Source organism: Streptomyces sp. NPDC032940, from assembly GCF_040636935.1.
Lineage (GTDB): Bacteria > Actinomycetota > Actinomycetes > Streptomycetales > Streptomycetaceae > Streptomyces.
Genome location: NZ_JBEZVJ010000005.1, coordinates 316,988 through 358,638, shown reverse-complemented (window position 1 = coordinate 358,638; position 41,651 = coordinate 316,988). Strand labels below are relative to the sequence as shown.

At 69.1% G+C, this 41,651-nt stretch carries 32 protein-coding genes and 3 pseudogenes (1 of these 35 cut by a window edge); 25 read left to right on the top strand and 10 right to left on the bottom strand.

The genetic code is table 11. The features are described 5' to 3' along the window. The 3 genes and pseudogenes from pulA to AB0E77_RS10145 all read left to right on the top strand — a co-directional run. The coding region (gene pulA, locus AB0E77_RS10155) for a pullulanase-type alpha-1,6-glucosidase (RefSeq protein WP_361568218.1) at positions 1-3,588 on the top strand (3,588 nt) is incomplete at its 5' end. Between the two features lie 829 nt (positions 3,589-4,417). Continuing rightward, positions 4,418-5,167, top strand: a pseudogene (locus AB0E77_RS10150) (transposase family protein). Positions 5,168-5,287: 120 nt separating this feature from the next. Further along, entirely contained in the window at positions 5,288-6,052 is a 765-nt protein-coding gene (locus AB0E77_RS10145; RefSeq protein ID WP_361568216.1) for an IS5 family transposase, read from the top strand. A 2-nt stretch (positions 6,053-6,054) separates the two neighbouring features. Here the strand turns inward: AB0E77_RS10145 and AB0E77_RS10140 are convergent, their stop codons facing one another. Further along, on the bottom strand, positions 6,055-6,192 hold the full coding sequence (locus tag AB0E77_RS10140; RefSeq protein ID WP_361568214.1) for a hypothetical protein: 138 nt from the start codon (positions 6,190-6,192) through the stop codon (positions 6,055-6,057). Positions 6,193-6,460: 268 nt separating this feature from the next. Between AB0E77_RS10140 and AB0E77_RS10135 the strand changes: the two genes are divergently transcribed. Next, on the top strand, positions 6,461-7,180 hold the full coding sequence (locus AB0E77_RS10135; protein ID WP_361568211.1) for a site-specific integrase: 720 nt from the start codon (positions 6,461-6,463) through the stop codon (positions 7,178-7,180). A gap of 769 nt (positions 7,181-7,949) precedes the next feature. Further along, a pseudogene (locus tag AB0E77_RS10130) lies at positions 7,950-8,078 on the top strand (transposase); the annotation flags it as partial. Here the strand turns inward: AB0E77_RS10130 and AB0E77_RS10125 are convergent. After that, positions 8,045-8,209 (bottom strand): hypothetical protein, encoded by a 165-nt coding sequence (locus tag AB0E77_RS10125; RefSeq protein ID WP_159042893.1) that lies wholly within the window; start codon positions 8,207-8,209, stop codon positions 8,045-8,047. The pseudogene AB0E77_RS10130 and the gene AB0E77_RS10125 sit on opposite strands and share 34 nt — an antisense overlap. Positions 8,210-8,740: 531 nt before the next feature. On the opposite strand from AB0E77_RS10125, the gene AB0E77_RS10120 reads away from it, so the two are divergent. Next, positions 8,741-9,709 (top strand): hypothetical protein, encoded by a 969-nt coding sequence (locus AB0E77_RS10120; protein ID WP_328660051.1) that lies wholly within the window; start codon positions 8,741-8,743, stop codon positions 9,707-9,709. 358 nt (positions 9,710-10,067) lie between these two features. Here AB0E77_RS10120 and AB0E77_RS10115 read toward each other — a convergent pair whose 3' ends face one another. Then, positions 10,068-10,511: an Rrf2 family transcriptional regulator gene (locus AB0E77_RS10115; protein ID WP_361568208.1), complete on the bottom strand. Its 444-nt coding sequence runs from the start codon at positions 10,509-10,511 to the stop codon at positions 10,068-10,070. Between the two features lie 161 nt (positions 10,512-10,672). Here AB0E77_RS10115 and AB0E77_RS10110 point away from each other — a divergent pair, with 161 nt between their 5' ends. The 7 genes from AB0E77_RS10110 (at position 10,673) to AB0E77_RS10080 (ending at position 17,427) form a co-directional block, all read left to right on the top strand. Beyond that, positions 10,673-11,143: a nuclear transport factor 2 family protein gene (locus AB0E77_RS10110; protein ID WP_164420001.1), complete on the top strand. Its 471-nt coding sequence runs from the start codon at positions 10,673-10,675 to the stop codon at positions 11,141-11,143. 332 nt (positions 11,144-11,475) lie between these two features. Continuing rightward, positions 11,476-12,447 carry a recombinase family protein gene (locus tag AB0E77_RS10105; RefSeq protein WP_361568205.1) on the top strand — a complete coding sequence of 324 codons (972 nt, stop codon included), beginning with the start codon at positions 11,476-11,478 and terminating at the stop codon, positions 12,445-12,447. A gap of 92 nt (positions 12,448-12,539) precedes the next feature. Then, on the top strand, positions 12,540-13,394 hold the full coding sequence (locus AB0E77_RS10100) for an IS5 family transposase (RefSeq protein ID WP_361568203.1): 855 nt from the start codon (positions 12,540-12,542) through the stop codon (positions 13,392-13,394). 224 nt (positions 13,395-13,618) lie between these two features. Next, positions 13,619-13,843: a hypothetical protein gene (locus AB0E77_RS10095; protein ID WP_361568201.1), complete on the top strand. Its 225-nt coding sequence runs from the start codon at positions 13,619-13,621 to the stop codon at positions 13,841-13,843. Positions 13,844-13,965: 122 nt separating this feature from the next. Beyond that, on the top strand, positions 13,966-15,423 hold the full coding sequence (locus AB0E77_RS10090) for an aldehyde dehydrogenase family protein (protein ID WP_361568198.1): 1,458 nt from the start codon (positions 13,966-13,968) through the stop codon (positions 15,421-15,423). 406 nt (positions 15,424-15,829) lie between these two features. Next, positions 15,830-16,189: a hypothetical protein gene (locus AB0E77_RS10085; protein ID WP_361568196.1), complete on the top strand. Its 360-nt coding sequence runs from the start codon at positions 15,830-15,832 to the stop codon at positions 16,187-16,189. Next, positions 16,186-17,427: a low temperature requirement protein A gene (locus AB0E77_RS10080; RefSeq protein ID WP_361568193.1), complete on the top strand. Its 1,242-nt coding sequence runs from the start codon at positions 16,186-16,188 to the stop codon at positions 17,425-17,427. The genes AB0E77_RS10085 and AB0E77_RS10080 overlap by 4 nt, the downstream gene beginning before the upstream one ends. A gap of 156 nt (positions 17,428-17,583) precedes the next feature. On the opposite strand, the pseudogene AB0E77_RS10075 reads toward AB0E77_RS10080, so the two are convergent. Next, positions 17,584-17,911: pseudogene (locus tag AB0E77_RS10075) on the bottom strand (helicase); the annotation flags it as partial. A 116-nt stretch (positions 17,912-18,027) separates the two neighbouring features. Here AB0E77_RS10075 and AB0E77_RS10070 point away from each other — a divergent pair. The 6 genes from AB0E77_RS10070 (at position 18,028) to AB0E77_RS10045 (ending at position 25,655) form a co-directional block, all read left to right on the top strand. Then, positions 18,028-20,787: an AAA family ATPase gene (locus AB0E77_RS10070; protein WP_361568190.1), complete on the top strand. Its 2,760-nt coding sequence runs from the start codon at positions 18,028-18,030 to the stop codon at positions 20,785-20,787. Positions 20,788-20,947: 160 nt separating this feature from the next. Beyond that, positions 20,948-21,772 (top strand): alpha/beta hydrolase, encoded by an 825-nt coding sequence (locus tag AB0E77_RS10065; RefSeq protein ID WP_361568188.1) that lies wholly within the window; start codon positions 20,948-20,950, stop codon positions 21,770-21,772. Positions 21,773-21,827: 55 nt separating this feature from the next. Next, entirely contained in the window at positions 21,828-22,151 is a 324-nt protein-coding gene (locus AB0E77_RS10060; protein ID WP_043382939.1) for a putative quinol monooxygenase, read from the top strand. Between the two features lie 123 nt (positions 22,152-22,274). Continuing rightward, entirely contained in the window at positions 22,275-22,967 is a 693-nt protein-coding gene (locus AB0E77_RS10055; RefSeq protein WP_055469169.1) for an SDR family NAD(P)-dependent oxidoreductase, read from the top strand. A gap of 710 nt (positions 22,968-23,677) precedes the next feature. After that, complete coding sequence (locus tag AB0E77_RS10050; RefSeq protein ID WP_361568185.1) at positions 23,678-24,775, top strand: IS110 family transposase; 1,098 nt, start codon at positions 23,678-23,680, stop codon at positions 24,773-24,775. 571 nt (positions 24,776-25,346) lie between these two features. Next, entirely contained in the window at positions 25,347-25,655 is a 309-nt protein-coding gene (locus AB0E77_RS10045) for a hypothetical protein (protein ID WP_361568183.1), read from the top strand. Between the two features lie 177 nt (positions 25,656-25,832). Here AB0E77_RS10045 and AB0E77_RS10040 read toward each other — a convergent pair whose 3' ends face one another. After that, a complete protein-coding gene (locus tag AB0E77_RS10040; RefSeq protein ID WP_361568180.1) occupies positions 25,833-26,258 on the bottom strand; it encodes an OsmC family protein in 426 nt (141 codons plus the stop codon). Between the two features lie 527 nt (positions 26,259-26,785). Between AB0E77_RS10040 and AB0E77_RS10035 the strand changes: the two genes are divergently transcribed. Then, complete coding sequence (locus AB0E77_RS10035; protein WP_361568177.1) at positions 26,786-27,469, top strand: response regulator transcription factor; 684 nt, start codon at positions 26,786-26,788, stop codon at positions 27,467-27,469. Positions 27,470-27,530: 61 nt separating this feature from the next. Here the strand turns inward: AB0E77_RS10035 and AB0E77_RS10030 are convergent, their stop codons facing one another. Then, the gene (locus tag AB0E77_RS10030) at positions 27,531-28,247 is read right to left on the bottom strand and encodes a hypothetical protein (protein ID WP_328660074.1); all 717 of its coding nucleotides are present in this window, start codon (positions 28,245-28,247) and stop codon (positions 27,531-27,533) included. 413 nt (positions 28,248-28,660) lie between these two features. Here AB0E77_RS10030 and AB0E77_RS10025 point away from each other — a divergent pair, with 413 nt between their 5' ends. After that, complete coding sequence (locus AB0E77_RS10025; RefSeq protein WP_361568174.1) at positions 28,661-30,634, top strand: ATP-binding protein; 1,974 nt, start codon at positions 28,661-28,663, stop codon at positions 30,632-30,634. A gap of 1 nt (position 30,635) precedes the next feature. Here AB0E77_RS10025 and AB0E77_RS10020 read toward each other — a convergent pair whose 3' ends face one another. Further along, a complete protein-coding gene (locus tag AB0E77_RS10020; protein WP_361568171.1) occupies positions 30,636-31,997 on the bottom strand; it encodes a sensor histidine kinase in 1,362 nt (453 codons plus the stop codon). Between the two features lie 304 nt (positions 31,998-32,301). On the opposite strand from AB0E77_RS10020, the gene AB0E77_RS10015 reads away from it, so the two are divergent. The 3 genes from AB0E77_RS10015 to AB0E77_RS10005 all read left to right on the top strand — a co-directional run bounded on the left by AB0E77_RS10015 (position 32,302) and on the right by AB0E77_RS10005 (position 35,819). Then, positions 32,302-34,452, top strand: coding sequence for an AAA family ATPase (locus AB0E77_RS10015; RefSeq protein WP_361568168.1), 2,151 nt, complete (start codon positions 32,302-32,304; stop codon positions 34,450-34,452). Between the two features lie 76 nt (positions 34,453-34,528). Further along, complete coding sequence (locus tag AB0E77_RS10010) at positions 34,529-34,882, top strand: hypothetical protein (RefSeq protein ID WP_143660383.1); 354 nt, start codon at positions 34,529-34,531, stop codon at positions 34,880-34,882. 406 nt (positions 34,883-35,288) lie between these two features. After that, complete coding sequence (locus AB0E77_RS10005) at positions 35,289-35,819, top strand: GNAT family N-acetyltransferase (protein WP_361568165.1); 531 nt, start codon at positions 35,289-35,291, stop codon at positions 35,817-35,819. A 359-nt stretch (positions 35,820-36,178) separates the two neighbouring features. On the opposite strand, the gene AB0E77_RS10000 is transcribed toward AB0E77_RS10005, so the two are convergent. The 3 genes from AB0E77_RS10000 to AB0E77_RS09990 all read right to left on the bottom strand — a co-directional run bounded on the left by AB0E77_RS10000 (position 36,179) and on the right by AB0E77_RS09990 (position 40,747). Continuing rightward, entirely contained in the window at positions 36,179-36,571 is a 393-nt protein-coding gene (locus AB0E77_RS10000) for a cupin domain-containing protein (protein WP_361568162.1), read from the bottom strand. A gap of 1,299 nt (positions 36,572-37,870) precedes the next feature. Then, on the bottom strand, positions 37,871-38,542 hold the full coding sequence (locus AB0E77_RS09995; protein WP_328661539.1) for a response regulator transcription factor: 672 nt from the start codon (positions 38,540-38,542) through the stop codon (positions 37,871-37,873). A 141-nt stretch (positions 38,543-38,683) separates the two neighbouring features. After that, a complete protein-coding gene (locus AB0E77_RS09990) occupies positions 38,684-40,747 on the bottom strand; it encodes a histidine kinase (protein WP_361568160.1) in 2,064 nt (687 codons plus the stop codon). A gap of 312 nt (positions 40,748-41,059) precedes the next feature. Between AB0E77_RS09990 and AB0E77_RS09985 the strand changes: the two genes are divergently transcribed. Continuing rightward, positions 41,060-41,651 carry the start of an alpha/beta hydrolase gene (locus AB0E77_RS09985; RefSeq protein ID WP_361568157.1) on the top strand. It continues 998 nt past the right edge of the window, so only the first 592 of its 1,590 coding nucleotides appear in the window; its start codon is at positions 41,060-41,062; the stop codon falls past the right edge of the window.

Below are 41,651 nucleotides of genomic sequence, written 5' to 3'. Positions count from 1 at the left end.
GCGAAGGACGGGCGCATCGAGGTGACGGTGCCGGCTTTGTCGTCGGTGGTGCTGCGTGCGCAGAACAAGCTGAAGCGGCCGTCGGTGCGGCCGTCCGTGTCGCTGGAGGCGCCGGAGGCGGGTGCCACGGGCACGGTGACGATCTCGGCGGATCCGGGGCGGACGGCGGGTGCGCGGGTCGTCCTGGCCGCCCAGGTGGGCAACGGCAGATGGCAGACTCTCGGTTCCGCCGACCACGCTCCGTACAAGTTCACGCAGAAGATCCCCGACTCGGTGGCAGCCGGGACGCCTCTGCGCTACAAGGCCGTGGTGGTCGACCGTGCCGGCCGCACCGCGAGCACACTCGCCGACACCGTGACGGGGCAGGCACCGACGCCGAAGAAGCCGAGCGCCGTGGACCGCGCACACGCAGTCGTGCACTACAAGCGGGCGAACGGCGACTACGACAACGTCCTGCTCAAGTCCGGGGACACGGAAGCACGCTTCGTCGGCCGGGACGCCTACGGCGCCTTCGCCTGGGTGAGGGTTCCGGAGGGATCGGACTCGGTGACGTACACGATCGAGGACTCCGGCACGGCGGAGGGCGGCGAGCGCACCATCGACCTGGCGCAGACCGGTGAGGTCTGGGTCGAGCAGGGCAAGGAGGGCCAGGCGACCACCAAGCCGGACGGGGTGTACCCCTCCCCGGACAAGACGAAGGCGGTCATCCACGTCCACCGCTCCGACGGTGACTACGACGGATGGGGCCTGCACACCTGGACCGGCTCCGCCAAGGAGACGGACTGGACGAAGCCACTGCAGCCCGTCGGCAAGGATGCATACGGGGTCACCTTCGAGGTGCCGCTGTCCGAAGGCGCGACCTCACTGAGCTACATCCTGCACAAGGGAGACGAGAAGGACATCCCCAGCGACCGGTCCCTGGATCTGGCCGTGTACGGCAACGAAGTCTGGCTGAACGCGGGGGAGAGCGGCTACTTGCTGCCCTCGGTCGGCTCGGCCCCGGACCTCGACATCACCAAGGCCCAGGCACAGTGGATCGACACCGACACCGTTACCCTGCCCCCGTCCCTGAACGTCAAGGCTGCCGCGTCGACCCAGTTGGTGTACTCCCGCGACGGTGGCATCACCGTCGACGACGGCGCGCTCAGCAGCGAGGGGCGCTGGCTGCGGCTGCTGCCCGCGCAGCTCACCGAGTCCCAGAAAGCCGCGTATCCCCACCTGAAGGCGTACACGGCGTACACGGTCGACCCACGTGACCGGGACCGAGTGCGTGACGCCCTCTTCGGGCAGCTCATCCTGACCCAACGCCTCGCGAACGGTGCTCTGGCCACCGCGACCGGCGTCCAGATCCAGGGTGTCCTCGACGACGTGTACGCGGGGAAGGCGAAACGGACGGTGTTCGGGCCGATGTTCAAGGGCCGCACCGCGTCCTTGACTGTCTGGGCACCGACGGCTCACAAGGTGTCCCTCGAACTCGACGGCAGAACCATCCCCATGCGCCGTGACGACGCGAGCGGTGCTTGGTCGGTGACCGGCCCCGCAGCCGCCTGGCGAGGCAAGGAGTACCGGTACGCGGTGACTGTGTGGGCACCCAGTGTCCAGAAGGTCGTCACCAACAAGGTGACCGACCCGTACTCCCTCGCCCTGACCACCGACTCAGAGCGCAGCCTCGTCGTCGACCTGGACGACCGCTCCCTCGCCCCGCGCGGCTGGGAGCACTACCGCAAGCCCGAGGCGGTGCCGCTGCGGGACGCGCAGATCCAGGAGCTGCACATCCGCGACTTCTCCGTCGCCGACCCGACGGCGGACGCGGACCACCGGGGCACCTACCTCGCCTTCACCGACAAGAAGAGCGACGGCTCCAAGCACCTGCGCGAGCTGGCCGGGGCCGGTACCTCCTACGTGCACCTGCTGCCCGCCTTCGACATCGCCACCATCCCCGAGAAGAAGTCCGAGCGGACGACGCCCGACTGCGACCTCGCCTCCTACCCGGCCGACTCCGACAAGCAGCAGGAGTGCGTGACGAAGGCCGCCGCCAAGGACGCCTTCAACTGGGGCTACGACCCGTACCACTACACGGTCCCCGAGGGCTCCTACGCCACCGACCCGGACGGCACCGAGCGCACCGTCGAGTTCCGCAAGATGGTCAAGGCCCTCAACGACGACGGCCTGCGCGTCGTCATGGACGTCGTCTACAACCACACGGCCGCGAGCGGCCAGGCCAAGACCAGCGTCCTCGACCGGATCGTGCCCGGCTACTACCAGCGGCTGCTCGCCGACGGCTCGGTCGCCAACAGCACCTGCTGCTCCAACACCGCCACCGAGAACGCCATGATGGGCAAGCTCGTCGTCGACTCGGTCGTCACCTGGGCCAAGGAGTACAAGGTCGACGGCTTCCGCTTCGACCTCATGGGCCACCACCCGAAGTCCAACATCCTCGCGGTCCGCAAGGCGCTGGACGGGCTGACGCTCAAGAAGGACGGCGTCGACGGCAAGAAGATCATCCTGTACGGCGAGGGCTGGAACTTCGGCGAGGTCGCCGACGACGCCCGCTTCGTCCAGGCCACCCAGAAGAACATGGCCGGCACCGGCATCGCCACCTTCTCCGACCGGGCCCGCGACGCCGTGCGCGGCGGCGGCCCCTTCGACGAGGACCCCGGCGTCCAGGGCTTCGCCTCCGGCCTCTACACCGACCCCAACTCCTCGAAGGCCAACGGCACCGAGGCCGAGCAGAAGGCCCGCCTCCTGCACTACCAGGACCTGATCAAGGTCGGCCTGACCGGCAACCTCGCCGACTACGCCTTCACCGACACCGACGGCAAGGAGGTCAAGGGCTCCGAGGTCGACTACAACGGCGCCCCCGCCGGATACGCGGCGGCACCCGGCGACGCCCTCGCCTACGCCGACGCGCACGACAACGAGTCCCTGTTCGACGCGCTCGCCTTCAAGCTGCCCAAGGACACGTCCGCCGACGACCGGGCCCGCATGCAGGTCCTCGCCATGGCGACCGCCACCCTCTCGCAGGGCCCGGCGCTCTCCCAGGCGGGCACCGACCTGCTGCGCTCCAAGTCGCTGGACCGCAACTCCTACGACAGCGGAGACTGGTTCAACGCCCTGCACTGGAACTGCGCCGACGGCAACGGCTTCGGCCGCGGCCTGCCACCGGCCGCCGACAACCAGGACAAGTGGCCCTACGCCAAGCCCCTGCTGGACACCGTGCGGGTCGGCTGCCCGCAGATCAACGGCGCCTCGGCGGCGTACCGGGACCTGCTGAGGATCCGCAGCGGCGAGAAGGACTTCTCCCTCGCCACGACCGCGCAGGTGCAGTCCCGGCTCTCCTTCCCGCTCTCCGGCGAGGACGAGACACCCGGGGTGATCACCATGAGCCTCGGCGACCTCGTCGTCGTCTTCAACGCCACGCCCGAGAAGCAGGAACAGCGCGTCGACGCGGCGGCCGGGACCGGCTACCGGCTGCACCCGGTGCAGGCGGCGGGCGCGGACCCGGCGGTGAAGGAGTCGGCGTACGCGGCGAAGACCGGCACCTTCACCGTGCCGGCCCGCACCGTCGCGGTCTTCACCGACAAGTGATGACAGAGGCGTCGCCGGAGACAGAGGGCGACACGTGACACAGGACTCTGCCCTGTTTGTTGCCGGAACCCGGCAACAAACAGGGCATTGTTCCGTGTGCGCTGGAAGCCCTTCCGGCCCACGACAGGCAACATGTTGCTGGTTTGATGCCTCGGTAGCGGCGGCAGATGTCCTCACTTGGGTCAGACCTGACGACCGTCGGCACCTGCATCGCGCCGCGAATCAGGAGGGACACCGCCCTCCTCCCGCGGTGCGAGCACGATGTCGAGACGCCATACCGCCCACCCGGCCCGGATCGGTCGGACCCGCATTCCGTCGTAACGGAGAATCAGCACGGCCATGTCGTCGTGTGTCTCTGGTGCCTGCTGGCGACGAGGTGATCGGCCAGTTCCCGCACGGCTCGGATGCCGTCCTCCAGGAAGAGGTGGCCGACTCCACAGGTCCGTCCGTCGGGGGTGTGATGACCGCGGCTGGACTGTGCCGCTCAAAGGACCTTGCCAAGAGTGGGAACGAGGCGAGGCCGCTGCTTCGTCACGAACGAGGGCCGCGGGCTGAAGAGCCCGTCACTGAAACGGTGTGCACTCTGGCGCTGGCCCTCGCGGTTCCGGTGGCGAAGGTTGCCTACATGGTGGGAGGTAACGGCGCAGCCCGGGACGTTTTCGTTGTCATGGAACCCGAGAACTGGCCGAACGTACTGATCGGCCAGGTCCTCACTGAGCTTCTTCGATGTGGCCACCGATCGGGTGATGGCCGTGAGCCGCAACGGGCGAGGCCCCCGGGCTGTTGATCGAGATGTCTGACGTCTCAATCACGCTGCTCGGGGGCCTCGTTGGTCATCTATCCTGCCGCACTCGACCTGCCTCATGCGCTCGTGGAGTGGGTGACCATGCTGATCGTCACCCGCGAGGGTGATCGGCGATGAAAGCTCCGCCCGTCGCATCGCGCGATGGTGGCGCTGGTCTATCTGCGAGAGCACACCACCCTGGCGAAGATCGCTGGCGGGTTCGGGATCAGCGAGTCCACCGCCCACGCCTACACCAGCAGGGTCATCGGTCTGCTCGCAGAACGGACGCCGGGTCTGCTAAAGGTCTTGCGCGAGGCAGATCCCGAGTTCGTCCTGCTGGACGGCACTCTCGTCGAATGCGACCGCGTCGGCGACAGCCGGGCCGACTACTCGGCCAAGCACCGCCGCCACGGCGTGAACGTCCAGGTCGTCACCGACCCGGAAGGCCGACTGCTGTGGCTCTCACCCGCGCTGCCGGGCCGAGCCCACGACCTGACCGCCGCCCGCACCCACCGAATCATCCGCATCTGCGAACGCCAAGGCGTCCCCATCCTGGCCGACCTCGCCTACCAGGGCGCCGGCCCCTGGCTGACCACCGGCATCAAACGCAGGCCCTTGCAGGAACTCACCCCCACGGAGATGATCCGCAACCGTGCCCTGGCTGCAGCGCGGGCACCCGTCGAGCGCGGCGTCGCCCGCCTGAAGTCCTGGCGGATCTTCCGTCGATCCCGGTGCAGCCCCAACCGCATGACGTCAATCGCCAAGGCCGTCCTCACTCTGGAGCGGCAACGCTGAAGAAGCTCAGTGAGCCCTTTCCAACCTCCCATGACACCCGGGCAGTTGGGCTGACAGACAGCTGTAGCCCCTGGTAGATGGGTTTTCGACCAAGAGAACCGTCTCCACCAGAGGCTTCGCATGCTTGTCTACCCGTCCGGCGTCGACGTGTCCAGCTCTGCCCTGCGCTTCCTCGTCGCCCGTCTGAGGGAACACCGCCGCGCTCTCGGAACCCGTTGGCGCCGCCTGAACGCAGGCCGACAGGCCCTGCTCACCCTCGCCCACCTGCGCAACGGCCAGCCTTACGCCCAGATCGCGGCCGGATTCGGGATCGGCACCACTACCGCCTACCGGTACATCACCGAGGCCGTCAACCTCTTGGCCGCCCTCGCCCCCACCCTCACCGAAGCCGTACGAGCGGCGTCGACAAAGGCGTACGTGATCCTGGACGGGACGCTCCTGCCCATCGACCACATCGCCGCCGACCGCCCGTTCTACTCGGGCAAACACAAGAAGCACGGCATGAACGTGCAGGTCATAGCTGATCCACAGGGGCGTCTGCTGTGGGCTTCACCAGCCTTGGCCGGCGCCGTCCACGACGTCCGTGCCGCGCGCGAGCACGGCGTCATCGAGGCACTCGCCGAGGCCGGCATCACCTGCTGGGCAGACAAGGGCTACCAGGGTGCAGGCGGCACGGTCCGTCTCCCTTACCGCGGCCGATGGGACAGCCTCTCCATCGGCCAGCAGGCCGTCAACCGAGCCCACGCAAAGGTCCGCGCACCGGTCGAGCGGGCCATTGCCACCCTCAAGTCCTGGCGACTCCTCCGCAAGCTCCGCTGCTCGACGACCCGGACCTCAAGCCTCGTCCAAGCAATCCTGGTCCTCCAGCTCGCCGCCAGGGGCTGAGATCAACCCGCAGCATTCACCAGGTTCGTCAATTCGGCCTCGGTCGTGCCCGCCCGCAGACGAACGTCGAAGGTGTAACCCTCATCGCAGAACACCAGGTCCAGGTCCATGGGCGTCAGCTCGCGGAAGACGATCGCCAACCAGATCGCGTCTTCCTCCCAGACGTCCCTTCCTGTGCGTCCGTGACCCGCACCCCTGGCTCCCAGCCGCCGTCTCGGCAGGCGACAACGACGAGAGCGGTCGCGGCCTGACGCTGATCAAGACGCTCAGCGACAGATACGGCTGCTCGTCCACTGCCCACGGCAAAGACGTTTGGGACGCGCACGCGGCGGAAAAGCTGGCACTCCGCTCGGGGTGACCAGTGTGGAAATGAGCCTTGCGCGATTGAAGGATGCCTTGAATCGCGCAGTGACGCGGCGGCTGCTGACCGTGAACGTGGCCCAGCACGTCACAATTCCACGTAGGGCGCGTAAGGAGGATCGGAAGAAGAAGCAGGAAGTGAAGCCGTGGAACGTTCAGGAAGTCCAGATGTTCATTCACGGCGTCAGGACGGAACGGCTCTATGCCCCCCTTCTGCTGTCCCTCATGGGTCTGCGTCCTGCTGAAGTCTGCGGACTTCGATGGGAGGACGTCGACTTGGGTAATGCCACGATCACCATAGCCAACACCCGGACGATGATGGGGAATCGATACGTCGTGGAAAAGGACACCAAGTCCATGGCCGGAGAACGTGATCTTCCTTTGCCTGGCCCAGTACTGATGGCCCTTAGGATGTTCAAGACCCTCCAGGCCAAGGAGAGGCTCGTCCTCGGTGAGGCTTACTCGGACTCCGGGTACGTCGTGGTGCACGAGACCGGGGAGGCTTTCACGATCAAGCAACTCCGCAGGCGCGCGTACCGGCTCATGGAGGTTCTTGGCCTGCGCAGAGTACGTCTCTACGACGCTCGTGCCTCCTGCCTCACCTTCCTTGCCAACAACGGCGTGCCGGATCACATCCTCGCCCGGTGGGCTGGGCACACGAACGTGAAGACCACGAAGAAGTGGTACGTGAAGCCAGACGTGGAAGACCTCCGCGAAGCCGCCACCACATGGGATGGCCTGCACGGTGAGGCGGAGGGGCGTGCGTGAGTTCGACGGCGTTTCCCGAGGGTGGTTCTCAGGTGGCGATCGGAGCGGCCCGAAAGGTCTCCCGCTACGTCGTCCCGTCCTTCAGGACGGCACCACATGCTCTGCTGCAAACTCGGAACAGTTGGCAGCTGTACTGATGGAGGAGGCAGCGCGTCGACGCGAGGACCAGGAGAGAGTGCGGTCCGCAGGTCACGCTGCGTCAGGGGCGCGTGTACACGCTGAAAGGCTCAGACTCGATCGACGAGGCCGTCGGCGGAGCCCGACGAGTCGAGCCGCGGGTGCATCGAGCCGCCGGCTTCCCCGGGCTGTGTGAGATTTCGTGAGACGTGAGAGGGTCTGGGGCGTGAGCGAGACACCACCCAACACCCTGCAATACCGCTTTGACGGGCCAGAAGACGCTCCGGTCCTGATCCTGGGTCCCTCACTGGGTACCACATGGCACAGGTTGTAGAGACCGTCTATCGGCGTCCAGGCCAGTCCATGGTGTGTGCGTTGTAGCAGGTCAGGGCTTTGCGGTCCGGTGGCGTCGGCGTAGCTGGTGACAGACGCGTGACAGCGCCGGTGTAGATCGAGGCCCCGCCGGGGAGCATCCTTGGCGGGCCTCCACCTGGAGCCATGAGACGAAGCCCCACCGGAGCGCTCCGGTGGGGCATCACTGTGAAGTTGACTGTGCGTGCCCGCGTGACGCGTTCGGCTCGTCATGCAGTTTGTCTGCCAGCGCTGTTCTCAGGGACGCTGAATTCGCGATCGCAGCCATGACGGGCGACGTCCCGAGCGGCTGAACACCGAGGCATCCTTTGCTGCCCTTTGCGGAGTCAGCCCCATCGAGTACTCCTCCGGCCGGCGGCGCACGCGCCGGCTCAACTACGGCGGCGACCGACAGGCGAACGCCGCCTTGTTCTCAGAGGAGCTGGTGGGGCCGCCCGCCGACAGCCGCGACTTTCCATGCAGCCAGTTCCACACGGTCTTGGAGTCGGTGCCCAGCCGTGCGGCTAGCGACACGGTGGACGGCCGCTGCTTCGTGGGCATGCTCCAGGACGCCCCTATAACGCGGGGGTGCTGGACACTGGTCTGACCAGGTTGAAGACCTCGCGGGCCGCATACCGCTTGAGGCATCGGATGATCTTACGTCGGGTCTTGCCCTCCTGGGTGCGGCTTTCGTAGTACGCCAGGGTGCGTGGGTCGTGACGTAGCCGGGTGAAGACGATGCGGTGCAGCGGGCAGCAATCCGGGAAAGAGCCCTTACCTGATCGGCAGTCGTGACGAGCTGTACCGGTGTCAACGGGATCCCTCAGGTTCGATCACCGCCGTTCGGCTCGGAACAGTCAATGGGTTGGTAGTAAATCGTCGGCCAATCACTCACCAGCCGGTCACTGGCCTGCGAAAGCCCACGCGCGGGCGGGTCGGGGCAGGCATGTCTCCGAGCAGCGGCTGACGGCAGGCGCAATCCGAGCGCGGCGCGGGCAGGTAAGCGAACCAACAACCGTCGTACGGCGCCGAAACCCTCTGGCCTACCTCAAATCAGCACGGCCGACCGGTGCGGTCTCGCACAGTGGGCCCATGACAACGGTCCGCACCGTGCGCACCTACGGGCAACTCGCTCTGCTTCCCCTGGGGTTCGCGAGCATCATGTACGGCGACCTGCTCTTCCGGGACGGTCAGCGGGGGCTGGGTAAGTTCCTCTTCATCAGCGGATGGGTGGTGGCACTTTCCGGGATGCCAGCCCTGAACCGCTACCTGAAGGCGAACCATCTCCGTGAGGGCATCCTCAAAATCTTCGTGATCCTGTTCATCGTCGGGAGCTTCGCGGTCCCCGGCCCGATCGTCAGTCTGGTCAAGGTCTTCGACGGCACGGCGCAGCCGGTCAACTACCGGCAGGCCGCGCTCTCGCTGGCACTGATCTACATCGCGCTGACGATCCTGTCTCGGATCGCCGAGCCGAAGGACCACGTCCTGGAGCGGCTCGCGAGCCGTATCCAGCGAGCGGCTGTCTTCCGGGCGCTGGCGAACGTGACCGGCATCTTCGCCGTGGTGGCTTTCCTGGGGGCACGGTTCGTCGCCACGCACCCGGTGCCTCTGATTTCCACTGGCCTGACGCTCGTGGTGGCCGCTGCGGTGGTCACCCACAAGACATTCGCCCGGGCGCGGAAGCTGTGCACGCAGATCCACGCCGACACACAGACCCTGCTGAGAGACCTCGACGAGCTCGACCAGGCACGCAGCCGCAGCACGACGAGCACGGCGAAGCCCTGGATCCGGCGGCTGCGCGGCGGGCGGCAGGCGGGCGGCGGCCACACCGACGAGCAGAAAGCGGCGCTGCGGGCTTGGGACGCCGTCAAGCTCGGCCTGTCCACGCCCGTGGACACCGGCTACCGCCGCATCGGCTTGCCGTTCCTCACCGACGAGGTGGTGGCTGAGATCGAGGCGAAGGTGCGGACAGCTGTCCACGGCGGAAGAGCCGGCCCTGCGCGGGCGGACCTGCAGGCCATTCAGCGGGCGTGCTCGGGGCGCGTCGACGTCCTGGCCTAAGGGTCTGCCGATCATTGCGGCAGCTGATGGTCTGTCCGGCTGTCCGGCTGGGTGGGCGGTCGCAGCCTTCTGGGCCTGGCGGGGGACGGTCTGGGCTTGTCGAGGCGCCCGTGCACCGTGAAACGGGGCACGCCGGATCTGTCGGGGAGCTGCTGGACGGTCTTCTCCCGCTCGTCGGCGTAGAGCCGCTGGACGAGCACGGCCTGGTCCGCGGTGAGCTCGGCCTGCGCCCGCCGTCTGTTCCGGCGGTGGATCCAACGCGTTCGGCGCCGGATTCCGTCTCCACGCTCACGTCACTCCGCCCCGGTGGGCAGAACCCACGCCGAACCCTACGGTTCGCACGGGGTCGCCCAGCTGATCAGAGAGGCTGGCGAGGTGCCGCGAGTACGTCCCGGAGTACCTTCTCGAGCGTGACGCGGGCCAGTTCGTGTCTCAGGGTCTTCTCGATGCCCTCGTAGATGCCCTGCATCGCCGGCTGGATGCCGTGACCCACCACGCATCCCTGGTCCGGGGTGGTGCGGTGCATCGCGAACAGCGGGCCGGGTTCCACCGCCTCGTACACGTCGAGCAGGGTCATCGACCCCAGTTCGCGCGTCAGCGACCAGCCCGCGCCCACGCCCCGCCGGGACTCCACGAGCCCGGCCCTGCGCAGCTCGCCGAGCAGCCGCCTGATCACCACGGGATTGGTGTTCGCGCTGGTCGCGATCTGCTCGGAGGTGGCGACCTCGTGGCCCTGTCGCTGGTAGAGACCGATCCAGGCCAGCGCATGGGCGGCAATGGTCAGCCTGCTGTTGGCGCTCATGACCCCTCCTCCGGTCGCAACGCTCCATGTTACGACAGCGCAGTCGCAACAGTGAAGGTTGCGACAATCTGACGTAACAACTATCGTTACGACAGTCGGAAAGGGTCAATCAAAGACAAGTGCGGACCGTGAGCGTGTTGCGAACTCAAAGGAGAACAGGAATGGAAAGTAACGAAAAGACCATTCGCGAGGCTTACCGGCTCGCGGAAGGGAGCGTTCTCGACGGTGACGGTTTCCTGGCCTTGTTCACCGAGGACGGGTCGTTCAACGACATGTCGACCTCGCAGAGTTTCCGCGGAGAGCAGATTCCTCAGGTGATCGCGGGCCTCGCCCGCTCGTTCCCCGATGTGCACCGTGAGCTGCTCGAGGTACATGCGTTCGGTGATGTCGTCGCCGTCGAGTTGCGAATCCAGGGCACGCATCTCGGAGGGTTTCCGACTCCGGTCGGCGAGATCCCACCGACCGGGAACCGGATCGACGTGCCGGCGGCGGACCTCTGGTACCTCCGTGACGGAAAGATCGAAAGGTTCAATTGCTACAACTCGATGAGCGTGTGGCTTGATCAAATCGGGGTCCACCCTGACTTCAAGTCCGCAGTCGAAGCCACCGAGACAGCAGCCACGACGGCGTAACTCTGCCGGTCAGCGCCGAGTATGCGACAAGACACTCCCTTCTTCGGGCCGCATACCCGGCGCTGCTTCTCGAACGAAGTTGTTGTTCGCACCCAACCGCCGACACGACCCGGCAGGCCGACTCATCGAGTATCAGCAGCCCTGGCCGGCAGGTAGGGCAACGACCCACATCGAGTGACGTTCTCCGGGCCCGCCTCCACGAGACACACGGCTGCGACGAGACCCCACCCCAAAGATCATCGAGGTACGCGGTGCCGGACTGCCCTTCCCCATGCCGCCAAGCCCTGCGCATCCGACGCTGACCGTGGACGAGTTCCACGCGTGCGCGGACCGTGGAGGGCTCGGCCTGCCATGAGTCCGTGACGATCACGAGAACCGGCGCGGAGGCCGGCGTAAGAGACGGCACCACCCGCGCCCCTTGCTCCGCCATTGGGCAGGACGACGACTCCCAGCTCGACGCCTTGCGGGCCACGGCATCCCGAGGGACAAGATCTTCAGCGAGAAGATCAGCACCCGCGTCCGCGGAGGGCCCAGTTCGAGGAGTCGCTCGTACGGCGCGGGAGGTCAAGGCCCACGCCCCGCACTGCCGCGTCATCTTTACCGTGTACGAGATGAAGCGGCTCGGCCGCGACGCCGCCGAACTCACCGTGCTCGCCGACCACCTCACCGCCCACGGCCTGGTCCTGGAGATGCTCGCCGGGCCCCTGCCCGGCATCTACGACCCCACCGGCCCCGGCAAGCTGCTGTTCGCGTTCTTCGCGGCGATGGCGGAGACCGAACGGGAGAACATCCCGGAGTCGACGCTGGAGGGGCTCGACACCGCGGCCCGCAAGGGCAAGCACGGCGGCCGACCCCCGGTCATCACCGCCGACATGCTCCACACCGTGCTCCGGTGCCGCGCGGGCGGCGAGTCCGTCGAGCAGATCCAGCCCGACCTGATCACCCCCACCAGCAAGCGCAAGGGACAGAACCCCTCCGTCGCCAGCATCTACCGGGCGCTCGCCGAACACGCCAAACGCGAGGCGTACCCCGAAGCCGTCGAGGCCGCGCACGCCGACTTCGCCGCCCTGAAGGCCAGGGACGTTCCCGCCCCGCGTACGGCGGACCAGCCGGAGCCCACCCGGTACCTCGCGGTCCTCCGGTTCGAAGAGGGCGGCCCGGCCGTCACCGGCGAATGGACCGACGACGCCCCCGCCCTGCGCACGTACCGCGGCTGGGTCGGGCCGTACGGCAGCCAGGACAGCGTGGTCATCCGCCTCATCGAAGTCAGCGACGGCCGCGAACACGTACTCAGAGGGCGTTAAGTCCCGTTCCTGATGATGTGGTGTCGCCCGTTCGTGGGTGATGGGGCGGTTCCGTCCTCGTGTCATGGCGTGTACATGGTGGGGTCTCGGGCATGGAACGGATGCCGTACGCAACCGACTTGTCCGACGAGCAGTGGGCGCTGATCGAGCCGCTGGTCACCGCGTGGAAGCAGGAGCGGGTGGCACGGTCGGCGACCGGGAACCCGGGCTCCTGCGACCTGCGCGAGGTCGTGAACGCGCTGCTCTACCAGAACCGGACGGGCTGCCAGTGGCGGCTACTGCCGCACGACCTCCCGGCCTGGTCGGCGGTGTTCTACTACTTCACCCTGTGGCGCCAGGACGGCCTCGACCAGCGGATCCAGGAGATCCTGCGCTGCCAGGTGCGGGAGCGGTCCAGACGATTAGAGGACCCGTCCCTGGTGATCATCGACACCCAGTCCGTCCGCGTGGCGGCCGGGGTGCCGAAGGAGACGACGGGACTGGACGCGAACAAGAAGACGCCCGGCAGGAAGCGGGGGCTCGCCGTCGACGTGCTGGGTCTGATCATCGGAGTGGTGGTTCTGGCCGCGAGCGCACACGACAACGAGGCCGGCATCGCCCTGCTGGACCAAGCGGCCGAGCGGTGCGGGATGCGCCTGGAGAAGGTCCTGGTCGACCAGGGTTTCAAGGACGCCGGGATCATCCACGGGGCGGTGAAGGACATCACCGTCGAGGTGGTTCGCCGCAACCTCGACGACGAGGGGAAAGGCTTCGTCCCGCAACCGAAGCGGTGGGTGGTCGAGCAGGTCAACGGCACCCTCATGCTGCAGCGGCGCCTGGCCCGAAACTACGATCACCGGCCCGACAACGCGACCTCCCGCGTCTACTGGGCCTCCACCGCCGGCGTGCTCCGCCGCCTCACCGCCCCTACTCCCACCTGGCGGGACGACGTGGAGCTGGCCGCGTGAACGTCTGCGAACTCCTGCGGCTGCTGCAGACCGAACACGATGAAACCGCAGCTCGCGCTGACCACCTGCGCGAGTAGATCGAGCGGCTTACCACCGACCTTGCCGAGACAGAAGCCCGCCTGGCCGAGCTCGCCGCCACCCGCAAAGTCATCGACGGCCTCACCCCTCCCCACCACACAACGGCCCCCGCGGAGACCGCCATTGCCACCGTCTACCAGCGCATCGTGACCATGTTCAACGAGCACCCCGGAAAGGTGTTCCGTGTCCGCGATCTGCACGAGCACCTCGACCTGCCCACCGACGAGCCCTCGATCAACGTCACCTGCTCCCGCCTGGGACGACTCGCTCGCCAAGGATTCCTCGAGCAGCCGGGACGAGGCCGCTACCAGAAGTGGACTTGGCGTCCACCGAGAGCCACCGCTCGGGTCTCAGCACTGTCCCGGTACTGACGTGAGCGAGCCGTCGGCCGGATGTCAGTCAGCTGACGGAGGCTGTCGGCACGGTGGCCGAGCCATTCTCGTGGAGACATCGAATCCGCCCGGTACCCGGGTGAGACCACGAGGAGCGGACCATGAACACCATCGCGCAGCACTGGATCAACGGACAGTGGACCGGCTCCGGCTCGGTTCTGGAATCGATCAACCCGGCCGACGGCACCGTCGTCGGCTCGTTCTACGACGGTGGCGAGGCAGAGGCCTCGGCCGCCGTGGACGCCGCCGCCGCCGCGTTCGAGACCACCGAATGGGCGCGCACTCCCTCGCTCCGGGCGACCGCGCTCAGCCGGCTGGCCGACGCCCTCGAGGCCCGGGTACCCGAGGTTGCGGCCATGTTGTCCCGGGAGAACGGCAAGCTGCTGGGTGAGACCACGTGGGAGGTCAGCGGTGCGGTCGGGTGGCTGCGGTACGCGGCGGCCTCTGTGCGCACTCAGACCGCCGGGCGCGCCGCCGAGACGGCACCCGGCCAGTACACCCACTCGGTACCCGAGCCGCTCGGTGTCGCCGGGATCATTTCTCCCTGGAACTCCCCCATCATGCTGACCGTGCGGGCACTGGGCCCGGCGCTGGCCGCCGGCTGCACCGTCGTGGTCAAGCTTCCGGCTCAGACGGCGCTGACCAATGAGCTTTTCGCGCAGGTCCTGGCCTCGGTCACGGAGATCCCGGCGGGCGTGGTCAGCGTGTTCACCGAGTCCGGCAACACCGGGGCCCCGTTCCTGGTCTCCTCGGACAAGGTCGACGTGATCAACTACACCGGCAGTACGCCGGTCGGGCGTCGTATCGCGGCTGCGGCCTCCACCACGCTCAAGCGGCTCGGTCTGGAACTGGGCGGCAAGGCGCCGATGGTGGTCTTTCCCGACGCCGATCTGGACATGGTGATCCCCACTGTGGTGCAGTCGCTGGTGCTGATGAACGGGCAGTTCTGCTGCACCGGCTCCCGTGTACTGGTTCACCGGGACATCGCCGACCAGGTGCGCACTCGGCTTACCGCCGCGCTCGCGCAGGTGCGGCTCGGGTCGGGCGACGACGAGAAGGCCCAGCTCGGCCCGGTGATCGACCGGGCGTCCGCCCAGCGGGTGGACGCGATCGTCGAGGAAGCCGCCTCGTACGGCACGGTGCTGCTGCGCGGCGGTGTGGTCACCGACGGCCCGCTGGCTGCCGGTGCGTTCTACCGGCCGAGCCTGATCGAGGTGGACCGCACCGACGTCCGGATCGTGCAGGAAGAGGTCTTCGGTCCGGTCCAGACGTTCGAGGTCTTCGACGACGAGGACGACGCCGTGGCCAAGGCGAACGCCACCATCTACGGCCTGGCCGCCTCGGTGTTCAGCTCGGACTCGATGAAGGCCCGCCGGATCGCCCGGCGCATCCGCACCGGCACGGTATGGATCAACACCTGGGGTGCCATCAGCGAGGACTTCGAGGAGGGCGGCGTCAAGGGCAGCGGTTACGGCTATCTGTGCGGCCCGCGTGCGATCGAGGAGTTCCAGGCCCTCAAGGTGTACGTGGAGCAGGACCACGCCCAGTCTGCTCACTGATCAGATCATGACCTGGCCCGGCGCCCACCTGGGCGCCGGGCCGTCGGGCCTTGACCCCTGCACGGGAAGGTTGCACCAGGCGTCGATTCTGATCACCGGAGCGACGAACGGTCTTGGTCTCGCTCTGGCTGAGGAGCTTGCGGAGTCGTGCACCAGTTACTTCTGCACGGTCGTGCCCCGCAGCGACCGGTGCCGATCGCGCAGCGTTTCGGGGCCGAGCAATACATCGCCGACCTGTCCGCTCTGGCCGAGACCCAGCGAAACCATCTGAGCCCTGTGCTGCTCACCCGGCAACTGCTGCCGCTGTTGCGCGCGGGCAGCCCATCACGCAGCGCCAACATCGCCTCGGTCGAGCAGGAACCGATGGAATTACAACGACACGCAGCATTTCGATTTGGAGTGGTCCATGAACGAGAGAATTGTTTCCCATGCCTACGGTGCCGACGATCCTGGGCTGCCAAGCCCACCGGCAGTGACAGACATCCGGCACACGCTCCGGGAGCAGAGCCGGGACGCGTCCGCGAACGCCGAGCCCCGGCTCGGCCCCACCGTTCCGGCCGCCGTCCGGCGTTGGAAACTGTGGCTCCTCACCGTGTGCGGTATCTACCCCACCATCGTCCTGCTGGGCCTGGCCACGAACCCTGTTCTGGAGGATCTGTACCTGCCGGTGCGACTCGCTGTACTCGTCCCGGCGGCGGCAGCAGCGATGGTCTGGCAGATCAATCCCCGACTGCAGCGGCATTTCGGAGCTTGGCTCACCAGATGACAAGCAGCCCGGCTCCGCCGCCGGTGTGCTCCGCGGCGCCCGCACACCACAGACCACTGCGCAGGCTCACGGCGCGAGGCCGCGATGAGACCCACCGCGGCGTCTCCTCACTGGAGCTCTTCTTCGACCTGTGCTTCATCGTGGCCATAGCTCAGGCAGGCGCCCAGTTGGTGCACGCCATGGTCGAGGGACACACGGGCGAGGGGATCCTCAACTACTTGATGATCTTCTTCGCCATCTGGTGGGCGTGGATGAACTTCACGTGGTTCGCCTCGGCTTACGACAACGACGACGTGCTGTACCGGATCGTCACGCTGATCCAGATGGCCGGCGTGCTCGTCCTGACGGCAGGCGTCTCCCAGGCGTTCGAGGAACACGCGTACCTGGTCGTCGTCCTGGGCTATGTGATCATGCGGCTCGCCATGACGGCGCAGTGGCTGCGCGTGGCGCGGTCGAGCCAGGGCCCCGAGCGGACGATGGCGCTGCGGTACGCCATCGGGCTGTGCCAGATCGGCTGGCTGGGGCTACTGGCCCTGCCGGAGGCCGGCCGCCCGTGGGTCTTCCTGGTGATGGCGCTGCTGGAGATGGCCGTACCGCTGTATGCGGAGCGGGCCCACCCCACGCCGTGGCACCCCCGCCACATCGCCGAACGGTACGGGCTGCTCACGCTCATCGTGCTCGGCGAGACCATCGCGGCGGCGACCGTCGCCGTGAAGTCGGGGATCGACGAGCACGAGGCCCTGGGTGAGTTGCTGCCCATCGCCGCCGGCGGACTGCTGATCATCTTCGCCGCCTGGTGGGTGTACTTCGCGGTCCCCATCCACGGGCACCTCCGCTCCAACCGGCAGTCCTTCCTCTGGGGCTACGGCCATTACCTGATCTTCGTCTCGGGTGCCGCGATCGGGGCCGGCCTGGAGGTGGCGGTGGAGCAGGCGGTGGGCAAGGCGCACCTTTCGGCGCTGTCGGCGTCGGCGGCGGTGACGCTGCCGACAGCGCTGTTCCTGCTCACGGTGTGGGCGCTGCACTCGCGCTTCTACAAGGTGGGGATCGCCCAGCAGTCGGTGCTGCCGGCCACGGCGCTGCTGGTGGTCGTCTGTACGTTCCTGGGTCACTGGGCGGTGCTCGCGGCGGGGCTGGTGGCGGTGCTGGCGGTGGCAGCCGGGGTGACGCTGACGGCGCTCGGGGCGAGCCCGGAGCGCCGGAAGGGCGAGGAAAGCGCCGCGGTGCCAGTTCCGTGAGGGAACCCTCGCCGCCGCGGGAACCTGGCCGGCACGGCGTACGACGGCGCTCGTGCCGTGTGCCCGGTGCACCTGCTCAACGACGGCGACACGTTGTTCACGCCGACGACGGGGACGCACCCGCTCGGCACCGCGAACCCGCTGGCCCTGGACGACGTCCTCGCCGCCGGTGTCGGCACCGATGATCCGTCCGTCTTCGTCGCGTCGGACGTGGATCTTGCGCTGTCCGCCGGTGCGGGCGCGGGATGCGAGCTGCTCGACGAGTCGTTCATCACGACTGCGCAGGCCTCGGAGGACGGCGACGAAGGGGCGATAGCCGGCGGAGGCGACCATGCCGGCCGGGTCTTTGCCAGGCCGGGGGAGAGACCGGCACGATGACCCGCGTGGCCTTCGTGCTGTCGTTGCGGTGGGGCCGCAGCGCCCGACGGGTGTTCTGCATGATCTTCGTCTGGGAGCTGCGGGTGTCGGCGAAGCAGATGGCTTCACACTCCGTTTGCCGGTGGGTGCGATAATCGCTGGTCAAGTGCGTGGCTGGTGGTTCGACCGCCTCGCGAGGCAGAGCGAGGGACACGGCGGATGTGGGCGAAGTCAAGGACAGGCATGGGTGTCGGCCCGACTGGGCTGGTCGGCCGGGAGGGCGAGCTCGCAGAGCTTGCGGCGTTCCTGGACATGGCCGGGACGGACGGAGCCGTCCTGCTGCTCACCGGTGATCCGGGCGTGGGGAAGACGGCGCTCCTGGACGCGACCGCCGAGCTGGCGGTGGCGAAGGGAATGCGGGTCGTCCGCGGGAGCGGCGACGAGTACGAGACGGACATCAGCTTCGCGGGGCTCCATCAGCTCGTCGGCTCGCTGCCGGACGAGCTCGGTCGTCTGCCGCGTTCCACGCGGGAGGCCCTCGAGGTCGCCCTCGGTCTCGGCGCCGGTCCCGCGCCGAGCCGGATCGCCGTCCTGAACGCGGCACTGTCCCTGTTCGACGAGGCCGCGAAGGAGCGGCCGTTGCTCCTCGTGGTCGATGACCTTCATGCCGTCGACCAGGCGAGCCGGGCTGCGGTGGGGTTCGTCGCCAGAAGACTGGGCGGTCGCCGCATCGGGCTGCTCGGAGCAGGGCGAACGGAGTCCGACGCATCCTTCCGGTCCACCGGCCTGCCGGAGCTCGAGATCGCGCCGCTGGGTGACTCGGACGCCCTGCGACTGCTGTCCCGGCGCTTCGCCCACCTCCCCCGTCGGGTCCTTTCGACCGTGGCGCACGAGGCGCAGGGAAACCCCCTGGCTCTGCTCGAGTTCGCCGGGTCCGCCGGGGCGTCCGGCGGCCAACACGGCCAAGGGGCGGGGTGGGCGAGCGGCCAGGGACGGGACGTGCGCGCTCTATACAGCGCCCGAGTCGGGCGGCTGCCGCACAGAACGCGCGAGGTACTGCTGCTCGCGGCTCTCGAGGGCTCCGGCGACATCGGCATTCTCGAGGCGGCCGGCGGGCCGGGCGGGCTCGACGGGCTCGCTCCCGCGGAGCGCGACCACCTGGTCATGGTCGCGGAGAACGGCCGCGTGGTGCGCTTCAGGCACCCACTGGTCAGGGCCGCGGTGGTCGACGGTTCCACCGGCGAGCAGCGGCGCGGCGCCCACCGCCGGCTGGCCGACGCGCTGGGCGACCAGCCCGAGCGGCGCGGTGATCACCTCGCGAGAGCCACGACGGCGCCCGACGAGGCGGTCGCCGCCGCCGTGGAGTCGGCGGCCCGCAGCAGCATGCGACGCGGTGACGCCGACGGCGCGATCGCGAGGCTGCGGCGCGCGGCCGAGCTGAGTCCCGACCGGACGGTCCGCAGACGCCGCCTGTCGCGGGCCGCCTACGTCGCCGCCTGGGTCGCGGGTCATCTGGAGGTCAGCCACGAGATCATGCGTGAGGTCGAGGGCGATCCGGCGGCCCGGTCGCTCCTGGCTGCCGCGACGGCCGGCTTCCTCGTGCTCGTCACGGAAGGGGACGCCGACACCGCCCACGCGCTGCTGATGGAAGCGATCGAGCACGCGCCGATGTCACCCGGTCCGCCGTCCGCCGAGCTGGAGACCGCGCTGTTCACCCTCACCCTCGCCTGCCAGTACTCGGGCCGGCCCCGGCACTGGCAGCCTCTGTCCGAGGTCCTCGCCCAGCTTCCCGCGGCGTCGCCCGCCGCCGCGGCGTCGCTGGGGCGCGTCCACCACGACCTCGGCTCCGTCACCGACGGCATGCTGCGCCGCCTGGACGAGGAGATCGCGCGGCTGAGGGACCAGAGTGACGCCGACGTGGTCGTCCGCACCGCCCTGACCGCCTCGTACCTCGACCGGCTTCCGGGCTGTCGCGAGGCCGTGTCCCGGGTCATACGCGACGGCGGCGCGGTGGGGTCGAGCATGCCGGCCCTCATGTTCGTCGCCCTGGACGACCTGTACTCCGGCCGGTGGCAGCCGTCGGCCGACGCCGCGGACGAGCTCATCGCACTGTCCGAGGAGACGGGATACCACTTGTTCGCCCAGGTGGGGCACTACATCGCCGCGATGGCCGCGGCCCAGCGCGGCGACCTCGACGCATGCCGCCGCCACTGCGAGGCCGTCTGGGAATGGTCGGGGCCCAGAGGACTGCGGCGGCTGGAGAACTGCGCCCACCAAGCGGCGGCCCGGGCGGCCCTCGGCGCCGCCGACTTCGAGACGGCCTTCCGGCACGCCACGGCGATCTGCGACCCGGGCGTGCTGCCGCCGTTCAACCCCGAGGCCGTGTGGTCCGCGCCGGACCTCGTGGAGGCCGCCGTGCGCACCGGGCGGCACGCGGAGGCGCGACGGCACGCGGACGCGCTGCGCGACGCCGGTGTCGGCCGCCTCTCGTCACGGCTCGCGCTGAGCTCGGCCACGGTCACGGCGATGACATCGGCTGCCGAGGACATGGTCCGGTGCTTCGAGGAGGCACTGGCACTGCCGGGCGTCGAGCAGTGGCCCTTCGAGGTCGCCCATGCTCGTCTGGCGTACGGCGAAGCGCTTCGCCGGCAGGGACTCAACCGTGACGCCCGGGTGCAGCTGGCTGCCGCCCGCGACCGCTTCGAGGAACTCGGGTCCCGTTCGTGGGAGGCCCGGGCCGCGGCGGAGCTCCGCGCCACCGGCATGACGCGAACCGGCCGGGGCAAGGCCGGTGAGGCCCTCACCCCGCAGGAGCTGGAGGTCGCCAGGCTGGCGGCGACGGGGCTGTCGAACCCGCAGATCGCGTCGCGTCTGTTCCTTTCGCCGCGGACCGTGTCATCGCATCTCTACCGTGTGTTCCCGAAGCTGGGGATCACGTCGCGGGCCGGGCTCCGCGACGCTCTGGAGGCGCTGCCTCCCGAACTTCCGGCCACCGGGCTGTGAGAGCTACCGGTCGGGTCTCAGCACTGCCCCGGTACTGACGTAAGCGAGCCGTCGGCCGGATGTCAGTCAGCTGACGGAGGCTGTCGGTACGGTGGCCGAGCCATTCTCGTGGAGACATCGAATCCGCCCGGTACCCGGGCGAGACCACGAGGAGCAGACCATGCCGTTCGTCACCGCCAGCGACGGAACCGAAATCTTCTACAAGGACTGGGGCTCGGGCCGGCCGGTCATGTTCCACCACGGCTGGCCGCTGAGCTCGGACGACTGGGACGCCCAGCTGCTGTTCCTCGTCCAGCACGGCTACCGTGTCATCGCCCACGACCGCCGCGGGCACGGGCGCTCCGCCCAGGTCGGCCACGGGCACGACATGGACCACTACGCGGCGGACGCCGCCGCCGTGGTGGCGCACCTCGGCCTGCGCGACGTCGTCCACGTCGGCCACTCCACCGGTGGCGGAGAGGTCGCCCGGTACGTCGCCAGGCACGGTGCCGGGCGGGTCGCCAAGGCCGTCCTCATCGGAGCGGTCCCGCCGCTCATGGTCCAGACCGAATCGAACCCGGGAGGGCTGCCGGTCGAGGTCTTCGACGGCTTCCGCGAGGCCGTGGCCACCAACCGCTCCCAGTTCTACCTCGACCTCGCCTCCGGGCCGTTCTACGGGTTCAACCGCCCGGGCGCGGACATCTCCCAGGGCGTCATCCAGAACTGGTGGCGCCAGGGAATGACCGGCAGCGCGCAGGCGCACTACGAGGGGATCAAGGCGTTCTCGGAGACCGACTTCACCGACGACCTCCGGGCGATCGACGTGCCCACGCTCATCATGCACGGCGACGACGACCAGATCGTCCCGATCACCGACTCCGCCGAGATGGCGGTCACGTTGGTCAAGAACGCGCGCCTGAAGGTCTACCCGGGGCTGTCGCACGGCATGTGCACCGTGAACGCCGACACCGTCAACGCCGACCTCCTCGACTTCATCGAGAGCTGACACCGGCCCGGTACCGACACACAGCCCGTCAGCCCGGAACAGAAAAGAAATGACCATGACCGCAACACCCACCGGCTACGTGACCGTCGTCTGGGACGCGAAGGCGAAGGCGGGCAGGGAGGACGACCTCAAGGCGTTCATCACCGCCGCCGTCACCCCCTCGCGCAACGACCTCGGCAACATCGACTACGAGGCCCACGAAGTCGAGGGCCGACCCGGCGAGTTCGTCATCTACGAACGCTGGGAGACACGCGCCCACCTCGACGCACACCTCGCCGCGCCCCGGATGCGGGAACTCGTCCCGCAGATGCTCGAGCTGATCGACGGATCCATCGAGGACGGCATCCGCCTGCTGCGCCCGTTCCGTCCCGCCCACTAGCGCCGGACGCCCGCCGGCATCGACGCCGGCGGGCCGCACCGCCGCGAACCGATCCCGCGGGTGCTCCCGGTGACCGCTTTCCGGGAGCACCCGCTCCGACGACACGCACAGGAGAGACACGACGTGACCACCACATTGATCACCGGCGGCAACAGGGGCCTCGGCCACGAGATCGCGCGCCGACTCGTCCAGGCGGGCCAGACGGTCTGGATCGGAGCCCGGGACGCCGGGAACGGACGCAAGGCCGCCGACCGGCTCGGCGCCGGCTTCGTCCAGCTGGACGTGACCGATGACGCGTCGGTCGGCGCGGCGGTCGAGACGCTGCGCGCGCGGGCCGGCCACCTGGACGTTCTCGTCAACAACGCCGGCATCCTCGGTGAAGTGACGGCCCCCGAGGACATGACGGCCGACCAGATCCGCCACGTCTACGAAACCAACGTCTTCGGTCTGGTGCGCGTCACGCACGCGTTCCTGCCCCTGCTGCGGAAGGCGGCTGCCCCGTCCGTCGTCAACGTCACCAGTGGTCTGGGGTCGTTCACGCTGACCCACGACCCGGAGCGGGTCGAGTCGCAGTATCCGCTCGCCGCCTACGGCTCGTCGAAGAGCGCGGTCACCATGCTGACCATGCAGTACGCCAGGACGATCCCCGACGTCCGCTTCAACGCGGTGGACCCCGGCCAGACCGCGACCGAGTTCACCGGCCACATCGGGCAGAGCGTCGAGGAGGGCGCGGAGGCGGCGGTGCGTATCGCCACCCTGGGGCCCGACACGCCCACCGGCACGGTGACCGATCGCGCCGGCACACTCCCCTGGTGACGGCGGCAGGTCCGACCCCGCGACAGTCCTGGCAACCACACCCACCCGGCGCACCGGTAAGGGCCGACGGGCCCTTACCGAGGGAATCAGGACTCAGTCGCCAAGCCCCTGATTAGACGTTAAGTCCGCTTCTTTCAAATAGGACTGGCCCGCTGATGCCGGGATCGTCCTGCAGTAGATAGCCCAGGCCCACCGGGAGCGGGAACGCCACCAGCGCACCGAGTTCGCCGCATCGCGGGCCGTCGGTGCCCGCTATATGACTTGTGCACAGCCGTGTACCAGAAAGAGGACTCGAAGCCGTTCGTGTGATGGTCGATGAAGGGACGACCGTGCGGCGGGCCAGACGGCTGTCCGTCATTGCCGGTCACGAGTGGGCGGGGATTCGGCTCATTCTCAGCCTGCTCCAGCCAGGTTGGGCACTGGTTCGGGCGAAGCCATCCGGCTGTGGTCGGGACGTGCTGATGCACCGGGGACGATGGGACGGTTGCGCGATGCTGTCCCGTACGGGGGTCTGACTCTTGAGATCTTTGACCGAAGTGTCCAGTCACAGGCTTGTCGACTGTCGTTGCGGGATGGTTTCTGCTGGTACCGAGCCACAGGGCGTGTCCCTATAGGGGCCTTGCCGAGTTCCAGGCGCCATCACGGTTCAGACCGCCCGAGCGGGCCGGTGCCATCCACCCAGCACGTGAGCACGTGGGAGGCGAACCATCATGACGACCAGAGAGCGCAGCACCTCCTCCAGCATGGATCCGCCCAATCGGCGCGAGGTGGTCCTGGGCGTGGACACGCACGGCGAGGTGCATGTCGCCGCCGTGGTCTCCCCGCTGGGAAAGGTCCTGGGAACCGAGTCCTTTCCGGCGACGGCGGCCGGCTACCGACAGCTGCTCGTCTGGGCCCGCAAGCGGGGGACGGTGCGCCGGGCCGGCGTGGAGGGCACCGGTACCTTCGGAGCGGGCCTCTCCCGGTACCTGCTGGCTCAACACGTCGAGGTGTTCGAAGTGAACCGGCCCGACCGCACGGCCCGCCGGCTGCTCGGCAAGTCGGACCCGCTCGACGCTCAGGCCGCAGCACGGGCCGTGCTCAGCGGTCGCGCCCAGGCCCGGGCCAAGTCCGGCGACGGACCCGTGCACGCCGCCCGGATCTACAAGCTCGCCAAGGACTCCGCGGTCAAGGCCCGCACCCAGGCGATCAACCAGCTCAAGGCCGTCCTGGTCATCGCCGACCCCGCGCTGCGGGAACGGCTGTCGAGCCTGGGCAATGCCGAGTTGTTCCGCACCTGCGCGCGCCTCGGCCCGCACGACGGTGGGGGAGACGAGGACGCGGTGGCCCAGGCCACCCACATGACGTTGCGCATGCTCGCCGAGCGCATCGGACAGCTCACCGCGCAGATCAATGAACTCAACCAACGCCTGACCCGGCTCGTCGAACACCACGCCCCACAGCTGCTCGAACCGGTGGGCATCGGTCCGGACAGTGCCGTCACTCTCCTGATCACCATGGGAGACAATCCCGAGCGACTGAACACCGAGGCGTCCTTTGCTGCCCTTTGCGGAGTCAGCCCCATCGAGTACTCCTCCGGCCGACGGCGCACGCGCCGGCTCAACTACGGCGGCGACCGGCAGGCCAACGCCGCCCTGCATCGCATCGTCTTCACCCGCCTGCGCCACGACCCGCGCACCCAGGCGTACTTCGAACGCCGCACCCAGGAGGGCAAGACCCGACGAGAGATCATCCGATGCCTCAAGCGATACGCAGCCCGCGAGGTCTTCAACCTGGTCAGACCAGTTTCCCGCGCCCCCGCGTTATAGGGGCGTCGGTGATACGGCGAGGCTCCGCCGCGGTCCGTCATGGCGGGGTCTCTGCCCGGATCCGTGAGACGCCGAAGCCGCACCGGAGCGCTCCGGTGCGGCTTCGGCGTGAGGTCGAACGCGTTGGCGCGCATGATGTGGTCGGTGCTCCTGAGTGGTCCGTGTGCCTGTAGCTTTCTCGGGTGCCTGATTCGCGATCGCACCCGCTTATCCGTCCGTACCGGGGTGCGTCGTTCTCCCAGCGCGACGAGACATGCTCATGCATCTCAATTGCTGCTTCGCCCGAGGGGCCGACCACTTGGCCGGGCTCACACGGCATGATGGGCATCAGAAGCGGAGTCGTAGGCTATAAAGCTTGCGGAGCAGGGCCCGTGAAATATCGGCAGCTTCGTCTCCAGCCAGACGGAGACCGACCTCACCGCCGATGACATGCGACTGGCCATCGGCGAGTTTCTTACGGCGTGCGACGAATACGAAATGGCCCTGCTGTACATCTTGGGGCACGGTGTAAGACCGGGTCAGAGACGGCGGCGAGTTCTACGTCGTCGCCCGGGACACCGACTTCGACCGGGTGGCCGAGACCGGTGTTAGCGCCGGTTTCTTCGATGAGCTGTTGGAACAGTGCGTCGCGCCACAGAAGGTCGTCATGATCGACTGTTGTCGCAGCAGTGGCTTCGCCGTCGGCCTACGCACCTCCGACCAGCAGCCGAACGGCGCCGTGGCCAAGTCTGGCGAGCCGGCCCTGCTGACCAGTAGAGGCATGATGACCGCCGACGGCCCGCTGAACGACCTCGGCACCCGCACACGGCCGGAAGACGGCACGCCCCCTGCGCCGAGCAGACAAGGGACGACAAGAACGGGGCCGGCCCGCCGCCCGTGAGGGTGGCAGGCCGGCGAGGCCGCGCCGGCCTCCGGTGGCAACGCCGTGGCCTGCCCACGTCGAATCGCCACTACGTGTCTTCAGCGGGTGCGTGAGTCAGACCTCTGGGGGACTGCACCGCAGTTCCGTCACAGAACCGGCTCCCTCCCGACACGTCATGTGGCGGTCCCCCCTGTTTCAGGCCAGCTTCGCGGTCAGGGTGATGGTCGTGCCGGTCAGGGCCTGGCTGACCGGGCAGTTCTTCTTGGCGTCCTCGGCGGCGGCGACGAAGGTGTCGTTGTCGAGGCCGGGGACGGTGCCCTCCACCGTGAGGTGGATGCCCTTGATGCCCTCGCCGGGCTGGAAGGTGACGTCGGCGGAGGTGGTGAGCTTGGTGGGCGGGGTGCCGGCGCCGGTCAGGCCGTGCGACAGTGCCATGGAGAAGCAGCTGGAGTGGGCGGCGGCGATCAGCTCCTCCGGGCTGGTCCTGCCGTTCGCCTGCTCGGCGCGCGACGGCCACGACACCGGCTGCTCGCCGACGCCGGACGAGTCGAAGGTGACGACGCCGTTGCCCTCGAGCAGGTTGCCTTCCCAGACGGTGTGCGCGGAGCGCGTGGTTGCCACGGTGGTTCCCTTCGTTGAGCCTTCGGCCCCTGATCGGGGCAGCGAGCCCATCGGATCACAGGAGGACGTGGCACGGCGGCACGGTGTCCCACGGCGATACCGGCGGTCGTGCGGTGTCAGCACCGCCCGCGAACGCAGGCCCTTGCCCGGACGGCACGCTTCACGAAGTTGATCGTCGTTCACTTTTGCGTAATCGTGTACTGCGTGCTGTAGGGCACGTAAGGCAGTAAGACGAAGGGAAAGTGCTCCGACAGATGATCCCTCAGTTGCTGGAGCAACCTTCTTGGACCGGTCTGATCAGTCGCCAGGCCGGAGCAGCGTGCCGTCTCGTCTCTGCACGTCGGCTGCGTCACGCTGCGCGCATCGACCCAACGCGTCCCGGAGACCCGTGCAGATATCGTGATCTCTCGTCATCGAGAGCCGGTACACATGCTCGTCGTCGGCGCATCGCTCGGGGCGGCAGTCGAGTCGGCCGCCCGTTTCACCCGCACCGCACGCCGGTGCACCGCACGAAGGAAGCCTCTTCCATGGAGTCCGTCCGCGTTCTGCTGGTCGACGACCAGCAGATGATCCGCACCGGTTTCCGTCTCATCCTCGAATGCGAACCGGACATCGCCGTTGTCGGTGAGGCGTCCGACGGCGACTCCGCTGTTGAGCAGGTCCTCGCCCTGCGGCCGGACGTCGTCCTGATGGACGTCCGCATGCCCGGCACGGACGGTGTCGAGGCCACCCGGCGCATCGTGGAGTCCGGTGCGGAAGCCCAGGTCGTGATGTTGACCACGTTCGACCTGGATCGGCACGTCCTGGACGCTCTCAGGGCCGGGGCCGTCGGTTTCCTGCTCAAGGACGGGCCCGCACAGTCTCTGGTGGAGGCGGTACGGATGGTGGCCGCCGGTGACGCGGTCCTGTCCCCCCGTGTCACTCGGCGGCTTCTGGACCGCTTCGCCCGTCTGCCTCAGCCGGCCGTCGGGGCCGTGTCCAGGCGGCTGGAGCATCTCACGGCCCGCGAGGTCGACGTGTTGCGCGCGCTGAGTCGGGGGCTGTCCAACGAGGAGATCGCTCAGGAGTTGGACGTCAGCAAGAACACGGTCAGGACACACATCGCTCATATCCTGGAGAAGTACCATCTGCGTGACCGGGTACAAGCGGTGATCCTGGCCTACGACGCCGGCCTGGTCACACCGGTCGGGCACGCTTCCACCGTCCGCTGACAGGCTGCTCCTCCCTGACGGCCTCCCACGAACGAGTCGTCAGCGCATCCGGGGCGCGAGATCAGAGGCGCAACGGCGACTGCGCGGGCGGCACCTCGTACGGCACGGCCTCGCGTACACCCGAGTACCTGGTCCGGCCCCACCGGTGTACGGCGTCGACAGAGACCCCGTACGGCGCCAGACGTCCGTTCAGACGCATCACACGGGCTTGCAGCGCCCGTTTGCTCACCGGCTCCCCGGCGGTGCCGAGCAGCAGACCCAGATCGTGACAACACCACTCACGGGAAGGCAGGCTTAGAAGTTCCAACAACACCTGCTGAGAAGCCTGGTGAGGCACGACCTGCGGACGACTCTGGGACGGTGCCCGCAGGCGTTGACGCCTCGAAGAGAGATCGATCCACCTGCGTTCGGCGACGATCCGTCCGGCCAACTCCCTAGGAGGGGTGTCCCGGGGGAGCACGTTGACGGCCCCCGCACGCAGCGTGGCGACCACGTCCACGTCCCGGGGGGCCAGCACCACGACCGAGGAGATCGTGCTGAGCACGCGCACGCGCTGCTCAAGTCGGTCCGTTCCGCCGTCCTCTGACACATCGAGGACGGTCAGTCCGTCGGGCCTGCGCAGCAGCGACATGTAGGCCGGTGCGGAACCCCATGAGTGGGACAGGGCCGGCAGCACATGGTACGGGCGCATGGTGCGCAGCAGACGGGCTGTCTTCTGCCGGCGCAGTGAGAGGACGACATCGACGGGGCAGGAGGAGGACATCGCAGTTGTGGGCATGGGCATGGGCATGGGCATGGGCATGGGGGTGGTACTCGTGTGGCGGGGGGTGGTACTCGTGTGGCGGGTCCGTTCCATGCTCGGCACCCCCGCGCGCCACCGGCTGCTCAAGCGGTGGTCGTCATGTGCTCACCTGTGCTCAACGGCGGCCGCCGAGGGTGCAGGGGCGACGAACCCTCCGCCCCTCGTGGGCGGCCGCTCTTGGTGATCCACGGACGCATATGCTCCTCTCGGAGTACTCCCGTCGCGGCCGCGCTCCGCGCTGTCGCGGTCAGCGGCCCGGGCGCGTCGGGCGAGACGGAGAGGCGGAGTGAGTGAGCACGCGCGGCGGCAGCCTGGGCCGGCGGTTGGAACGAGTCCGGGAGCGTTCATTCCTCGGACGCAGGCATGAGCTCCACTTCTTCCGCGCAGCGTTGCACGGAGCATCCGGCGCCGCCTGCGTTCTCTACCTGCACGGTCCGGAGGGCACGGGCAAGTCGATGCTCTTGCGCCGGTTCGCGCTGGAGGCCCGTGCCGCAGGCCGCACCGTCGTACGGGTCGACGGGCGGACCACGCCGGCGACCGCCGATGCGTTCATGCGTGCCGTACGTCCCGTTATACGGGAGCCTGGAGCCGTTCTGCTCGTCGATTCCTTCGAGCACTGCCGGTCCTTGGACGGCTGGTTGCGTGAGGAGTGCCTACCCCGCCTCCCCTGGGGCACCGTGGTCGTCGTGGCGAGCCGCCACGAGCCTGACCCTCACTGGCCGGCCGACCCGGGCTGGACGGGGCTGCTGCGTGTACTGCCCCTCGGCGGTCTGAGCAAGCCCGACGCAGCGGCGTTCCTCCGGCAGCGAGGCGTGCTCCCTCACCTGCACGACGCCCTGCTGGAGTTCACCGGAGGGCACCCCCTGGCTCTCGCCCTGGCCGCGGAGGCGGCGGTGCGCACGGAGACCGATGGCGGCGCCGATCATGCGGATCCTCCGCTGGGCCAGGACGCCGTCGCCACTCTGCTGCGCCGCCTCGTCGGTACCCCGCCCGACGAGGCTCACCAGGCAGCCCTGGACGTGTGCGCCCAGGCCCGTGTCACTTCGGTGGCGTTGCTGCGGGCGGTCCTCGGTGACCAGGGCGAGGATCTCTTCCTCTGGCTGCGCGACCAGCCGTTCGTCCAGACCACCCGGCTCGGTGTGGCCCCCCACGCCGTCGTACGCGAGGCGCTGAGAGCCGATCTACGCTGGCGTGATCCGGCCGGATTCGCAGAACTGCACCGGAGGATCCGGGGCCACCTGCTCGAACGGACGAGGCTCGGGCCCGCTTCCCGCGTCCTCGAGACCGTGGGGGACCTGCGGTTCCTCCACCGCTCCGGGCGCTTTCTGGCAGATGCGCACGGCCGGGCGTCGGGCGGCCGGGCCGAAGAGCTGCCCCGCGCGGTCGGGCACGAGGCGACGCTGATCCGCCGGATACGCCGCCAGGAGGGACCGGAGTCGGCGCGCATGGCCGCGCACTGGCTGCGCGAGCAGCCCGAGTCCTTCCTTTTGCAACGCCTCGGACCTGGTGAGGATGACGTCGGATGTTCGGCGTGGTTGAGGCTCATGCCCTTCGAAGGGGAGGCGGAGGACCCGGTCGTCGCCGCCGCCTGGGCGCACACCAGGAAGCACGGTCCGGTGCGGGCCGGCGAGCACATCGCGCTGGCGCGGTTCCACGTCGGCGAGTACGGCGATCACCGTCCCTCCCCCGTGATGGACGCGTCCCTCGGGCGCATGGTGGGGGAGATCATCCGCGACGACAGACTGGCCTGGGCGTTCGCCGTCCTGCGCGACGACGGCTTCTGGGACTCTCATCTGCGCCACCACGCCATGGAGCCGACGGCCGGCACGGTGACCGTCGACGGTCACCGTCACCGTCTCTTCGCCTGCGACCGGCGTGCCCTGCCCGCGGTGTTCGGGGGTGCGGCGAACGCTCCCTTGCTCACCGGCGCCGCTCCTGGTCCAGCCCGCTCCGGGAAGGATCCGTGCACGGCGGCGGAGATCCTGGTGCTGGGCGAGGAGGAGTTCGCCGTCGCCGTGAAGGCCGCTCTGCGAGCCTTGCGCCGGCCACGTGAGCTGGCGCTCAACCCGCTCCAGCGCAGTCGTCTCGTCCTGGCGCACGGCATGGGTCTCAAGGACGTGGTCACCAGCGCGATCGGCAGCCTGCCGCTCGAGCGCGGTGGTGACAAGGGCTACCGGGCGGCGACCGCCGCCTACGTCGAAGGGGCCTCGACGCAGGCGGCCGCCGCTCGGCGCCTGGGGCTTCCCCTCAGCACCTACCGCCGCCACCTGGCGTGGGCGACACGCCGGATCACGCGGATCATGTGGGAGCACGAACTGTCCGGAACCCCGCTGCTGTCACCCGCGGACCGGCCGCGGCGTTGACTCAGGTGACCGGGAGAGCGAGGACGGTCCCGGCCTCGTCGTCGTGGGACCCGGTGCCGTCCTCGTGGCCAACGGGCTCGGCGAGGACGCAGGAGCTCCGGTCGTCCGGCGGGGGCGGGCCGTACACGGACGGAAGGGGGAGGGCGGCATGCACACAGTAACCGCCTCCGGGCCGGTGACCGGTGTGCAGTGTGCCGCCCATGGCCGCGACCCGTTCCCGGATCCCGACCAGCCCGTGCCCCGCCCCCCGGTCGAAGACGTGGGCCGGTGAAGGCGCGGCCTGCTCGCCGGGGCCCGCGTCGCAGATCCTCACGGAGAGCCTGCGGCGGTCGTGCTCCCACGTCAGCGTGACGGCGGTGCGGGTGCGGCCCGCGTGCTTGAGAGTGTTGGTGAGGGCTTCCTGCACGATCCGGTAGACAGCCAGTTGCGAGCCGGCCGACAGGTCGACCGGTTCCCCGCTGATGGTGCAGTGGACCTGGAGACCGGCGGCACGTACCGACTCCAGCAGCGCCGGGATGGCGTCGATGGTGGGCTGCGGTGGCTGCTTGCTGGGGTCGGTGTCGTCCTCGTCGTCGGTGCGGAGCACGTCCAGCAGTTGCCGTAGCTCGGCGACGGTGGCCCGGCCGGTCTCCTCGATGGTGCGGTGCAGTTCGTGGGCCTTCTCGGGGTCGCGGGCCTGGACCCGGTCGGCGGCGATGGTCTGCACGACCATGAGGCTGACGTTGTGGGCGACGATGTCGTGCAGTTCCCGGGCGATGCGCGCGCGTTCCTCCATGACGGCGGCACGGGCTTTGGCGAGCTGTTCACCCTCCAGTGCCTTGGCGCGCTCCAGCGCCTGATCCTGCATAGCGGTCCGGGTTCGTACCAGCCGGCCGAGGGACCAGGCCGCGGCCGTCAGCACCGCCTCGGTCGTGCCCGCGGCAAGCCAGTGATCCGCGGGCGCCAGCACGGCTTCCGTCACGGACAGCGCCGGAACGTGGAGGAGCGCCACAAGAGCGGCCGTGCGGTGTTCGGTCCGCACGGCGGTCAGGAACAGGGCCGTCGCGGCGCACAGGTAGGTGGGGCTGATCGCGGTCCCCTGCGGCCCCACCAGGTGGGGCACGTAACGCAGCGCCTGAAGGATGCTGCAGGCGACCGCGACAACCACGAGGCTCGCCAGCGGGAACCGGTGATGAACGGTAATGGGCGCACCGCAGACCAGGATGAGCGCGACCCACCAGCCGCCCGGCGCGTTGTGCAGGGCCTCGCTCGCAGGGACCAGGGAGGGCAGGGCCAGGCACCAGCCTGTCAGGAGAACGCCCAGGGCCAGGTCGGTCAGGGCGGGGGGCAGACGGCGGCGCGGCCACGAGTTCAGTGCGCTCATGACGGTCCACGTTAGACCGCGCCGACCGACAGCGGCCCGCCGGGACACCGGAAGACGGCGTACCCCTCGTCCGTGGGTCAGCGCGAGCACGGACAGTCCGGATGCCTGTGCAGGAGCGTCCGGGTGCACGTACTCGTTCTCCAGGACGAGCAGGAGAGCGACCTCGTCCGGTCGGCCGATCCGCGAGTTCGCCTCGAAGGCGGAGCTCGCGGACGACCGGGACGGTTGGACTGGAGGGGTTGACCGATCCCTTCGCAGAGGAGTTCCGGTGAGTCCGGGACCAGTCCCTACCCGAGCCGACCCAGTGAGCGGCAGCAACGCCACGGACCCCGCCGGCTCCTGTGGTGGCGGTCTGCTCGGCGAGCACGTGGCCGCCGCACGTGCCCGGGCCTTCGTCGGCAGGGCGGCCGAGCGGGACGCGTTCCGAGCGGCGCTGGCGGGAGAAGCCGAAGCCCGTCCCGTCCTCTTCGTGCACGGGCCCGGCGGTATCGGTAAGTCCGCCCTGCTGCACCGCCTGTCCTTGGACGCGACCGCCGCCGGCAGGACGGTGGTGTGGGTGGACGGTGCGAGGACACCGGCGGACGCCTGCGGTCGCCTGGATGTGTTCCGTGATGTCCTTGACGATCCCGCAACAGTCCTGTTGGTCGATTCCCTGGAGCGGTGCACCGGGCTGGAGGCGTGGCTGCGCGAGAGCTTCCTGCCCGACGTACCGAGTGATGCGGTCGTGGTCATGGCGTCAAGAACCCCGCCGCAGCTCGGCTGGAGAACCGATCCCGGCTGGGCCGCCTGCGCCCGGTCCGTGAAGCTGCCCGCGCTGAACGCGGAGGAGACCACCAAGGTCCTGGGCGACCAGGACGTGCCGCCGCCCCTGCACGTCCCCGTGCGGGAGTTCGCGGGCGGCAATCCCCTGGCTCTGTCCCTGGTCGCGGCCAACGCCCGCACCGGTGGGGAAGCGGGGTGGTCCATGGACGGGGGCGTCTCCCGACGGCTGACCGCGGTCCTGTTCCACCGTCTCGTCGGCAGTCTTCCCACCGAGCAGCACCGACGGGCTCTGCAGGTGACCGCCCGGGCAGGGACCGTCACGGAGGAGTTGCTGCGCGCCGAACTCGGCGCCGGCGCGGCGGCCCGGTCGTTCGCGTGGCTGCGAGCGCAGCCCTGGGTGACGGCCGTCGGGTGCGGCCTGCTGCTGGACGAGGCGGTACGCAACACGGTCGAGCACGACGCCAGATGGAACGACCCCGGTGGGTTCGCCGCTCTGCACGAGCGCCTGCACGACCACCTGGTGGAGCAGATACGCACCGTGCCTTTCGACCGCGCCCTGGACGCTGCGGGAGCCCTGCACCGCCTGTACCGGGACATCACGGTGCTGCCACCCGCCCATGAGGGGGCCGCGCGGGACAGCCACGAGGACGAGGCGTGCAAGCCTGTGGACGAGGCCACCGTGCTCGGCCTGATCGAGGACTGCGAGGGGCCGGAATCTGCGAAGAACGCACGGTTCTGGCTGCATCACCAGCCGGAGGCGTTCAGGGTCCGGCGGCCGCTCCCGTACGGCCCACCGCGAGCCTGTTCGGCCTGGCTGCGGCTGACGGCGTACGAAGGGGAGACAGCAGATCCCGTGGTCGCCGCCGTCTGGGACCACGTCCGGCGGCACGGGCCACTGCGGGCGAATGAGCGGATCTCGGTGGCCCGCTTCCATGCCGACCCGCAAGAGCGACGGGACGCCTCATCGGCCATGGCGCTGTCGCTGCGGGGCCTCGTCGCGGAGACCGTGCGGACCGGCGGACCGGCCTGGGTGTTCTTCGTGCTCCGGGACGACGGCGTCTGGGACGGGGCGCTGCGCCGGCACGGGCTGCTTCCCACGGAGCACCGCTGGGGCGTCGGTGGCGTTCTCCAGCGTCTGTTCGCCCGTGACGTGCGGGTCTTCCCCGCTTCCGACTGGCTGCGGGGGCTGCTGCACTCCGTGTCGGGTGAGGGCGACGGCCGCGACCCCTGCCATCGCGTGAACGGTACCGGCCTCGTCCGCACGGACGAGGCGCGGACGCGGACAGGGGTCCTGTCCGAGCAGGAGTTCGCCGACGCCGTGCACGCGGGACTGCGTGCGTTGCGGCGGCCGTCGGAGCTCGCGCTGAATCCGTTGCGGCGTAGCCGGGTGGCTGCCGTAGGCGGTGCAGACCTGGCGTCCGTGCTCCAACAGGCCGTCTACGAGCTGGCCGAGGAGCAAGGCGGGCACGGACCGCACCAGGCCGCGGTGACCGCGTTCGTCGAAGGGACGGCCACGCACCGGGCAGCGGCCGAACGACTGGGAGTGTCTCTGAGCACCTACCGCCGTCATCTCAGGACTGCGGTCGAGCGCGTCTCGGCTCGTCTGTGGCATGAGGAGGTGTACCCGTCCGGTGTGCCGGACGGGTACACCTCCTCCGTGGGCGACCGGGAACAGAGCCGCGTGGAGCGCTGACGCACGAGGGCGGCAGGCGGAAGGGCGGCACCCTCGTGCGGGTCTATGCTTCGCGGACTAGGTGCGATTCCTCCTGGTGGCCGAGATCGCAGCGGATTCCGCGCGAAAGGATCGGCTCATGGATCGCATGCATGTTCTCGTCGCCCTGATCGCTGTTGTGGCCCTTGCCCTCACCGCGTGGACCAAGCCTCTCAAGGTGTTGTCCTTCTGGCCCCTCGTCATCGTCTGCATGATCTCCTACCCCGTGGGCGCACGGCTGTTCTCAGCGTTCGAGAAGGGGCGGTCCGGCGGTGCGTGGGTCGAATGGACCTTCCTGCTCAGCGTCGCCCTTCTGATCACCGTGCTCGTCGCGTCGGCCCTCCGGTTCCTCACGTCCTCCCGAGGCCCACACACCGACCGTCACGCCTACCACCAGGACCCCGACGCGTGAGTGTCCCTCTCCCGTAGTCTGGTGAACCTTGATCTGTGACGGTCCGGGGTTCCGTTCCCCTGAGTTCGGAACGCTGCTGCGGCCCCGGACCGAGAGGTCGTGTCGGTGAGCGGGGCGCGGGGCGCGTGTTCCGAACACTCCGTGTCGTTCGGCAGCGTCGCCGACACGGCTGTTCAGCCCCATGCTTCGACGGTCAGCTTCGTCATGGACGACAGCCTCCCGCTCCGGCCGGGCCCGCACGGGAATGACCCCCTTCCAAGGGGCCGGGATCCTGCCATGGGGGACGACACCGCAAATGACGGTGACGAGCCCCGGTCGGTGGCCCCGCAACGGCTGTCGGCGGTTGCCGCACTCCTGCACCGTGCCCTGCCCCCGCCTTCCCTGACTTCATAAGCCGAGGACCACTATGCCCGCCCCCGCCCCGATGACCACCACACCCCATCGCCCCCGTCTGCCTCACACCGGGACCCGCACCCTCACCCGTCCCGCTACGCTCGCTGACTTCGACGCGGTGAACGCGCTGCACAACCGCTGTTCGCTCGAGACGCGCTTCGCGCGCTACCAGGCCGCCCGGCGTTCCCTGCGCCGGGGCGAGTTCCACCACCTGACCCGCCCCGGCCTGGGCCTCACCTGGGTCACCCACCCGGAGGACGACCCACAGCGACTCATCGCGACCACCAACCTGGTCCGCACGACCGAGCCCAGCACCGCCGAACTCGGCATCATGATCGAGGATCCGTGGCAGAGCCGTGGCCTGGGCACCACGCTGGCGCAGTACGCCCGGGAGCAGGCCCGCACCTTCGGCTGCTGCTCCATGAGTGTCATGACCGGCTTGGACAACGTGCGCATGCTGAGAATCCTGAGGACGCTCGGTGCCTCCCGGCCCGCCGTTCACCGCTCGACCGCCGACCTCACCGTCCCCGTCGAGCAGCCGTAGCCGCTGCTGCCGGGCACCGGTGTCCTCCAGGACCGCACCGATCAGCTCGGGATCGATGATCTCGGTCAACTCGCCCAGATGGCCGGGCGCATACACGTCGAGGGCTGTCGCACCGGACCTGACGCTGACAGGATTCTGCGGCAACGGGACCTCCGGGACACTCGCAAAGGCTTCGACACCATGCGAACTACCAGAGGTCCCGCCTTCTCGACAGGGCGCACGAACCCTTAACGCACTGGCGTTGCACACAGCGGGACGCCAGCTTGGCGCACCGTGGCCGGTGACCGGTATGCGTCTGGTGAACGTCCGCCCAAGCACCGGGTACGGCGGTTGCGGCGGCGTCGCGGAGGGGCGGTCGTTCAGCCGAGGGTGTAGCCGTACTTCTCGGCAACCTCGCCCATGGCGACCACATCGGCCGGGTCGAGGGGAGGGCCGACCTGGCCCCGGACACCGGGGCGGCCGATCTCCTGGAACATGCCGTCCATGCCGCCAGGCACATAGAGGAAGTACATGCGGGCGGGGTGGCCCGGGCTGGTGTTTTTGAAGGAGTGACGAACGCCCTTGGGGACGTACACAACCCCTCCGGGTTCGACGTCGAACTGCTCGTCACCGGCGGTCACACGAAGTGTTCCCTCAAGAAGAACGAACGTCTCGGACTCGCGATGGTGGGTGTGCGGCGGGGGGCCGGCATCGGCCGGAACGACGGCCTCGGCCAGGGACAGTTCACCGCCGGTGTCAGCGGCGCTGAGCAAGGTGGTGTAGGTGTCTCCTACGAGGAACACAGGGGATCCACCGTCCGGCGGTATGTGCAGTGGGGGCAAAGACATGGTTCGTACTTTCTTGCGGGTGCGGGGAGCGCTGTGGTGCGCCTGGCTTGTGGGAAGAGACGTGGCCTGTGCCCGGACCACGGGCCGTCAACCGCCACCTCGCGCCCATCCGGTGCCGGGAACGGTCGAAGAGCGGCCGGCGAAGATGCTCGCCGGACGGGTGGCGAGAACAGCGCCGCTCGTGGAGGGCGTGGCGTTCTCGAGGGTGTCGCGGGGGTGTCGCCGGGGCAGTGACGGCGGCCCGCCGGATCGGCCCGTTGCGTCGACGACTGCGGAGCGTGTGGTCTCCCAGGAGTCGCCGGAAGGATCGTCTGCCCGCCGTTGGGGCCGGGTAGTTCGCGCCTCGGTGGGTCCGTCCGCCAACAGCATGAAGGGGCGGCAGAAGCGGGCGGCCGCGGTCAGCTCCTCGGGAGCCCTGCTGCCGCTCGTCTGCTCGCCGATGCCGAAGAAGACGAAGGCGACGGCGCGTTCGCCCTCAAGCGGGTTCCTTCCCAGACGGTGGGTGCAGGCACGGTGGGTCCCATCCTCCTCGTGTATCGAGCCTCTCGTCGGGGCTGCGGGACATATCCGAGCACACGATGCCGCGATACGGCGGCTGGACGAGTGACAGCAACATGGCACCTTGTGTCCCTCTTGTGAGGAATGATTCGCAGGGTCGGCGGCCGTCTCGCCGACCGTCGAATGACGCACTCCAAGAAGCGCCGATCGCCTCGACCGCCAGCGGGATTCACTTCCGCGAAAGGCATGAGGGGAGGTTCATGGCCAGAAGAAGCCATGAATTATGTAGGGAAGATGCCGTACAAGCGACCTTCGCGTTGCTTCAGTAATTGATGTGGCGCGACTCGCCGATCACCGGCAGGAGCAATGCGCCGTCTCGTCCGTCCGCGAACCCCGTGTCTCGACGGCACGGATCGTCGCAGTGAGATCACGGAACGACCCGTGCGGGTTTCGTGACCTGCTCTGCCGGTGGTCTTCGTGGTCGTACCTGCCGAGTAGCAGCGCACGGGGAGCGGACAAAGGCCCGGTGGTGACTGTTCCGGGGCCTGGCCCGTCCGCGCTGGACGGCCTTGCATTCGGGGTCCTGGACAGCAGGCGAAAAAGCTGGGCGGAGTCGGCCCGCGCAGGGCAGCGGCGGCGCAGTCCACCGCGGGTCCGCAATAGCGCCTGCCGGCTTCGCGGCCAACTCTCCCTCTGATCGCCCTGGTGCAGGCAAGCGGAGGGCGCTCAGAGAGTCGGCGTCACCGACGGGCGGACCAGCCCACTCTCGTAGGCGAAAATGGTCGCCTGCACACGATCCCGTAGGCCCAGCTTGTTGAGCACTGAGCTCACGTGCACCTTCACCGTTCCCACGGCTACTTCCAGACGCGCGCCGATCTCCGCGTTGCTCAGGCCCGTGGCGACGAGGACGAGGATCTCGCGTTCGCGGTTGGTGAGGCTGTCCAGCGCCCTCGTGATCTCCGGAGCGAAGGAGGCCCCCCGAGCGAAGGCTGCTATCAGACGTCCCGTGACCGCGGGCGCGAGGACGCCGTCACCGGAGGCGACCACCCGTATCGCGGCCAGGAGGTCCTCCGGCTCGGAATCCTTGAGCAGAAAGCCGGAGGCCCCGGCGCGCAGAGCCTCGTAGACATAGGCGTCGAGGTCGAACGTGGTCAGCACCAGAACCCGGGCGCCGCTGCCGTGATTGGTGATCAGCCGGGTCGCCGTCAGTCCGTCCATACCCGGCATGCGGATGTCCATGAGCACCAGGTCGGGCGCGAGCTGTGCCGACATCGCCACAGCCGCGTCACCGTCCGCTGCCTCGCCGACCACGGTCATGTCGGCCTCGGCCGTCAGGATCGCCACGAAACCCGCGCGGACGATCGCCTGATCGTCCACGACCAGCACACGGATACCGATGGTCCTGCTCCTCTCTTCACCCGCACCGGGGCCACTGTCTGCGCCGCATCCTCCCATGGAGGCGGTGCGCGGGAACCACCAGGTCGGCGTGCGCATCCAGAGGCCGCCACGCAGTCGCCGACCTGTCGGCACGGGCCACTTCTACATGCGAGGGGTGTTCGCCACGACGGCTCTTCGAGGCGCTTTCGGCGCTCTGCCGGCGTCCAGGCTTCCGAGCAACTGGCGCATGGCGCTCAGTGTCGCCCGCGTAGCGGCGGCCACCTGCTCCAGGCTGCCCTCCTCAGCCGAGGAGATCATCCGGTCCGTCTGCCGAAGCACCGTCTCCCGCAGACCGACGGCGACTCGCTGCCGCTCGCCGTGGACCATGGCCCTCGTGCTCGACAGCACAGTGGTGAGGGCCGTGTCCTCCCGGCCCAGTTCCCGCCGGCGACGCCTGTGCATCAGCCATCCCGCCCCCCAGGCGGCCGTGCATCCCAGGCCGGACACGACCAGCGTCCAGCAGGCGAGGAACAGCACGAGAAAAGGCCCGGCCGGGTCTCCGAGCAGCGTCCCGTCGGCGGCGAAGGCGGCCGTGAAGGAGATCGCCGACGGGAGAACCGCGGCGGGCACGGACAGAAACGACAACCGTGAGCCCGCCGGACATGTCAGTGGATGCGCCGTCGGCGGCGGGACGTTTCGGCCGGAGGGCACGGGCGCGGTTCTCAGGACCCGGCCGTATGCCGCGACCGCGTAGACCGCGGCCGGTGCGACGATGCCGCCGCCGAGGAAGCAGATCGCGGAGGACGGCGGCAGCGCACCACCGCGGAGCAGAACCGGCCACAGGAGGGCGGCGGCCCCGGTCACCGCCAGGACCGCCCAGGGCGCGTGGCGGCGCCACAGCAACGGCAGCGCGTGGAGGGTCAGCACCGACACGAGCAGCAGGCACGTGCCGGCCTCGTAGCCGGCCTCCTCCGCCTTCGTCAGGGCGACGCCCGACGCCACCGCGGCGGCCGAGCCGAAGACCGCCCTGTCCGCGATCCGCTGTTCGCGAGGAAAGTCGCGCCGACGTCCTGGGCTCGGCCGAGGGCCGGACGCGGCGTCGGGGAGCACGGCGTGTACGCGCCAGCCTCCGTCGGGGCGGGGTCCCGCGGACAGCCTCCCGCCGAGGACGGCGGCACGCCGGTGCATTCCTTCCACCCCCCGGCCGGAGCCGATCCCCGCCGTGCCGGTGTGCGCGCCGCCGGGCGGCCTGCCGTTGTCGACGGTCAGATGCAGGGTGTCCCCGTCCCGTTGCACCCGCACGCTGACCGCGGCGCCCGGCGCGTAGCGAAGGGCGTTGGTCAGGGCCTCCCGGATGATGCCGTGGGCCGCTTCCGCCGCGGGTCCGGTGAGATCAGCGGGCAAGGAGACGGAGACGGGGCGGCCCAGCCTGCCGAATCCGGCGATCAGCGTCTCGATCGGAGCGGTCATCGCCTGGGGAGCCGGTGGGTCGTCCACCTGCATGACCGCTACGAGACGCCGCAGTGCGGACTGGGTCTCCCGTGCGGTGCGGCGCGCGAACGCGAGTGCCTCCGCGGCCAGGTCGGGCCTGCTGTCACCGAGCCTGCGGGCGGCCTCGACGGATACCACGACGGAGGTGAGGTGGTGCGCGCTGATGTCGTGCAACTCACCGGCCAGCCGTTCCCGTTCCGCCTCGGCGGCCTGCGCCTGCTGCTGCTCGGCACCGGCCAGCCGCTCCGCCGTGGCCTGCCGTTCCCGCAGCCAGTGCCGGCGGCCGGTGCCGAGAGCGGACACCAGCAGAAAAGGGCCGACACCAGTGAGCCAGTCGGAGAGGAGAAGACCGCCGACGCCGTGCCGTGCGGCCGCCTGCAGGAGCTGGACGACGGCGACAGCCGCGGTCGCGCCCAGGCCGACGGGCCAGCTGCACAGAACGGTGACGGTGAACAGCGCCACCATGACCGCCAGCCCCGGTACCAGGCCCAGCAGGTCAGGTGGCGCCAGGATCTGTCCCACCACGGACACCGCGACGATGACGCCCAGGGCGGCGAGCGGTGCCCGGTGACGCCGATCGAGCGCCACCACAGCGAGCGCCGTGGCACAGAAGGCGGTGATCCACTCAACGGTGTCCGGCGGCTCCTTCGAAGACGCAACGACGCTGAACCACAGCAGCAGTTGCGCTCCCATGAACAGTACCGGCAGTGGCCTGACCCGACGTCCTTTCCCCATTGGCGCAAGTGTATGGCCGGGCGTCGCCCTCCCCGACACCGCGGGGTTCAAGGGGTCACGCGGTGCCGGCCCTGCGGTCGCGCCACCGCTCTATGTCCCGCGGACTAGGCGACGATCCTTCCGGCGGGCGACGGGGCGGCACGTTCAGCGCGAAAGGATCGGCACATGGATCGCGTCGTCGCGTCGAGCCTCCGGGGGGATCAGGTCCTTCCAGGGCACACGCACCGACCGGTACACCCACCACCACGACTTCGTGTGAGCGGCCGTCCACTGCGCCCGTATCACCCACACCAACTGGAGACCGGCACAAGCATGCCCACACAACCTCGCATGTCCCGGACCGCTGTCGCCCTGGCGTCGCTCGCCGTGCTGGCGGCCACCGCGGTGACAGCCTGCAACCCCGAGACCGCCGACGACGCTCGCGGCGATGCCGCGACACCCGCGGTGCCCACCGCTCTCAGCGAGCAGGAACTGAAGTGGAGCACGTGCTCCGCTCCGTCCACGGCCCAGGGCGGCGGAGACAGGCCCGAGAAGCTGCCGGACGGAACGACGTGGCAGTGCAGCACCATGAAGGCTCCGCTGGACTACACGGACCCCGACGGCGAAACCATCGATCTGGCCCTGATCCGGGCGAAGGCGTCCCCGGACTCCGGCGAGAAGCGCCTCGGGTCCCTGGTCTTCAACTTCGGCGGCCCCGGCGGCTCCGGGGTGCTCACCCTCCCCCTCGCCGCCGGCGACGAGTACATGACGCTTCACAAGCGCTATGACCTGGTCAGTTTCGACCCTCGCGGGGTCGGGGACAGTGCCGGCGTGCACTGCCTGGACACGAAGGCCATGGACGCCTGGCTGGCCGCGGACGCCACCCCTGACGACGCCACGGAGGAGAAGGCCCGCGAGCGTGGGG

Coding starts and splice junctions, on each gene's coding strand:
- AB0E77_RS10145 (WP_361568216.1), top strand. CDS start 5,288: ATGCTTGTCTACCCGTCCGGCGTCGACGTGTCCAGCTCTGCCCTGCGC.
- AB0E77_RS10125 (WP_159042893.1), bottom strand. CDS start 8,209: ATGCCCACGAAGCAGCGGCCGTCCACCGTGTCGCTAGCCGCACGGCTG.
- AB0E77_RS10120 (WP_328660051.1), top strand. CDS start 8,741: ATGACAACGGTCCGCACCGTGCGCACCTACGGGCAACTCGCTCTGCTT.
- AB0E77_RS10115 (WP_361568208.1), bottom strand. CDS start 10,511: ATGAGCGCCAACAGCAGGCTGACCATTGCCGCCCATGCGCTGGCCTGG.
- AB0E77_RS10110 (WP_164420001.1), top strand. CDS start 10,673: ATGGAAAGTAACGAAAAGACCATTCGCGAGGCTTACCGGCTCGCGGAA.
- AB0E77_RS10100 (WP_361568203.1), top strand. CDS start 12,540: ATGGAACGGATGCCGTACGCAACCGACTTGTCCGACGAGCAGTGGGCG.
- AB0E77_RS10090 (WP_361568198.1), top strand. CDS start 13,966: ATGAACACCATCGCGCAGCACTGGATCAACGGACAGTGGACCGGCTCC.
- AB0E77_RS10085 (WP_361568196.1), top strand. CDS start 15,830: ATGAACGAGAGAATTGTTTCCCATGCCTACGGTGCCGACGATCCTGGG.
- AB0E77_RS10080 (WP_361568193.1), top strand. CDS start 16,186: ATGACAAGCAGCCCGGCTCCGCCGCCGGTGTGCTCCGCGGCGCCCGCA.
- AB0E77_RS10070 (WP_361568190.1), top strand. CDS start 18,028: ATGGGTGTCGGCCCGACTGGGCTGGTCGGCCGGGAGGGCGAGCTCGCA.
- AB0E77_RS10065 (WP_361568188.1), top strand. CDS start 20,948: ATGCCGTTCGTCACCGCCAGCGACGGAACCGAAATCTTCTACAAGGAC.
- AB0E77_RS10060 (WP_043382939.1), top strand. CDS start 21,828: ATGACCGCAACACCCACCGGCTACGTGACCGTCGTCTGGGACGCGAAG.
- AB0E77_RS10050 (WP_361568185.1), top strand. CDS start 23,678: ATGACGACCAGAGAGCGCAGCACCTCCTCCAGCATGGATCCGCCCAAT.
- AB0E77_RS10035 (WP_361568177.1), top strand. CDS start 26,786: ATGGAGTCCGTCCGCGTTCTGCTGGTCGACGACCAGCAGATGATCCGC.
- AB0E77_RS10030 (WP_328660074.1), bottom strand. CDS start 28,247: ATGCCCACAACTGCGATGTCCTCCTCCTGCCCCGTCGATGTCGTCCTC.
- AB0E77_RS10020 (WP_361568171.1), bottom strand. CDS start 31,997: ATGAGCGCACTGAACTCGTGGCCGCGCCGCCGTCTGCCCCCCGCCCTG.
- AB0E77_RS10005 (WP_361568165.1), top strand. CDS start 35,289: ATGCCCGCCCCCGCCCCGATGACCACCACACCCCATCGCCCCCGTCTG.
- AB0E77_RS09990 (WP_361568160.1), bottom strand. CDS start 40,747: ATGGGGAAAGGACGTCGGGTCAGGCCACTGCCGGTACTGTTCATGGGA.